We start from the raw sequence: 57,671 nt of genomic DNA, 5'->3' as shown, positions 1-57,671 counted from the left end.
AGGGTATCGATAGTGCCGGAACGCAGAGCCCCGAGAATGCCGGTTACCTTGGTCGGCTCGCTGGCGGTCGCGATCACGTCCGGAATCTGGCGCAGGTGCTCGATCGTGAGCCCGATCACCCGCCCCAGCAGTGGTGTTTCCGCGAGATTGCCGTCGATATCGATGAAGTCGTAGCCCATGATGTCGCCGACCACGCCGAGATCACGGACCGTGGTGATCTCCTCGCTGGTGAACCAGCCCATGCGCACCATATTGCTGTCCTCGAGGATATCGCCGACGCCGACCAGTGCCACGTCCGCGTGCTGAGCCTTGTTCAGCGACTGCCGGACGGTGTCGTTGGCGAGCAGGGCGTCGCGGATGGTTTCGTCGGAAACGATGGCCGGCGCATACAGCGTCACGCTCTCGCCGCCGAAACGTAATGCGAGATGGCGGCAGATCTGGTCCGAGTTCATGGCCTCGCCGCCGCGATAGGAGCCCCCGATAGCGCATACGAAGCTGCAGTGCCGGCGCTGGTTCGAGACCACGTGCTGCGGCACCGCGCTCACGTTGCGTCCCATGCCGACGGCCACGACGCTCGTATCGGCAAGCGTCTGGTCCAGATAGCGGGCGACCAACCCGGCCAGCAGGTCGCGCTGACGCTCCGGATCCTTGTGATCGACGGAAATTATGGCCCGCTGAATACCAAAGCGTTCGATCAGCGCTTTTTCCAGCGGCGCCGTCTTTTCCGGCGGATGCTGGAGACGAACGCAGATCTCGACGATACCTTCCTTCACCGCCCGTTTGAGAAGGCGACCCACTTTCACCCGCGACATATCGAAGCTGGCGGCCAGCTCTTCCTGGGTCAGGCCGTCCACGTAATAGAGCTTGGCAATTTCAGTGAGTTCGTCGCTGGGCATAGTCTGTTCTCGGTGATCGCCGGCATCCGTTCGTTTGGTGAACAGCGTCCGGCTCGATCCGTTCATTTGAACGCAACGCGGTCAATTGTTCAAGCAATGATCTTTGGTGATCACTTTGCGCCGTCGAGGCCATTCGTCTATCGCACACGCGATAGCGGCCATAACTGATCGATTGCGCAGACAGAGCGGTCGACTAAAGTCTAAAACGGAAAAAAGCACCCACGCATTGACCGCCTCTGACCCACGGAATAGTATCGATACGACATAAACAAATGACCGTTTCGTGTTCACATGTTCACTCGCGGAAGCCGATCTCCGTGCTGTTAAGTGTACATATGGCAGAGATCGCAACCGCGCAGCGGCGAGTTTCCAAGCTCGAATGATGCGTCCGGCAATGCCTTGTCGCGATGACACGAAAGCCACGACCGAGGAGCCAACCCGTCATGCCCGAAGTTATCGACCGCCCCGAAAATGCCGTGCAGGCGAGCGAAATTCCCGGTTTCATGCAGGCAGTGGTCTGCTACGCGCCGGGCGACTACCGGATCGAGGAAGTCGAAGTGCCGACGCCCGGGCCGGGTGAAATCCTTTGCCGCGTGGAACTGGTCGGCATCTGCATGTCCGATGTGAAGGTCTACCACGGGGCACCGTCGTTCTGGGGCGACGAGACCCAGCCTCGATACGTGAAGCCGCCGATGATCCCGGGGCATGAGTTTGTCTGTCGCGTGGTCGCACTGGGCGAAGGCGCAGGCGAGGCAAAGAACGTCGAAATAGGCGACCGCGTGATCTCCGAGCAGATCGTGCCTTGTTGGGATTGTCGTTTCTGCAACCGCGGCCAGTACTGGATGTGTGACAAGCACGACCTGTATGGCTTCCAGAACAATGTCCAGGGCGCCTTCGCGCAGTACATGATCTTCACCCGGGAAGGCATCGTGCATCAGGTACCCGACCATGTGCCGGCTGAAGAGGCCGTGCTCACCGAACCGCTGGCCTGCTCGCTGCACGCCGCCGACCGCGCCCAGGTCACACCGGACGACGTCGTCGTGGTCGCGGGTGCCGGTACGCTGGGTCTGGGCATCATCGGCCAGATCGCGCTGCAGAGTCCGGCCAGGCTGATCGCGCTCGATCTCAAGCCCGAGCGCGCCGAGTTCGCCAGGCGCCTGGGCGCGGACGAGGTCTGGAACCCGGCCGAGGAAGACGTCTACCAGAAGATCAAGGACATCACCGACGGCTACGGCTGCGATATCTACGTCGAGGCCACCGGTCACCACGCCGCGGTAAACCAGGGTATTCATATGCTGCGCAAGCTGGGCCGGTTCGTCGAGTTCTCGGTGTTCGGCTCCGAGGTCACCCTCGACTGGTCGATCATCAGCGATCGCAAGGAGCTGGATGTGCTGGGCTCCCATCTGGGCCCCTACACCTACCCGCGGGCGATCGATTTCATCGCCACGCGCAAGCTCGACATGCGCGGCCTAGTCACCCACACCTACCCGATGAGTCAGTTCCACGAAGCGCTGGGCGTGATGGAGCGGGGCGAGTCGTCGCTGAAGGTGGCGATCGACCCGCACCGCTAATTCGGCAACAGGCGCCGGAGTTTGGCTTCGTCGGACAGTTGTAATGATGAGCGTCCAAGCAGACTCGCGTCAGAGGGTGCCGATAGGCCAGGAGGAGACCATGACAAGAATATTTCACCGGCCGAGGCCAACGTGGCGTGCCACTGTCGATACCGCATGCGCCATCGCGTCGGGGCGTGCCACATGAGCGCGACTACCGGCCTGAATCGTCCCGGCCAGCGGATGTCGCCGGCGCTCAAGCGTGGGATCGGTGCGGCCGCCGTAATAATCCTGCTGATCGCGATGGGGCTGGATACCCGGGTCGTGCCGATCGGTTCGTCGGTCGGCGCATCGCCGGATGCCTTTTCTCCGGAACAGTACGGCAAGACCGAATTCCCGAAGGCACGGAAGATCATCGAGCAGCGCGCCGCGCCGGCCCAGCAGCTCGCCGAGGCGATCGCGAATGACAAGGCCGCCGCGGTCGAGAAATACGGGGTGCCGACCGATATCGCGCCGATCATGTCGGTGAAGTTCACCGGCACGGTGGGCGAGGGCACGTCCGGGATCTACAACGTCAAGGTCGAAGGTGTACCGGAGGATGTGACGCTTCGCGTACAGACCGGCCCGGCGATCATGGGCACAACCTTGCGTGACGGCGTCGGCAACATCGAGTTCGGCGACTTCACGAACCAGATCGAATATCAGAACGCGGCCGCGGCCATCAACAACGCGATGAAGAAAGAGGTGTTCGCAGGTCTCGACCGCGATCAGCTGACCGGCAAGACAGTTACCGGGGTCGGTGCGTTCCAGCTGATCAATCCGAACAACTGGCTGATTACCCCAGTCCGTTTCAGCGTGCAGCAATGAGCAACGTCGAAATCAGCCCCGATCACGGCAAGCCGGTGCTCTCCGCGCGCAACGTCGTCAAGCACTATGGCGGCGTACGCGCACTCAAGGGCGTGGACTTCGACATTTACCCGGGCACGGTGACCACGTTGTTCGGGGAGAACGGCGCCGGCAAATCGACGCTCATGAAGATCCTGTCCGGCGTCGAGCAGCCCACCGACGGCGAACTCATCCTCGACGACGAGTCGGTGCGTTTTGCGTCGACGGTCGAAGCCCAGGAACGCGGCATCTCGATCATCCATCAGGAGCTGTCGCTGGCGCCGAACCTGTCCGTACGCGACAACATCTTCATGGGCCGCGAACTGCGCCGCGCCGCCGGCGTCGACTACGCCGAGGAGGCGCGGCAGGCCGCTGCCCTGATGACCGCGCTCGAGGAGGATATCGATCCGTTGACAAGAGTCGCCGATCTGCGCGTCGGCCAGCAGCAGATCGTCGAAATAGCGCGTGCGCTGTCGGTCGATGCTCGCATTCTGATCATGGACGAGCCCACCTCGGCGCTGTCTGCCAACGAGGTTCAGGTGCTGTTCAAGGTGATTCGCGATCTGACCGCGCGCGGCGTGGCGATCGTCTATATCTCGCATCACCTCGAAGAAGCACTGGAGATCACCCACCACGCCGTGGTCCTGCGCGACGGCAGCATGACCGCCAAAGCTGAGCGTGCCGACATCGACCTGGCGTGGATCGTGCGCAACATGGTCGGCGAGAACTTCGACCTGGGTTCGCCACCGACCGGCCATCAGTTTGGCGACACGGCGCTATCGGTACAGTCCCTGACCGTGCCGGACGCTTCGAACTTGGCGCGTGCGGCCGTGGATCGGCTGTCCCTGGACGTGCGCGCCGGCGAGGTGGTCTGCATATACGGCCTGATGGGCGCCGGGCGGACCGAACTGCTCGAAGCGCTGGCCGGCGCATCGCATAGCTCGGGCGGCCAGGTACTGCTGGAGGGGCGTGATATCACCTATCTCGATATCGCCCAGCGCATTGCCGCCGGACTCGTGCTCGTACCCGAAGACCGTCAGCGCGACGGTCTCGTGCAGACCATGAGCGTGGGCCGCAACCTGTCGCTAGCCAGCATCGGCAGCTTCGTGAGGAACATGCTGCTGTCGCGCTCCGGCGAGCGCGGCATCGTCGATGATTCGATCCGCGATGTGCGCGTCAAGACCGACGGGCCGGCCGCAATGATCGGCTCTCTATCCGGCGGCAATCAGCAGAAGGTCGTCATCGGCAAGATGATGACCACCCATCCCAGGGTACTGCTGCTGGACGAGCCCAGCCGCGGGATCGATATCGGCGCCAAGGCCGAAGTCTTCAGACTGCTGGCGCAAAGAGCCGCCCAAGGCGTAGCCGTGGTGTTTTCGACCTCCGAGGTCAACGAATGCCTGTCGATCGCCCATCGCGTCATCGTCATGGGCCGCGGCCACATCGTCGCCGAATTCGGACCCGACGCATCCAAGGAACAGATCATGGCCGCCTCGGGCGAGTCCGTGGCCGCCTGAGCCTCATCCACGAGGAAACACGATCATGAGCAATACACGCGCACAAACCAAGACGCCGGTCGCGGGCGAGGGTGCCAGGCAGGGCCTTTTCGGCGGCGTCGATCCGATCGCGCTGCTGCTCGAAGGCCGTGCCTTCTTCGGCCTGATCGCGATCATTGCCGTATTTTCCTATCTGTCGCCGAACTATTTCACCTTCAACAACCTGCTGACCATGTCGTCGCATGTCGCCATCTACGGTCTGCTCGGGCTCGGGATGCTGCTGGTGATCCTCAACGGCGGTATCGACCTGTCGGTGGGCTCGACGCTCGGCCTGTGCGGCGTGATGGCCGGCTTTTTCATCCACGGCGTCGAAATCGCGCCGCTTGGCATCACGCTCTATCCGCCGATCTGGGTCGTGGCGATCCTGGTCTGCGGAGTGGGGGCCTTCGTCGGGCTGATCAACGGCATTCTGATCGCACGCTTTCGAGTGCCGGCCTTCGTCGCCACGCTGGGCTCATTGTATGCCGTGCGCGGCGTGGCGCTGCTGATCACCAACGGCCTGACCTACAACAACCTGGGCGGCAAGGCAGCGCTGGGTAACACCGGCTTCGACTGGCTCGGCTTCAACCGCCTGTTCAACATTCCGGTCGGCGTGCTGGTGATGATCGCGGTCGCGATCGTTCTCAGCGTCGTGCTCAATCGCACCGCCTTCGGCCGCTGGCTGTATGCCTCGGGCGGCAACGAGCGCGCAGCGCGTCTGTCCGGCGTGCCGGTGCAACGGGTCAAGGTGTCGGTCTATGTCCTGTCGGGCGTGTGTGCGGCGATCGCCGGCCTGGTGCTGTCCTCCGAGCTGACCTCGGCCGGCCCAACCGCGGGCACCACCTACGAACTGACCGCAATCGCCACGGTGGTGATCGGCGGGGCGGCGCTGACCGGCGGTATCGGCAATGTGCGCGGCACGCTGCTGGGCGCCTTCGTCATCGGCTTCCTGTCGGACGGGCTGGTCATCGTCGGCGTATCCGCCTACTGGCAGATGGTGTTCACCGGCGCCGTGATCGTGCTCGCCGTGTTGCTCAACTCGATCGAGTATCGCAGCGGCATCAGGCGCTCCAGCGCTTCACCCGGCAACGACGGTGCCACGCCGGCCCCACAACCCATTGACGCTGCCCGGCCTCCCGGGCAGGGCAGCGCCCAACCCGTTCCCCAGAAGACCGCCGGCTGAGTCGGCGTTCCAGAACAGCAAAAAGGAGATACCAACAATGCGACGCAGAACAATAATCATGGCCACCGCCGCCCTGGTGGCCGCGACCACCTTCACCGGTCTGTCCACAGCATTCGCGGCCGATTCCGGCGGCAGCGGCAAGCTGATCAGCATTATCGTCAACGATCCGTCCAATCCGTACTGGCGCACGGAGGGCCAGGTGGCCGCGACGCAAGCGCGAGATCTCGGTTACAAGGCCAACGTCGCTGCCCACAAGGGCGACACCAACACCGAACGCAATCTGGTCGATACCGCCATCACCAACAATTCGGCCGCGATCATCCTGGATCCGGCCAACGCCGACGGTTCGATCGGTTCGGTGAAAAAAGCCAAGCAGGCCGGTATTCCGGTGTTTCTTGTCAACGCCGAGATCAATCAGAAAGGGCTGGCCAAGGCCCAGCTAGTATCCAACAACGCCCAGGGTGCGGCACTCGGTGCCCAGCAGTGGGTACAGGCGGTAGGCGACAAGGCCAACTACGTCGAACTCACCGGCGCACCGTCGGACAACAACGCGGCCACGCGTTCCAACGGTTACCGGACCGTGCTGAGTCAGTATCCAAGCCTGAAGAAATCCGCCTCGCAGGTCGCCAACTGGGATCGCACCCAGGGCCACGACAAGATGCAGGGCATGCTGCAGGCACATCCCGACATCACCGGTCTGATCAGCGGCAACGACGAAATGGCGCTGGGCGCGATCGCCGCACTCAAGGAAGCCGGCAAACTCGACCAGGTCACGGTGGGCGGCTTCGACGGCTCGCCGGATGCAGTGGACGCGGTCCAATCGGGTGAATTGGCTTATACCGTGCTGCAGCCGGTCGCCGTCTTCTCGAAAAAGGCGGTCGACGAAGCCGATCACTTCATCAAGAACGGCAACACCGGCGTCGATCAGGAGAAACAGCTGTTCGACTGCCTGCTGATTACCCAGAAGAACGCCGATGACTTCGTAGCGCCATTCACGCTCGAGAGCATGCAGAGCGAATCGTAAAACCGCAGGGCCGCGAGCCGACGAGTGCGTGGGCAAACCACAGCAGGCCCACGCCGCTCGGCCGTTTTCGTGAGGAGATATCCATGACATACCTAGTGAACGATTCTGCCGACTTCGTCGACGAGAGCATCGAAGGTTTCGTCGCCGCCAACGCAGATCTGGTGCGTCGCGTGCACGGCGGCGTGGTACGGGCGACGCGCACGCCACCGGGCCAGGTCGCCGTCGTCATCGGCGGCGGCTCCGGCCACTATCCGGCATTTGCCGGTCTGGTGGGGCAGGGGCTGGCGCACGGTGCCGCCATGGGCAATATCTTCGCCTCGCCGTCGGCACAGCAGATCTATTCCGTGGCCCGGGCCGCGGCCTCGGATGCCGGCGTGCTGCTGTCGTTCGGCAACTATGCCGGCGACGTGCTCAACTTCGGTATCGCCGAGGAGCGTCTCAAGGCCGACGGCATTCCCTGTCGCTGTTTCGCGGTCACCGATGACGTGTGCAGCGGCCCGGCCGACAAGGCTGGCGAACGCCGCGGCATCGCCGGTGATCTGACCGTATTCCGTGCCGCCGCTCTGGCCGCCGCCGAGGGCAAGTCGCTGGACGCCGTCCACGATTTCGCAAGTCATGCCAACGACCGAACCCGCTCGTTCGGGGTGGCGTTTTCGGGCTGTACGCTACCGGGCGCTTCTGAACCGTTGTTTACGGTGCCTGAAAGCCGGATGGGCGTGGGCATGGGCATCCACGGCGAGCAGGGCATCGAGGAAGTCGACATGCCCCGCGCCGACGATCTGGCCGACATGCTCGTCGACCGGCTACTCGGCGAGCGCCCGAACGACAATCAGCGGGCCGCCTCGCCCCGAGTCGGTGTGATGCTCAACGGTTTGGGTTCGGTAAAGTACGAGGAATTGTTCGTACTCTACAGGCGCGTCTCGCAACGACTGGAACAGGCCGGCCTGACCGTGGTGCAACCCGAGGTGGGCGAACTGGTCACCAGTTTCGAGATGGCCGGCGTGTCTTTGACGCTGTTCTGGCTCGATGACGCGCTCGAAGCCGCCTGGACGGCGCCGGCCACCACGCCGGCATATCGCCGTGGCGGCGTGCCGCTTGAGGGCGAGCCGCGAGATGCCGACGATTTCGCCGCCATCCACGAACAGGCGGCGCCACCGTCGAGCGAAGCGTCGCGGTCGGACGCTGCCGGCGTGCTCGCCGTAATCGAAGCCATTCAGGCAAGGATCGAGGCCGAGGCCGACGATCTGGGCAAGCTCGATGCCATTTCCGGTGACGGCGACCACGGCATCGGCATGACAACCGGGACCCGCGCCGCACTGGCGGCCGCGCGCCGCGCGGTCGAGAAAGGCTGTGGTGCGGGCACGGTGCTGACACGAGCCGGCGATGCCTGGGCCAACGAAGCCGGTGGCACCTCGGGCGCGCTATGGGGCCTGGGGCTGCGTTGCGTCGGGACCGCCATCGGTGACAGCGACAGCGTCGCCGCGGCCGCCGTCGTTCAGGGCATACGCGACGCCACCGACGCCATCATGCGCCTCGGCGGCGCCGATATCGGCGACAAGACGATGCTGGATGCGATGCAGCCTTTCGCGAACGCGCTCGCCGAGCAGGTCGAGGCCGGCACGTGTCTGCGCGAGGCCTGGCGACACGCCGCCAAACACTCGGAACAGGCGGCCGCTGCCACTGCGGCGCTCAAACCACGCAAGGGCAGGGCGAAGAACCACAGTGAAAAGAGCGTGGGGCACGCCGACCCGGGTGCGGTTTCGTTCGCAATGATCGTGGCTTCGACCGCGACTACCCTGGAATCCATTCACGAGGACGTAACATGAGCGACAAGCTGCGAATCGTCATCGGTTCAGATGATGCCGGCTTTGACTACAAGGAAGCCCTGAAGGCCGATATGCAAGCAAGCGACGCGGTCGCGTCGGTCGAGGACATGGGCGTCGACAAGGCAGCCGACACCCCCTACGCCACGGTCGCCATCGCCGCCGCGCAGAAGGTCGCGTCGGGCGAGGCCGATCGGGCACTGCTGATCTGCGGCACCGGACTGGGCGTGGCGATCTCCGCCAACAAGGTGTCTGGAATCCGGGCGGTCACCGCACACGAAGGTTATTCCGTCGAGCGCGGCGTGCTCTCCAACAACGCCCAGGTGCTGTGCTTCGGCCAGCGCGTGATCGGCCTGGAACTCGCCCGGCGCCTGACCCGGGAGTGGCTGACCTATCGCTTCGACGCGCACTCGTCATCGGCAAAGAAAGTGGCGGTGATCGATGAGTACGAGAAAGTCGGCGATTACAGCTCGGTCTGAGCCGATCACGCTCCGGCCCCTCATGCACATCGGCGTCAGCTTCAAGATGTATCTCGACCGGCAGCGCACCCGGCAATGGTGCGCTGCCGTGGCTGGAATCGCGAAGCGGCATCCGGCCGTTCGCTCCGGTGGAGTCGAACTTGTCATCTTCCCGAGCCTGCCGGCGATGGAATCTTCCATGGTGGCCTGTGCCGATGGCCCCGTTGTATTTGGCGCCCAGGATCTGTTCTGGGCGGACCGGGGCGCGTATACCGGCGCGGTCAGTGGCGCCGATCTGGCGGACATGGGCTGCTGCTATGTCGAGATCGGCCATGCCGAACGCCGCGGTCTGTTTGGCGAGACCAATGCCATCGTGGCGAAGAAGGTCGCCGCCGCGGCGCGCAATGGCCTGATTCCCTGGATTTGTATCGGCGAGCCGGAATCGGGTCCGGCCGACGCCGCCGCCACGTACTGTATCGAGCAGCTCAACGCTTCGCTGGCCGAACTCGGCCGGGCCACGCCAATTGTCGTGGCCTATGAGCCACGCTGGGCGATTGGCCAGCCGGCGGCCGCTAGCTCGGCGCATGTGAACACAGTGGCGTGCGGCATCAAGGCCAGCCTCGGTGATCGGCCCGGCATGGCCGGTACCCCATTGGTCTACGGCGGGAGCGCCGCGCCGGGCACGCTGACAGCGCTCGGCAAAGCGGTCGACGGCCTGTTCCTAGGCCGTTTCGCCCACGACATAGCAGCATTCGAGCGGGTCCTGGATGAAGCCGCCGAGCTGATGTCGGCTTAGTCCAGTGCCGCCCTGACGCTCGCGAGATCGGGCATCCCCGTGCGCGCGCCGGCCTGGCCGACCGACAACGAGGCCGCGACGCCGGCCCAGCGGATCGCGTCTGCGATCGACTGTCCCTTGATTCGAGCCGCGGCGAAGGCGCCAGCGAAAGTGTCACCGGCGCCGGTGGTGTCGATGACCTCGCAGACCCGGCCGGGCATATGGCGGTCGCCGCCATCGCGATCGACCCAGAGCGCGCCGTCGGCGCCCAGCGTAACGATCACGCCGAAGCCATAATGCGCCCCGAGACGCCGCGCCTGATCCGCGGTTTCGCTACGTGTACCGCCCGCGGCCTCGCCCAGCAGGAAAGCCGCTTCGCCCGCGTTGACCATCAACCAGTCCACCGCATCGGTATCGAAACCGGCCAGTGATGCCGCGGGGGCGGCGTTGAGTATGATCTCCGCGCCTGCGGCTTGGCCGGCCGCGAGGGCTGCGTTGACGAACCCGGGCGAAGTCTCGAGCTGAACCAGCAGGGCAGAGGCGCCGACCATCGCCGGGCGAAGATCGCCCGAGCCATCGAGCTGGCCGTTGGCGCCCGGCACGACCACGATACGATTCTCCCCGGTCTGATCCACGGTAATCATTGCCAGCCCGCTGCTTCCCGGACAACGCCGTACGGCGTGGACATCAACGCCCTCGGTCACCAGACCGGTCAATATCCGATCGCCGAAATCGTCATCACCGACGGCGCCAATGAAGCGCACCGGCGTGCCGAGCCGTGCCGCCGCAACCGCCTGGTTCGCCCCTTTACCACCCTGATAGACGGCGTAATCCGATGCAATCAGGGTCTCGCCTGCGCCCGGGTAATGCGACACCTGCGCGACCAGATCGGTGTTGGCACTGCCGGCGACCACGATCACGAGCGGGCCCTCGGTAGCGAACCGGACCGGCAGACCCGGCAGGGTCGGGTGTCTGCGGCATTCGGATCAATTGCAGTCATGAACAGCGGGTTTCGATTGCGGACGGGGACAATTCGAACACACCTGCCGTAGCGCGAGTGCGGCCGAATTAATCTGTTCACATTGAACCGAAGCCGCTTGCTTGCGCGCTCAGCTGTCTTCGTCGGCTTGAGGAACAAATGCCTTAATCACCGCTTCCGCGGCGTTGGCGACATTTTGTGCCGGCCCGTGCCGGCCATGGAAGGTGAGCGGGGAGAGATAAGCGCCTTCCCAGAGCAGCATCAGGGTATCGCCCAGCGCTTCCGGACGCGGCGCGCCCATCTCGCTGGCAAGTTCTCTGAACCGACTCCGCATCTCGGCCTTGTACTCTTCGATGATCGTCTTGGCGGGATGCTCTGCCTCGGAAAGCTCCACGGCGACGTTTGAAAGAGAACAGCCACGCGAGGCCTGTGCACAGGTTTCGATCAAGTGTGCTTCGAAAAGCGCCTCGATCTGTGCGTGGGGATCACCCCGGTGCGCATCCAGGATGGCGTCCCAGTGCGCGATGCCGTCGTGGACATTGTGGCGGACATACGCCGCGACCAGATCGTCTTTTGAAGTGAACGCCCGGTAGAAACTCATCTTGTTGGTGCCTGCTTCGGACACGATCGCGTCGACGCCGACGGCGCGGATGCCGTGCTTGTAGAACAGGTCGCATGCGGTGGCAAAGATCTTGTCGCGCACCCGCGGCTTTTTTTCTCGGGAAATAACTTCTTCGTTCACAGCGGTTTATCTCTTTCGTTGTGCATTCGCACATATTTTCTCTTGACATGTTACTGACCGGTCACTAACTTCTCGATCCAAGACGTTACAGACCAGTAACATTTCCGAAAGAATCGGCTTCTTGCCGAGCGATGTCAAGCAGCCGACCGGGTTTGAAAGCATCCCGGCCGGCTCAACCGGTCCCGGGTCACTCGGGACTGTAGAAGGGAGTTCTCATGCATAAATCCAAGGGGCGGTCACGTCGCACGATCAGGATCGTCGCTCTGGCGAGCCTGCTGGTCGTGGCCGCCGTGGCCTATCATCTGTACCAGCCCACCGCAGCCCAGGCGCAGCCGTCGGCTGCACCGCCGCCAGCGGTGACTGTCGCACCGGTCATCGTCAAGCCGCTGCATCAGTGGCAGGAATTCACCGGTCGTCTTCAGGCGGTGGACAGGGTGCGCGTGCATCCGCGGGTCAACGGTTATATCGATCGGGTCGCGTTCGACGATGGCGCGATCGTGCACAAGGGCGATCTGCTGTTCCAGATCGATGCCCGGCCATATCAGGCGCAAGTCAATCGACTGGCCGCCGAACAGGAACAGGCCGAGTCGTCGCTCGCGCTCGCGCAGGCCGATTTCCGGCGCGCCGGCAAACTGCGCCAGGCCAATGCGATCTCGACCCAGGACTACGACCAGTTCAAGGCCGCCAATCGCGCCGCCAAAGGCAAGCTGAGCTCGGTCGAGGCAGAACTGCAGGCCGCGCGGTTGAATCTGGAATTCACGCAGGTGCGGGCGCCGATCGATGGGCGTGTCTCGCGGGCAATCATCACCGCGGGCAATCTGGTCGACAGCAGCACGCTGCTGACCACGGTGGTTTCCCAGGACCCGATCTACGCCTACTTCGATGTCGACGAGCAGGCCTATCTGCGTTACGCGAACCTTATCCAGCACGGCGCAGACGAGGACGTGACCGGCGTGTTCATGGGGCTCGTGGACGAGACCGGCTACCCGCACCCGGGTCACCTGGACTTCGTCGACAACCAGATGGATGCCAATACCGGCACGATTCGGGCGCGAGCCGAATTCGCCAACGCCGACGGGGAATACACGCCCGGGCTTTTCGCGCGCATGCGTCTGGTCGGCGGCGGCGCAACCGATACCGTGCTGATCGACGATCGCGCCATCGGCACCGATCTCGACAAGCGCTTCGTGCTGGTGCTCGAGTCCGACAATAAGGTCGAGTACCGACGGGTTGAGATGGGGCCGACGATTGCCGGCCTGCGGGTGGTCCGCTCGGGCCTGAATCCAGGCGACGTAATCGTCGTCAACGGCCTGCAACATGTCACGCCCGGCCAGACCGTCACGCCTACGCGGGCGTCGATGGTCGCCGATGCCGCTGCCATGCGCCAGCTGGCCCAGGTCGAGGCCAAGCCGATCCCGGTCGAGCCGACGCCGACACCAGCACCGACACAGCTATCGTCGCGCACGTTGCCCGCGCTCTATGTCGATAACGCACGCGGTCTCGCCACGGTGACGGGGCACACGAAATGAAGCTCTCCCAGTTCTTCATCAGCCGCCCGATCTTCGCGGGCGTGCTGTCGACGCTCATTCTGCTGGTGGGCCTGCTGGCATTGCCACTGCTGCCGATCAGCGAGTATCCGGAAGTCGTGCCGCCGACCGTCGTGGTCAAGGCGAGCTATCCGGGGGCCAACCCCAAGGTGATCGGCGATACCGTGGCGGGGCCGCTGGAGCAGGCCATCAACGGCGTCGAGGACATGCTTTATCAGTCCTCGCAGGCGACGGCCGACGGCGTGATGACATTGACCATCACGTTCGCGCTCGGCACCGATCCGGACCAGGCACAGGTGCTGGTACAGAATCGTGTCGCCCAGGCGCTGCCGGAACTGCCGGAAGAGGTCCAGCGTCTCGGGGTGACCACCAAGAAGGCATCACCCGACCTGACCATGGTGGTGCATCTGGTCTCGCCCAACGATCGCTATGACCGGCTCTATCTCGCCAACTACGCGCTCGTGCGAGTCAAGGACGAACTGGCCCGCCTTGACGGCGTGGGCGATGTGCAGGTCTTCGGCGCCGGCGAGTACTCGATGCGCATCTGGCTGAACCCGGAAAAGCTGGCCAGCCGGAACATGACGGCCGGTGACGTGGTACAGGCGATTCGCGACCAGAACATCCAGGTGGCCGCAGGCCAGCTGGGTGCGCCACCCACGCGCAGCAGCGCCGATTTCCAGCTACTGATCAATACCAAGGGCCGGCTCACGACCGCGGACGAGTTCGAGAACATCGTGGTAAAGACCGGCGTGGGCGGGCAGATCACGCATCTGAAGGATATCGCGCGGGTTCAGATCGGCGCGGACACCTATGCCCTTCGGGCGCTGCTCGACAACGCGCCGGCGGCCGCGATTCCCGTGTTCCAGCAACCGGGCAGCAACGCGCTCGAGATATCCGAGCTGGTGCGGGCGAAGATGGCCGAGCTCAAGAAGAGCTTCCCGCAGGGGATGGACTACCAGATCGTCTACGACCCGACCGTGTTCGTGCGCGAGTCCATAAGAGACGTGGTGCACACGCTGCTGGAGGCGATCGTGCTCGTGGTTCTGGTGGTCATCCTGTTCCTGCAGACCTGGCGCGCGTCGATAATCCCGCTGATTGCGGTGCCGGTATCGCTGATCGGCACTTTTGCGGTGATGTATCTGTTCGGGTTCTCGCTCAACGCGCTGTCGCTGTTCGGGCTGGTGCTGGCGATCGGCATCGTGGTGGACGACGCGATCGTGGTCGTCGAGAACGTCCAGCGCAACATCGAGAACGGGCTCGAGCCGGTCGCGGCCACGCGCCAGGCCATGCGCGAGGTGACCGGGCCGATTGTTGCCACTGCGCTCGTGCTGTGCGCGGTATTCGTGCCGACGGCCTTCATCAGTGGCCTGTCGGGCCAGTTCTACAAGCAGTTCGCGCTCACGATCGCGATCAGCACGGTCATTTCGGCCTTCAACTCGCTGACTCTGAGCCCGGCACTCTCGGCGCTGCTGCTCAAGGAAAAGGGCGCCGCACCCGATCGTCTGACGCGTCTGATCAACGGCCTGTTCGGCTGGCTGTTCCGTCCGTTCAATCGATTCTTCGGGGCCGCGTCCAACGGCTATGTGCGTGGCATCGGCCGGTTGTTCCGTATGGGCGGCATTGCGGTCTTGCTCTATGCCGTCTTGATCGGCCTCACCGGAGTCGGTTTCAGCCAGACGCCGACCGGTTTCGTGCCGCAGCAGGACAAGCAGTATCTGGTCGCCTTCGCCCAGTTGCCGGATGCGGCGACACTCGATCGGACCGAAGCGGTGATCCGCCGCATGGGCGATATCGTCGCCGATCAGCCGGGCGCCGAAAGCGCGGTCCAGTTCCCCGGTCTGAACATCAACGGCTTCACCAACAGCCCCAATACCGGCATCGTCTTCGTGACCCTCGATCCGTTCGACGAGCGTGAGAGCGATGATCTGTCGGCCAACGCGATTGCCGCCACACTGAATCAGAAGTTCGCGGCCATCCAGGGTGCGTTCGTGGCGGTATTCCCGCCGCCGCCGGTGAACGGTCTGGGCACGATCGGTGGCTTTCGCATGCAGATCGAGGATCGGGCCGATCTCGGTTCGCGCGCCCTCTATGAAGAAACCCAGAAACTGATCGCGGCCGGCAACAAGGATCCGGCGCTGCAGGGCCTGTTCACGGGCTTCCAGCAGAACGTGCCCCAGATCGACGCCGAGGTGAATCGGGACAAGGCGATCTCCCAGGGCGTCAATCTGCAGCAGCTGTTCGACACCATGCAGATCTACCTCGGCTCGCTCTATGTCAATCAGTTCAATCGCTTCGGGCGCACCTACCAGGTCAACGTGCAGGCCGAGCCGGAATTCCGGCTCGAACCCGACGACATCCTGCACCTGAAGACGCGTAACGCCAACGGCGACATGATTCCGCTAGGCGCTTTCGTCACGCTCAACGCATCCTCCGGACCGGATCGGGTGATGCACTACAACGGCTACGGCACGGCCGAGATCAACGGCGGGCCGGCGCCGGGGTTCAGCACCGGTCAGGCCCAGGCGGCGATGGAGCGGGTAGCGCAACGGACCCTGCCGAACGGCATGACCTTCGAGTGGACCGATCTGACCTATCAGCAGATTCTGGCCGGCGATACCGGCATGCTCATCTTCCCGCTGGTCGTGGTGCTGGTGTTCCTGGTGCTGGCGGCTCAGTACGAGAGTCTGGGGCTGCCGCTGGCGGTAATCCTGATCATGCCGATGGTGCTGTTCTCGGCATTGCTCGGGGTGCAGATCTCGGGCGGCGACAACAACATCTTCACCCAGATCGGGCTGATCGTGCTCGTGGGTCTGGCCAGCAAGAACGCCATCCTGATCGTCGAGTTCGCCCGCGACCGCGAGGCCGAAGGTGAAGGACCGCTGCGTGCGGTGCTCGATGCGGCCCGCCTGCGGCTGCGCCCGATCCTGATGACGTCGATGGCGTTCATCATGGGCGTGGTGCCGCTGGTGACCTCGACCGGTGCCGGCGCGGAAATGCGGCGGGCGATGGGTGTGGCCGTATTCTCCGGGATGATCGGCGTGACCTTCTTCGGCCTGATGCTGACCCCGCTGTTCTACCTGCTGGTGCGCAAGGCGACACGACGGCTCGCCCGCCGACGCGCGGCGCGTGCCGATGCGCGGGTACTACCGGCGCCGACCGGAGAGCGGTCATGACGCGTTATCTTTTATCGGTGCTGGCGTCGCTGTTGCTCGCCGCCTGTGCGGTCGGTCCCGACTATACGCCGCCGGTCACGCCGCCGGCCGAACTGCAGGCGGTGGAGCAGGGCACATTCGTCGATCGGGGCCCGGAAGCCGCCTGGTGGGCCCAGTTCGGCGACGCCGAGCTGGATTCGCTGGTGACACGGGCGCTGGGCGCCAATCTGGATCTGCAACTGGCAGTGGATCGCGTGCGTCAGGCGCGTGCCGTGTTCAGCGGCGAGAAATACGACTACGCGCCTCATGTACCGATCGAAGCGGGCTATACGCGTAGCGATCAGCAGCAGCCCGGCTTCGGTGACAGGCCCGTCGAGACCGAGCAGTACCGTCTCGGCTTCGACGCGACCTGGGAGATCGATCTGTTCGGTCATGTGCGGCGCTCGGTAGAGGCGGCGAGGGCGGATCTCGGAGCCGAGCAAGCGGCGCTGCGCTCGGCTCAGGTCATGGTGGCAGCCGAAGTCGCGCGTAACTACTTCGAGCTGCGCGGCGCCCAGCGTCGCATCGCGGTCGCCCGACATAATCTGGACAACGCGAAAGAAACACTGGAACAGACACGGGTCCGCTACCAGATCGGCAGCATCTCGCAACTGGACGTGTTTCGCAGTCGTTCTCAGTTCAAGGCCGTGGAGGCGCGCATCCCGCCGCTGCAGGCTGCCGAGCGCCGCGCGGCGTTCCGGCTCGCGGTCCTGCTCGGCCAGCGTCCCGGCGCGCTGGATGACGAACTCGTGCCCGTACGCATCGCCCCCTATGCGAAAGCGCTTCCGATCGGCAATCCCGCCAACCTACTGCGGCGGCGACCCGACGTGCGGATCGCCGAGAGACGGCTGGCCGCCGCAACCGCACGCGTGGGCGTGGCGACCGCCGATCTGTTCCCCCGCGTCAATGTGACCGGGTTCGTGGGATTTCTTTCCGGCGGTTCCGCTGACCTGTTCAACTTCGGCGCCGATGGCGGCCGGGCCTGGTCGGTGACGCCGACGGTGAGCTGGGCCGCCTTCGACTTCGGGTCGCTGCGGGCGCGGCTGAAAGCCAGCGAAGCCCAGGCCGATGCGGCGCTCACCGGATATCACAAGGCCGTGCTCGTGGCGCTGGAGGATACCCAGAACAGTCTGACCGCGTACGCCAAGGAACAGCGTCGGCTGCAGAGCCTGGTCGAACAGGCCGAAGCCGCAAGTCGTGCCGCCGATTTGGCAGCGGTGCAATACCGGGCCGGGGCCGTTGATTTTCTCGACCTGCTCGATGCTCAGCGCATCCAGCTCGAGGCCGAGGATGCCGTCGCGGCCTCGGAAGCAAGGGTCAATGTCAATGTCGCCGGGGTATACAAGGCGCTCGGCGGCGTCGGCCAGCCCGATTTCACCTACCTTTCAGCAAAGTGATTGCTGTGCCCTAAGACGCCAATTCATCTCGATCGGAGACCACCATGAATGATCAATCTCCCAGAAAGCCGCAACAGCGCGCGGCCTACAACGCCCATGCGTCAGCGATGGACGACCAATTCATGCCCTCGGACGTTTCACGATCGTCGCCCATTGGACAGCGCCTGCGGCTGGATATGGACCGCTTGTTCCGCGAGGGTCATACACGGGTTCTAAGCCGTGCCGCCGATGATCGCGATGCGCGTGACTCAGCCGAGCCATCCCGCGACGCACAGTCTTTGGCGAACGTCATGATCTGCCGTCGACTCAACCAATCCATCGCGGACTGCCTGGATCTGCAAAGCCAATGCCGGCAAGCCCGATGGCGGCTGGCGGATAGCGCTTATCTCGAACACCGGTCGATCTGTACGCAGGCGATTCAGCTGGTCGAGCATTACGTCGGCTTGCTGGGTAACCGCATCGTTCAGCTGGATGGCGTCGTCGACAGTTCCGTTCGACAGATCGCCGAGCGCTCGGGGTTGAACGAATACCCGGCCGAGGCTGAAGACCCACAGACGCATATCAACTCGGTGGCTTTCGCACTCTGGCTGGTGAGTGGGGCCATGCGCGAGGATTGCGATGAAATCACCAAACTGGGTGATGCCACGAGCTTCAAACTACTCGACCAGACCGCCGGGTCCCTGGCGCGGTGCCTTGAATTGCTCGAAAATCTTACCCCGGAACCTGCGGTGTCCTGATAACACGCCAAGCGTCCGACCGCCGCGAGACCCTCGAAACCCAAGGGCAGCATTATTCAAGTGCAGAAACCAGGGTGGTTGCCTAGCTTGAAAAGCACAACACTTTTGACGGTAGATTGTGTCTGTGACTGTCTGATCGTCTCATTCATTGTTGCGTAAATCGCGCGTCGGGAACGGCCATGGTCTCGTTCCCGACGCGCGTCGCCTCAGTCGAAAAAGCTTAACCGTCGGTCGATACCGTCAATGTTTCCCAGGCATCGATCTCACGCACGCTATCGGCGAGTCGGGCCCGAACCAGTTCGAGCGCGTCACTGCCGAGCAACAAGTGCGCCGGTGGCGTGTCGGTTTCGATGATCTCGAGCATGGCCCGAGCGGCTTTCGCGGGGTCGCCCAGTTGTTGTCCGCTCTTGTCGTTTCTTGCCTGTCGGACGGGATCGAACAGGGCGTCGTAATCGCCGATGCTGCGTGGGGAGCGACGCATCGATCGGCCAGCCCAATCGGTTCGAAACGACCCGGGCGCCACAGCGGTGACATGGATGTTGAACGGCGCCAACTCCTTGCTCAACGTGTCGGAGATGCCTTCCAGAGCGAACTTGCTCCCGCAGTAGTAGGCAATGCCCGGCATCGTGATGGTGCCGCCCATCGAGGTGATGTTGATGATATGCCCGGCGCGGCGTTCGCGAAACGTCGGCAATACGGCTTTGATCATCTCGACCGCGCCAAAGACATTGACCTCGAACTGCCGACGCATTTCCTCGGTTGGGGATTCTTCGAGAATGCCTTCATGACCATAGCCGGCGTTATTGACCAACACGTCGATCGGGCCAAACTCAGAGTTGATTTCGCCAACGACGCGGGATATCGACGGTGTATCCGTCAGATCGAGCAGACGAGCATGCGCACGCCCCGATTGATGCGCCTCGAACGCTTCGGCCGCCGCTTCACGCCGAACGGTGCCGATCACGCGATGGCCCGCGGCGAGCGCTTCACCGGCCAGGGCGTGGCCGAACCCGCTGCTGACGCCGGTGATAAGGATAGTTCTGGGCTGACTCATGGCGATGCTCTCCAAAATATGGCTGGGTATAAGAAGAGGGCTCATGTTAGAGAGCGGACCCGCAGGTTCGAACGCGAGATCGTCTGATTTGATTGCCTATTCCTATGGTCCGACGACGATATTGTTAAGAAATCGTCCAGAATATTGACCCACCATCGCCTGATTGAGAGAGCCCGATGAACGGCAAGAAGACGGAATTTGCAGATCGAAAGCAACGCATCGTGGACCTGCTCGCCAGGATGGCACCGGTGGAAGGCTATAACCTGACCGCGCTGCCGGACGTGAGATTCCTTCGCTCGAATCGCCCGTTACGTCGAACACCCGTGCTTTACGACCCGGGGATAGTCATCGTCTGTCAGGGCCGCAAGCGTGGCTACTGGGGAGATCAGACGTATGTATACGACGCCCAGCACTATCTGGCCGTATCGATACCCGTGCCTTTCACGATGGAAACGGAGGCCAGCATCGAAAAGCCGTTGCTGGCCATATATCTGCATCTGGATATCCCGATGGCGGCAGAACTGCTGATCGAGCTCGAGGGAGAGGGCATACATGGCCCGTCAAAGCCATGCGGCATGATGGCGTCACCCATTGAGCCTGCCTTGGCGGACACCGTGGCGCGCTTTCTGGAAATCATGGCTTCGCCGGAGGACAGTCGAATTCTCGGTCGGTCAATGGTTCGCGAGATCTACTTCCGCGTGCTTCGAGGCGAGCAAGGCGGTGCAATGCGCGCCGCGCTCGGGACATACACACCGTTTGGTCGTATCAGCCGGGCACTACGTCGTATTCACGAAGCCTACGCCACGCCGCTGGATGTCGAATCGCTGGCGCGCGAGGCACACATGAGCGTGCCGACCTTCCATGCCCACTTCAAAGCGGCGACGCAGACTTCACCCATGCAATACGTGAAGGTCGTCCGGCTTCACCAGGCGAGGCTCCTGATGTTTCGTCATGCGATGACCGCGGCTGCCGCGGCGAGCGATGTCGGCTATGAGAGCGCTTCGCAGTTCAGCCGAGAATTCAAACGTCTATTCGGGCGTACGCCGACCGCCGAAGTCGCCTGGATGCGCTCGACGTTCGAGCTGCCACCGCCGGAGCCGCAATCGATCTATGTGTCGTCGCATTGATCGAGGATAACCGTACATTCGCAGCACAGTGATTTCTCGCACCACATCAGGCGATGCTGCGCGATGTGGCCGGGTGGTTTCGAGAGCCGATTGGACGACCAACAAAAAATGGTAATTCCTCAGACTAAAAAACAAACACTTACATCGATTTTTTGACCGATTTGTGTTGAATGAAAACGAATCTTCCTATAGCTGACTGGTCTTCAAGACAAAGGAGTGACTTTTTAGCCAATGGATATAGAGTTAGGCGAAAGGCTCGGCCAAGGCGGGCAATATTTTTGAGAGTTTTGTTGAATCACTAGGCCCTGCTTTGTTCGATCAACATAAATCTGTATCGTCAATACGAATCAGAGCTAGATATTTGAATGGTAACGATTTTTTTGGTGCGCCTCAGCCGCTCCGATATAGTGTCCGAGAAGACAGGAGGATGCAGACGCCTTAAGCAGTAGCTTACGTCTATAGGTAAGAGCAATTATTAGGTGGGTATAACAAGCAATACAGTCTAGCTCGAATCGACTAGCCCAAAAGTCTGCAAACAACTTGGCCTATGACGCTCCTTTTCGCTGATCCAACCATCCCCGGGTTCGGTCGCTCTTCGTGGTACTCAAGATGCCAGCGCCGGGGAAATCGATGTGGCATGCGCGAGACTCACGAATCAGTGCTCGTTCAGGCATTGATCTCAAAAAACGACGGTTTTTGAACTCGATGTAAGCGTTCTGGTTCGTCTTGCCGGGTTCGATCTGCTTGAGCTGAACTCTATTGTGGTGCGCCCAGTTCATCATCGCTTTACCAATGAATTTGGGGCCGTTGTCTGATCGTATGATGCTGGGCAGGCCTCGTGTTAGCGCTAGATCATCAAGCACACGAGAGACCTGCATGCCGCTCAACGACCGGCCTGGCACCAGCGCTACGCGTCGTCGACGATGCCCAGGCACTTGAGGGCGCGGCGATCGGCGACCCGGCCGAATACGGGATCCATCAACCAAACTTCGTTCGCCCGAGACAGGCGAATCAACGGCGCCGATCGGATATCGGCACTTTTTATCCTCGCCGCCGACGCACTTGCAGGCATTGCTCGGCGTAGAGCCGTTCGAGGCGCTTGTGATTGAGAACCCATCCCGCCTGGGGAAGCTTAAGGTAAATGATCGGCGCGCCATACCGGCGATAGCGCTGCGCCAAGCGCAGAATCTCGGCGCGTAAACACGCGTTGCGATCAGATTCCGGCTGATATCGGAATACGTTGGCCCTCCTCTCCACGACGGCCAGCGAACGCCTTTCTCTGAGTCCGCGCTGGCTCATGAACCGCACCAGCTCGCGCTTGGCTGTTGCGGTTACTTTTTTCGTAAGGCCCCGCGCATCACTTCGTTCTCAAGCAGCGGCTCGGACAGCAGCTTTTTATAAGACGGTTATTCTCAGCCTGAAGGGCCTTCAAGCGCTTGGCGTCCGACACGTCCATGTCACCAAACTTGTTTCGCCAGGCGTAGTAACTGCCGGGAGAACTCCTTGACCGGTGTACGCGCTTCCGCCTCTTTGAGAAAACCAATGATCTGCTCTTCGGCATACCGCTTTTTCATGTCCAACCTCCTTTGGATAATTGGACTCTAAAACAGTGTACTACTCAATTGCGGGGAATAGTCGGATCGGCGTGTCCATAATATAGTCGCTAAGGCTACGCATTGAAAGGCGCATATCGGCCTTTACGGTCAGCAAATCTGTTCCACAATCAATAGCGTTAACAGCAGCGGTGTGGCGCAACCAGCTGGGCGACGCAGCGTAGAGAAGTTGGGCTGTTTTTAGGTCGGTTTCCGATACCTGATCGCCGGCCAGTAAAAAGACGTCTTTAATGCTTCGGTGTACTGTCGCGCGTTGAATAGGGCCATAAGTACCGTGACGGCCCGTCCTGCATACGGAGACCAGAGGGATATCCGTTTCACGCTCCGACGGCAAATCGGGCAGGCCGCGATGCTGTCGATATTGGATGAGCACAGCCAACAATTCCGTTGAAATGGGCACGCGTTCGGCCTTTCCAGCATGCCCAATGATATGCCACCACCACCGTTCGGGTTGGATCCTGTGATCGCGACGGATGTCCGACATTCTGGCGCGGCAGATCTCTGATGATCGACTGCCGGTACCATGAATCCATGCAATCATAAAGCGAACTCTCTCATAAATTTTCGCTTCGAGGTGATTGCCGCGCGGCATAGCCAGCAGCGCCCGTTCGACAGCATTCAAGGCTTGCTTCGTCAGCGCACGTGTACGTAAATTATTTTGCTTAGTCGTAATCCATTTTTGGGGTAACGGGGCCAATTTTGTGGCTGTTCCCGTTAATATTAAATAAACGCTTAGCTTGTGCAATACCTTCAAAGCATAGCAGAGGGTTTCTCCGCTTAGCGGCCAGCGAAACGGTCGCCAATCTTTATGCCTACGTTGATGGCGAGGCCCGCACCAAGCTATTGGCGGCGCTAAGAGAAATTGCTCGTACTCAATCCAATCGTCGTAATCCAGGTCAGCCAGCCTTCGCTTTTTAATGTATGCAAGCCAAAGCAAGAAACGCCCGGCCTCTCGATGATACGAATGGAATGTATTCTTGCGATTTTGATGTAATTCAAGCCACGAGTGGATCGCGTCTCGGTCACGGATGGTGTCACTGTAGAGATAATTTTTGTCTGAGTCTGAGTGGGTGAGCGTACGAGACTCGTTTTTCGGATATGGCTGTCGATGATCCCCTAAAGGCAGCGGTAATATCGTGCGTTTATCGAGACGGGGAAATAATGCATCAGCCCATTGGCGTGTGTGTGTGTTGTCGACCATGAAGTCCCCCTGATCCGGTTGGCGGCTTGTCGTGTTGTGAGATGGCAGCAACGAGTGAATTGGTTTGCCCGTGAGCTCTATACAGAGGCCACGACCGCGTGGCGCGCCGCTCTCGTGAGTCGCCGATATCGCAAAAGGTCACGGTCTTCGAGCGGAGTCCTAAAAGTAAGCGGCAAATCATCAACGCAGCTAAATAGCGCCGAGGTGTCCAAAATAGAAGGCGGGTTGGCAAGTAGGATCATCGCGCATCCTCTCGTGTGCTCACCTATGAGCACAGTTGTATCGGACCTGTAGTGCTTACGTGCCAGATAAAATAAATCGCAAAGGGGTCTAAAATTCGCTGTTTTGTGCTGTAGCTCGTCATCTATACCCAAATGATTGATCCAATAAAGCGTCAATAAGCATTGAAATAGTGTGATGAGATCATATTTGAGAAGTGTGCGCCTCACTGTCGTCGGCACTTTAACCAAGCATCCGTTTACCGGTAGATAGCGGGACACGAGAGTCGGAGACCAAGGTGTGAAGCCGGCGCTTTGCCAGAACACTAGCGGCGATGAAACGGGGCTATATAGCTTTCCGCGCCGATAGTGAATAGCCTGACGCCAGTGCAGCAGGGCATCGCACGGCGGGCAACCAGTCAGCGGCTGCGTCATAATGTTAGGAAACTCGAATTCGTAGGTGCTCGAGAATTCGTGGCACGAGACTTCCTTGAGATGCGTGCACCCGGGTAGAAGACGCCGTAACGTGGTGATAAATTCTCGGTCCATCGCACGTGCCGAGATCCTACTCCAGGCGGGAGCTGCATATCCCATGACTGATAGCGCATCGTGACGCCCCATGAATTCGCGGTCTTCACACAGTGAAGATCGACCGTAAGAATAGGGCGCATAGGCGAGGTCCGAGCCCCGCCTGATGTGCTCGGCATAGCCATCGTTACGGTGTTCGTGGCTGAGCAAGAAAGCCAGACGCTCTCTTTTCGAGCCGAATGTGGGTGGCGATGCCGCTTTTTTGAGTTTTATCTCTTTCGCGACGAAACGAGCCGGCTCTTCGCAGGTTCGTAGTAACACTTCGAAGTTAAAATGCTTGGCTGACAGTGCAAACCTCGTCCGAGCATCACGCAGGGCGGTTGACCGATGCTGGTCAGAGCCGAAGGCTCGCGCGGAGCTGCTTACATGCGTATCGTCACGGTCCCTCGCCATCGTCACAACTGCTTGTTCGCACTTCTTACGATAATCCGAATACTCTTTGAAGAACTTCCGCAATAGGGGCGGCACTTGTTTGCGTCTGCTATAACCGAGCACGATGTGCCTACTCGGCCTCTGAATTGAGCCCCAGAGATAACTGTCGGTTGCGCTTGCAACTAGCGTATTGTTAAAAAGGTTCGGCGTCGTCACCAATTCGCACTCGTGGACGGGACAGCGTGCAATGATCATGAGTTGATGGACTGGCGAATGATAGCTCCAGGCATGGACGCATAGTGGGCAGTAGCGCAGCTTAGGACTGATGACGCCCCACTGCGCGAAACCACTGGGCACCCAGCCCTCAAAATCTTGCAGATGTGAGAAACTGACCCATGAATTATTGTGCAATCCGACGTCGCGCGCTGGCTCGCTTGCCTGGAGCAGGGCCTTTTCAAGGTCGGTCAACGACCACGGGCGCTGTGCGTGTTGGGCCGTGGTTAGCGTTCGAATATAATGGTCAGCTGCACAGCGCGTTAATACATTAAGCGAGAGAAACCGCGGCAACAAAACCCAAGCAGATTCACCCGGCCACAGGTGACGTAAACCCAGTGGTATTCGTCCTAGCCACGCCAAATCAAACACCGTCGTTTGTGCGCGAGCGCCGTACTCGGTACGCATTACGTCAGACCGCACTCATGGCAAATGCCGCTGCGACCGTTCGGACATCGCAGGCTTGCGGTTTCATGCTCGGCAAATAGTCGAGCAACAGCAACTCGACGGTCGCAATGAAATAGTATAAAGGCCAGTCCGTAAGACCATGTCGTTGACGTTCATCCTGGAAAACATGCCAAAAGTAGCCAGCGAGATCTTCGAGTCGAAAGTTTTGTTCGTAGGCTTCGGGCAGGAAATATTCAGTGAAGCTCTTAGGCTCTTCTTGAGGCCACACGAGTACCGAGTCGAACTGACGTAACGCGGCAGCGATATCTGCTTTCGATCGCAGTCCGCGGTAATGAATCTCTCGCAGAAAGAACCGGCCCCGAATATGGCCGGTCAGATCACGCGTCAAATGTTGCGCTTGCTCGCGGAGCTCTGTCGTTCCGAACAAGAGCACGGACAAGTTGATGTTGTGGAGCGCCAAATCGTTGCCTAGGTCAACCATGAATTCGTATTCCAGCCGCCTCCACTTCTGTGCCTCATCGACAACGACAACAACCTGATTTCGCTCGTTGACCGTGGCGCTTTCAGCCAATAGACCAATCAATCGCTGATATTTGTCGATGGCCCGACCTTTCGATGCAAAAGCGTGGCCGAATCCGAGCAATAGCGCGTGCCAATGCTTGTTATCAGTCGTCATATGAAAGGTTTTCGCGTTATAGATGAATACGGGAATCGGCTGGCCGGCACGCGTTGTGAGCGACCTCTCCAAGGCTTGAATAGCCACTGTCTTGCCGCATCGCGGTATACCCCAGATAAAACCTCCCGTCGCTCCCAGGTAAAGCCAGCGCTTGATCTCTTCGATCAGCTCAGTTTGAGCGGGCGTCTGGATCGAGTAACTTTTTCGGTATAGCGGATGCAATGATGCATCGACGTGATCGCTAATCATCCGCGGCGTCCTGCACGCCGACTAATGACGTGCGTGGTGACCATGGGTCTAGAGGTGCGGTCGCTATGGTCCTCGGTGTCCAAGGTAGATCGACCCTCTGCTCATCTAGCCCGGTATCGAGCTGACTTGCGGTATGGAGGGCGTCCCGATCGTTCGGTTTTTCAGCGATGAGCGCTTTGATCTGTGAAAGCTCAAGCGCACGCTTTGGTTTTTTCCTCTGTTTGACGAGGTTCTCCATATATTCGTCGAGCACACTGGTCGCTTGCCGTTTTCGGGTTCGCGCCTCCTTAAAGATGCGTTTACGTTGCTGCAGACCGTGAGCAAATCCTCGCCATTTACCCTGGCACTCCACGTTTCCAATGTGCTCTCCTTCTAGAGTGACCACTTCCAGCACACGGATATCGCGGGTGTCGTAGTGAATAGCGACACTGCTTTTAGGCTTCGAGAAATGTGCGAGACACGGCCCGGTATACTTGAGATAGGCGAAATTAAGGTAGGGCTTGAGTCCAGCCATTCGCGCCGGATGTACGGCACAGCGTTGGCTGGCCTTGAAACTTGCTCCCGAGGAACGAATGTCCTCGGGAATCTGCCGACTGATATAGCCATTTTGAAATGCTGCCTCAATTCGAGCCAGCGGACTGTAATTGAGCAGGTCAGGCCGGGGCGTCGCATTGTGCTCGCAGATTACTGCTTCCATAAGGTTGCGGCAGTCGTCGAGCGACAGCGTGAAGGCAGCCCGCGCGGGGTTTTTCTTGTATCGACGCGGATCTCGCACATTACTGCCAGTGGTATTGGGCAACTGGTGTACTGGTTGACCGATGCGACGAAATAAGGTCTCTACCAAATGCCGTGCCGTGGGCTGCTTGGGCGCCCCAAGGTTAAGCACAGCACCCATTCGGGAGACGACAAAGGACTGAAAATGCTTGGCCCAATGGGCCCAAGCATTATCAAGTGATAGCACGACGGGTGCGGCAAAACGCGCTGCTTGCAACAAGCCGGAGGGTAAGCCTCCATCCTGCGAGTAGTTGACACCGCGTGCAGTTTCATCGAGCGGTTCCCATATTGAACATAATTGTTCGAGCAAGTACTGGAGATCGTATTGAGTCGGGTTGTCGGCGTAGCCGAACACATAAGCCAGCACCGCAGTCGAATATGTGTCGACTGCGGCTACAAGCCAGAAGCGGCTGACGCTGACCTGCTCGATTTGGCCCGTGTCGTGTTTTATTGTCAGCGCGAACGTGGCATCAATTAGCCATTCATCAATCTGCACTTCACGAAACGGTTTGGCGGTAATGGGTGACAGCGGCCCATGACGATGCGACGCGGGCTGCGTTCGCAGCACAGACGGCCGAGATCGGTAAAAGTTGCGACGTTCGATGATCCAGAGCCTCAGCGACTCATAGGCGAACGATGTGGTGGTGAACGGGTAGTAATCGATCGGCCAATGGCGATCGCGCAGCCCCCTTACAAACACTTGGTGGAGTGCTTCGATACTGTAATGTCGCCTATTTGCCTTACCGGCTACCGAATCGCTGATGCGGGCTTCAAGGTCTTTGAACAGGTCGGGCACTTCGGCTTGAAGAGCAGCAAACGCGCCTTGGGACGATTTCGTGCCCGCTTCGTCCAGCGGCAACTGACGTTTATATTGGCGTACGCGATAGTAAGCGATGAGACCATTGGATAAGGCCGGTGCAGCACCATCATGACTGCCCAAGGTTCGCTCAAGGAGCTGATAGATCGTTTTTGCCGCGACGCCGTATGTGTCAGCCACGACACGCACCGACGTGCCTGAAAGTACTTCGCGCAGCATCTGTGTACGTTTAACGAACAGCCGCCGTTGCGTCTCGCTGAGCTGGCAGAGATCGATCGCAGGCCAGGTTGCGATATCTCTCATGGCCGCGTTATGCGCCAGCACGTCTCGCCAGGTTGTCATGAGCGCTCGAACAGCATCCACTTATGGAGCGGTTCAGTGTCCAACGCGCGACATACAGCCAGACCACGATGGAGGAGCAGAAAGGGTACGGCTGGTGCCCAGTTGTTATCGGTGATCGGAAGCGAAGCCACAAGCCCTTCGTAGGTCATGCTGCCTTGCCCAAGTCGGTCCAGCAACAAGCGTACGGCTTTATCGATGTATGAGGTGGCCCGATCGAGAACCACGAGGTAACGGCTGATCTCAAGCCAATTGACAGCCAGACACGATTGCGCCTCGATTTGGTCATAGGTCAGCATGCTTAGCCCGTAGCAGTTCAATAGCGCGTATTTTTGGGCGGCATCCAGCCATACCGGCTTGGCCACCAAGTCGCTGGAGTGCATGAACTGCAGCGTAGTGCGGCCGTTTACGTCGAGCGCGGCGAGGTCAGGACATATGCGTTGTATTCGTGAGCCGACACCGTAGGCGATCTCATGGCCACCGACTTGGAAGGCGTGGATGCTGGGCGTGCCTTCGAGCAGCGCAGCGCCTAGAAGCTGCTGCCAACTGTAAAATCGGCACTCGCCGGTAGCCTTTGTAAAGTGCGCCAAATAGAAGTCCGACGAAACACCGTGGGATCTTGCGCCAGCCATCGGGTCCTCTCACGCCGGTACACAACCACCTATCGCTTTTAGCAGAACCTGCGTAGATTGGAGAATCCACCCGCAAGTTTGCGTTGTCCATAACGCAAACTGCCGTCGATCGGGACAGCTGCTGATCGAAGAGTCATGCTTAGACAAGACGATATGCTGGAGATGCTGTCGCTTTCGCGCGAGACCTTTAGATATTGGCGCGGCAAGCTGCCGCCACTTTCGATGCGCGGACAGGGGCACAAGGCCCGTTATTCAACCGGTGATCTCTTAGCACTGAAATGCGTTATTGCGCTCATCCAAGAGCATGGGCAGTCGATCTCGGCCGTGCGTCGCGTCGCAGTGCCGCTATTCGAGGCATGCCGACATGAGCACTGGGAAGCGCTTCGCGACAAGGGATTGTTGATTAGCTATATGAACGGTACCGCGACGCCGGCGTGCTCTATTCTCGATCGCCCGATCGACGCGCGGGATAGCGATGATTTCGTGCGAGCCGGCCTATTCATCACGGTCATCGAGCGGGATTTACATGCGGAAACAATCGATACCGATAGGGTTCCCCATGTTAATACGGACACATTAAAAGAGGCTCCTCATGAGTCGGGCCAATGAGTGTCGTGCGACGCAAGTAGTACAGCGCGGGATTCATAGCGAACACCGTGGAGCTCGTGCGATCGTCATTGAGCAGTGGGTCGCGGTCGCTCGCGATCTTGGGCCATGCCCAACGATGCTTGATAGTTGGTGCCGCAGGGCCGAGATCATGTGGAGGCCGAATTTTTAGGGCTGCGGCACACCGCGCGATCAGAGACTTGCTCGCCTAAAGCGCCAGCTGGCGAAGGTCGCAATGAAGAGCGTGATCTTTTGCATGACGCGGCAACCTGCTTCGTCAAGGAATCGTCGTAAGGGACGCGACGTTCCAGCGTTGTTGCTGTGAATATCCGAAACAGCTGTGCGCCGTTGCCTCGACCAATCGGCTTTTATACACGGGCGAACCAATCCCCCAGCGCCTGGAGATGAGCCATGCGCGGCTGACGACGCAGATTCGTGCACTCCAGGCCGACGGTGGCGGCGTCTTCAGTCCGCCACGGATCGCCGAAACGGTGCAGTTTGATGGCGGGACGATCCGCCGCAATCGTGCTGCGCAGCTGATGACCACCCAATGACACACGGCATTTCGCACCGGCGACGATGGCGTGCAAGCCCTCCAACGATCGTCCGAGCCATGGTCACAAGCATCGCGTACCCAGCACGAAAGGCGTGTCCGGCATCACCTATATCCGGACGCCCAAAAGCTCGGCGTGATCGGTGCGTTATCCTCGACCCTCACTACAGGTCGGTTGCCGGTTGCCGGTTGCCGGTTGCTCAATAGACTATCGCCGACCCGAGAACTCGTACTCATAGCCGTGTTGCTTGCGTTTTGGAAGCGCGAGTCACACGATGTGCCCGGCGTGTTGCCTTAGACTGCGGCACGCAATTTACCAGTGATGATCGTCAACGCTTTCTACAAGGCCACAACTTGATCTTTAGCATGAGCATTGCCGATCACTGCGACGGCAACGCCACGGCTTAGAGCTTCGTTGGAATGCTAGAGCTAGAGCGGATGAACCGGCGTCGGCCCACTACACTGGCCAACGTCTTGCGTCTATATGTAACACTTCAAAAATCCGGACAACTGGCAGCATATGGATGCCAAACATCGAAAGTATCGCTAACTTTTTTTTCAACGGCCCGCGTAAACGTCACAGAAACCGTATTCAGCGAACCGATCGTAAAACGAGAACTATTCCTCGGACGCCTTTTGCAGTTGGTCGCCGTGCTTCTCCCATATTCGCAACGATAGTTCGCTCGCGAGCTCCGAGTCAGCAGTATCGATTCCAAACATACGGTCACCCATATGTGGCATCACTAAATTAGACGGAGCTGCCTGCAAGACGACCTGCGAGCCGCTAGAGGCTTTTACAACGATTTCATTAGTCTCAATAAGCCCATAAACGGCCCAGACAACCGATGGGTAATCTTTATCTATCGTTTTGAAAAACTCGATATACCCATTAGATTCTAATGCAGCGCTGAGTCGCTTTTGATCTGTATCATCATCTAAAGACATTCAACGGCCTCGGTTAAACTTGACGCTCTCTAGGAAGTCTTTTTGCCGACAGGTGAGAACCGTCGAGATGCTCATCTAAAAATTTGTTCATTGCGTTCCGGTACATCAGGGCATCTCTCGGCACGTCGACGTGCTCACGCTTAGCCAAAGAATATGCGAACAAGACCTGTTTCTCGGTTGGAGGTCGGATGTCCTCATCGAGGAAATCCGCCATAACACGTACGAGATGCCGCAATACGCCATCGCAAAATCTCGCACGTTCGTCCGCACTTTCTATTCGTCGGATTTGATCTCTGATCGTAGATGCATAGACGTAGGGAACTTCCACACAAACTTCCATTTGGTCAGTGCCGAACTCGTCGAAGAATAGGAGTAGCATTTCGGGTAAATATATCAAATATAAACGATAGTTTATATCCCCATCTGTTGCGAAGGGAACCCTTGCCCAACAAGAACTGGGCGATCTCCAGTGAAGGATGCCCAGCGGCACGTCCGACCATACCCCGCAATTGAGTGGCAGGCTGATCTAGAGTCCAATCACCCAAAAGAAATTGGACATGAAAAAACAGTACACCGAAGAACATATCATCGGTATTCTCAAAGAGGCGGAACGCCGGTCGAGGAGCTCTGCTGCCGGCGGCGCCTATGCCGCCTATGACAGTTGAATATCGCGACATCACTGGGATGGCTGTGGCTGGCCGAGGGAATACAGCTGAATGCTTGGGATGTTGTAGGTGCCGGATTGGCAATCGCTGGCGCGCTAGTCATCCGCGTTTCGAGGCGCGACACCGCCACGCAGAGCGTATAGGCGTTAGCCATAATACGCGCTTACGCCCCGATCTCGAAAACTCTCACACCGATACAGCGATAATGCAACCGCTTGTCAGCCCCTGCTGTTTCTGAGCTGATTGTTATCCTTAAGTGGTCCGACTCCTCCCAAGCCGGAGAATACTACGGCGCTCTTCATATACCCAAAAACTGGGATCGTCGCAGGCATGCCAAGTGACTATGGCGTGTTCACGCATTGATGTTTGCGAGACCGAAGTGGTTATCTGCTCGTGGCTGTGGAGCTTCATAACTGACGGAAGGAGCTCACTTATGCCCAGCATCGTCACGTGCCGGCCGACGTCACACATAGTGACAGTGTTCAGACTGCGTGCCATGTCCAAGTCCTACAGTTAGATCAGCCGGGGCAAGCTCTCCACCTACGAATAAGTTTCGGGAACGGTCGTAAGCATTTAGGCGTGCCGAGGGAATATAGGCGACGCATGCCTGAGTTCTTTCTGTCGAGCGGTGCTAGATTCAACGGGTCGATGCAACACCACGTATTTTGATTCCCATTAAGAGGAGCGTGGTATGTCAAGAGTGGGCAGGCCGGGTCTCACCGAGACTCAGAAAGACGCGCTGGGGGCGCGGCGAGTTTCAGAGCGATATCGGTCGAGCGCTGGGCAAGTTTCCGGCGTCGATATTCGGCGTGCTGCGTCTGCACGGCGGTATTCGGCCAGCCAAGCGTGTAGGCGCCGCCCGGGCGTTGTCGTCGACGGATCGCGAAGAGATTTCTCGAGGTCTGGCCAGCGGGCGCTCGATTCGAAATATCGCCGACTGTATTGGTCGGGCGCCCTCTACGGTGAGCCGGGAAATCGCTCGCAATGGTGGCCGCCGTCGTTACCGAGCGCCCCAGGCAGACATTCGAGCCTGGGACCGGGCGCGACGTCCAAAACCGTGTCAGCTCGCGCAGAATGCATCGCTACGCCGTATTGTGGTCGATAAGCTGGCCGAAGATTGGTCGCCCGAGCAGATCGCGGGTTGGCTTCGGCTCAGCTATCCAGACGATGTCGCCATGCAGGTGTCCCACGAGACGATCTACCGCTGCCTCTACATTCAGACGCGCGGCGTGCTGAAAAAGGAACTGCAGAAACATCTGCGCACGCAACGGGTATTCCACCAGTCCCGTCACGGCAATCTCGGTCGGATGCGCAGCTCGATCAAAGACGCAATCCCCATATCCCAAAGACCACCCGAGGTCGATGATCGTGCCGTTCCGGGTCACTGGGAAGGCGACTTACTCTCGGGTTCCGGCAATACGCACATCGCAACACTCGTCGAGCGCAGCTCTCGCTTCACGATGCTCGTGAAAGTCGAGGGTAAGGACACTCGAAGTGTGATCGACGGTCTATCTCGCCAGATCGTGACGTTGCCCGAATCGCTACGCCGATCACTGACTTGGGATCGAGGTTCGGAATTGGCCGATCACAAGCGACTGACGCTAGCCACGGACATGGCGATTTACTTCTGCGATCCGAGCAGCCCGTGGCAGCGAGGCACCAACGAAAACACCAACCGATTGCTACGGCAATACTTCCCGAAAAAGACTAACCTCGGCTTGTATTCCCAGGAGCAGCTCGATCCGTACTCGTCGAAACTCAACCAGCGACCGAGGAAGACGCTCGGCTATTTAACGCCTGCCGAGTCCTTTGATCAGAGTGTTGCGTTGACCCATTGAACCCAAGGTGTGCAATTCAATATCCGTTGCTTGATGTCGCGAGTGATTGTGCTAACCTTAAGAAGATGAGGCACCCGTTGCGACTATACTCGACTGTAATTAAAAGCGTCTTGGCCTTAGTGCTGGCGCTTAACGCGCTCGGCTGGGCCGCACATGTCGATGTGCCGGTGCAAGCCGATAGAACGTTGTCGACGCACGCGCACATCCTCGCCTACGCTCAATCGGCGGACCGACCGGTAGACGGTGTTGATCAGGCGCTATCGGTTAACGACCATTGCGGCCACGCCCATGCGCATCACACCGGGCTGGTCGGGCTTGTAGGTAATCTTGTGCCGCTAGATTCAAGCGCCATGTCCCCTCGCGCCGCCTCACAGTATGCCAGCCTAGCGTTTCAGCCGCCCTTGGGGCCGCCTATAGTCTGAATCCCTTCGCGCTTTAATCGGCGGGCTTAGCCCGCTTTCTCCTTGCGATGAGGATTCTCAATGCCTATTCTTTGCTTCCGGGCAAGCGCTTTTGCGCTTGGCCTATGTTTTATGGCGTCGGCCGTGCCGGCGTCAGCTGTTACCCAAATCACCCAACCTCTTACACTTGATGCAGCGTTGGAGTGGGCTCAGCAATACAACCCGGCCGTGCGTGCTGCACGTCTTCGGGTCGAGCGCCTGACCGGCGAAGCCATCCACGCTGACGTAGCAGTACCATCGAACCCCCGCGTCGAACTGGAAGCCGGCCAGCGCAGCGGCCGTCTCGCAGATACGACCGATATCGGCGTACGTGTCAGTCAGGAACTGTGGATTGCCGGGCAGGGCGGCCTGCGCCAAGCGGCTGCCGAAAGCGAAGCAGGCGCCGCTCGCTCTGACTATATTTTTCTCCAAGCGTCCGTGCAGGCTCGAACCCGTGCCGCCTTCCTGTCCAGGCTCGCAGCACAACGCGCCGTTGAGACCGCGCAGCAGGTTGTGGAAGCGAACGACAAACTCGCGACCTACGCTAGAAAAAGGCTGAGTGCCGGCGCCGGTACGCAGTTGGAAGCGAATGCGGCCAAGCTCGGTCAGAGCCGGGCACAGGCACTCTTGGCACGCGCACGCAATCGTGCACGCCAAGCCGGCCTCGCTCTCAACGATTTGTTGGCGGTCGATCCACAGCGACGCTTGGCTGTACGTGGCGAACTCGGATTCGCCCCTCTTACCCTACCGTCCAGCGACAGCTTGCTCACGCGTTCGGTGGAACGACGTACTGACCTAAATGCGGCGGCACAGCGCGTCGTTGCGGCACAGAAAAGGCTGTCGTTGTCGCGGCGACAGATTATTCCGAACCTCACGGTTTTTGGCTTCTATCGGCAGGAAGCCGACGGCAAGGGGAGTGGCGGCGAAGACATTACTGGCGGCGGCATTGGCTTCGATGTGCCGATCCTTCATCGCTACGAAGGCGAGCGGCGGGTTGCAAACGCTGAGCTCGGTCAGGCGCTGCTCGAGCAGGACAATCTACAGCGCGAGGTTCGGCTGCAGATTCTTGCCGGTATGTCCGACTATGACTCGGCCAGCCAGCAAGTGGCGGCGCTCAACGACGCGGTTCTCAACGCGGCTCAGCAGACGTTGGATCTCACCCGCCGCTCATTTGCGGCCGGCCAGGTCGCCGCGCCGGCGATCACCACCGCTCAGAACAATCTCATCGCGGTTCGCCAGGACTATCTGGATGCGCTCGACGCTCTGATCGCCGCTGGAACCGACCTTGAACGCGCCACCGGCGGCTTGGTCGTCATGCAAAGCGCAGCACATTCCTCGGAGCTCAATCGATGATATCCCGTAGCATTATCACTCTCTTTATTTTCGCTGCGCTGCTTGGCGTTGCTGGTTGTAATGATACCAGCGCGCAGCCTCCAGTTGCGTCGGATCAAGCGTCAGAAAAATCATCAGATCATGCCGCCGACGAGTCCGGAGCTGAGCATCAAGGCGAGCGCGAGGCGGATTCGAGCGATCATGATGATCACGACGCAGAACAGGCACCCGACAGGGTCCATCTAACGTCGGCGCAGCGTAACCGGCTCGATATAAAGGTCGGCAAGGCGAAATCCGGCAGCGCGACTGCTGTGATCACTGCGCCGGCCACGGTGAGGTTCGACAGCGACCGGGTGGCTCGTATCGGGCCGCGCCTCAACGCGAAGGTGCTTGAGGTGACCTCCGACGTGGGCACGCGGGTCGAGGCCGGCGACACAGTGGCTATTCTCGACAGCGTCGCTCTGGGCAAGGCCAAGGCGTCGTACCTCACCGCGGCAGCTCGTTATGGCACGCAGTTGGCCGCGTATCAGCGCAACAAGAAGCTGGCCGAAGACAAGATCATCAGCGAAGCGACGCTGCTTGAGTCACGCGCCAATTACTCGCAGGCCCGCGCCGAGCGCGAGGCGGCTCGCGCTGAACTCAAGTTGTACGGCATGAGCCCGTCGGCGATCCAGGACATAAGTACCAGTAACGGCACACCGTTGTCGCGTTATCCGCTGACCACGCCGATGACGGGTGTTGTCCAGCAACGCGACTTGGTCCCGGGACAATCGGTTGGTGCCAATGACACACCGGTTCATGTGGTCGACACGAGCCGTATGTGGGTCATGATCGAAGCCGATGAGCAATCGCTGCCACGGCTGCGGACCGGTTTGTCGGTTGAACTGCATGTCCGCCCGTTACCCGACCAGACGTTTACCGGCACGGTGGACTGGATTTCGTCGGAACTCGACCCGCAGAGCCGGACCGTCCGAGTGCGCGCCACGGTCGACAACCCGGACGGCCTGCTCAAGAGCGGCATGTTCGGAACCGCACAAATACGCACACAATCCGAGCGCCAGTTTGCGTTGGTGCCGATTGATGCGGTCCAAAGTATCGGCGAACGCGACATCGTGTTCGTACCGGGCGATGAAGCGGGGGCGTTTCGTGCAATACCGGTCGTGCTCGGTGACGAGGGAGGCGGCCAAGTCGAAGTAAGGCAGGGCTTGAGCTCGGGCGATGCGGTTGTCACCAGTGGCTCGTTCGATCTGGCTTCCGTACTCACCGCGGGCGGGCGTAGCGCCGCCCACGGCCACTGATCAGGAGCCACCCATGATTGATGCAATTGTTCGCTACGCGCTAGCGAATCGCTTGATGGTGCTTGTAGCCGTGGTCGCACTGGCCATTGGCGGTTATCTGTCCTACCAGCAGCTCGCGGTAGACGCGTATCCGGACGCGTCGCCGACGTTGGTACAGATATTCACGGCCTCGCCTGGTTTGTCGCCGGTCGATATCGAAACCCAGATCTCCTATCCCGTCGAAATCAGCATGTATGGATTGCCTCGTTTGGAGAAAGTGCAGTCCACGTCTATCTTCGGGCTGTCGCGGGTCAGCGTTTATTTCCAAGACGGCACGGATATCTATTTCGCCCGCCAGTTGGTCAGTCAACGCCTGACCGCGGCACGCCGTGAGATTCCGGCCGGGCTGGGCGAACCGCAGCTTGGGCCGATCACCACCGGGTTGGGCAATATCCTGAAGTACACCCTGGAGGCCGAGAAAGGTGCCGATTTCTCGCTGATGGAAAAGCGCGAGATTCAGGATTGGATCGTCAAACCGCAGCTCTTGACGGTGCCCGGCGTTACCGGTGTGCTGTCGATCGGCGGTGATGAAAAGCAATACCAGGTCCAGCTCGACAGCAACGCGCTGCTCGCGCGCGGCCTGACCGTGGCCGACGTGCGTGCTGCGCTCGAGTCCAACAATCGCAACGTGGGGGCATCGTTCATCGAACGTGGCGGCGAGGAATATATCGTTCGCGGCTATGGCTGGATCGCGCCAAACGAGCAAGGGCTCGCCGACATCCGCAACATCGTCGTCGCAGAGAATAATGGGACCCCTGTGACGATTGGCGACGTCGCCGAAGTGGAGTTCGGTGCAGCGATTCGCCGCGGGACCCAATTGGCCAGCGGCGAGGAAGCGGTCGGCGGCTACGTGCTCAAGCTGATCGGGACCAACACCCAGCAGGTCTTGGCGGACGTCGAGGAGCGTATCCAAGCGATCGACCAATCCTTACCCGACGGTCTGAGTATCAACGCCTACTATTCCCAGTCGCAGTTGGTCGAGAAAGCGATCGGCACTGTCGAGGACGCCTTGCTCGAAGGCGCGGTGCTCGTATTCATCCTGCTCTATCTGTTTCTCGGCAATCTGCGTTCGACGCTGATCGTGGTCGCTAGCCTGCCGCTGTCGGTACTGGTCGCATTCATCGCGATGAACGCGGTGGGGCTGTCTGCCAATCTCATGAGTCTCGGTGGCTTGGCGATTGGCATCGGCATGATGGTCGATGGTTCGGTGGTGATGATCGAAAATATCTTTCGCCATCTCGAAGAGCGGGCGGGCGAGGATATCTCGATGCTCCGGCTGGTCGGGGAGGCCGCACGCGAGGTGGCCCGACCGATCGTATTCGCCATGGGCATCATCATCATCGTCTTTCTACCGCTGTTCACCCTTCAGGGCGTGGAAGGCAAGCTGTTCTCGCCCATGGCCTATACCATCAGTTTCGCCCTGCTGGGTGCGTTGCTGCTGGCGCTGACCTTGGTACCGGTATTGACCACGCTGGTATTCAAGAAAGACAGTGTGCACGGCGAACCGCGGCTCATTGGCTGGATCAAGCGCGGCTATCGGCCGCTACGCGACGCCGCCCTCAAGGTGCCGGCCGTGGTTCTTGGCATTGCCTTGGTACTGTTCGTCGGCAGTCTGGCGATCTTTCCACAGTTGGGTACGGAATTTGTGCCTACGCTGCGCGAAGGTACGTTCATGGTGCGTTCCACCTTGCCACCGGGCGCCAGCCTGGCTTCGGCGATCGACTACGGTAAGCGAGTCGAGTCGGTGATGGGCGATTTTCCCGAAGTTACCGGCAGCTATTCGCGGGTGGGTCGTGCCGAGGTGGGGGGCGACCCCGAACCGGTTAACGTGGTTGCCACCACGGTCAATCTCAAGCCCTTGGATGAATGGCAGTCGGGACGCTCGTACGAGCAGCTGCAAGCGGCCATGTCCGAAAAGGTCAACGAGCAGGTTCCTGGCCTGGCCAACAACTTCTCCCAGCCCATCCAGCTGCGCACCGACGAACTGCTGTCCGGGGTGCAGGCCCAATTGGTCGGCAGCATCTTCGGCGAGGACCTGGAAACGTTGGCCCGAATCGGGCAGGAGGTCAGCGCACAGGCACGCCAGGTGCCCGGGGCTGTCGATGTACGTATGCAACAGCAAAGCGGCAAGCGCCAGATCGTGGTCAAGCCGGATCGCGGCGCGTTGGCGCGCTACGGTATTGCTGTGGATGACGTGCTTAGCACGCTCAACGTCGGTGTCGGTGGCGCAACCGTTGGCCAGGTCTTCGACAAAGTGCGCCGGTTCGATATCTTCCTGCGGCTAAAAGCCGATCAGCGTGAGCGACTGGATTCGATTCGGGCCTTGCCGCTGCGCAGCAGCAGCGGCGAGATCATTCCGTTGTCGCGGGTGGCCGATATCGAGGTATACACCGGGCCTAAGAAGATCTCGCGGTCGAAGGCAAGCCGGCGTATCTACGTACAGATGAACGTACGCGGCCGCGACATGGGCAGCGTCGTGCGCGACCTGAAACAGCGCATCGACGCGAACGTGGACATGCCGCCGGGTTATTTCGTGGAGTTCGGGGGTCAGTTCAAGAATCAGCAACGGGCTATGGCGCGACTTTATTTAGTGGTACCGGTCACGCTGGGGCTAATCTTTCTGCTTTTGTTCAGCGCCTTCGGCAGCCTGCGCTATGCGGCGTTGATATTCCTGAACGTGCCGTTTGCTATCACCGGCGGTATTTTCGCGCTCTGGATTTCGGGGCTCTATGTCTCTGTGCCGGCGGCTGTGGGTTTCATCGCGGTCTTCGGTGTGGCCGTGCTCAACGGTGTCGTATTGGTCTCCTATATCAACCAGCTGCGCGAGCAGGGCATGGAGATCGCCGAGGCCGTACGCACCGGCGCGGAGCATCGCCTGCGGCCCGTTCTCATGACCGCGTCTGTGGCGATCCTGGGCCTGATTCCGCTGCTGCTGGCCGATGGGATCGGCTCGAACGTGCAGCGCCCGCTGGCGGCCGTCGTCATCGGTGGGCTCATCACTTCGACGCTGCTCACGCTGCTGGTGCTGCCTAGCATTTATCGCTGGTTCGCCGAGCCTCGGCGCGAAGTCGACGTGTAAACAGGAGCAAACCCATGAAAGAAATAAAAGCCTACGTGCGTGAGCACATGCTCGACAAGGTCATCGATGCATTGGCGGCGATCCCGGGAATGCCCGGAATCGCCGTAGTGCATCTGCGCGAATACGGCCACGCCACGGAGGAGGGTGGCCTGGTACGAATTGATATGGCGAAACTGGAGATCGATGTCGGCGACGCCTTGGCCGACAGGGTGGTGGAGACAATCGTCTCCCATGCCCGCACCGGGAGCGGACACCCTGGCGATGGTCGGGTTTTTGTGTCCGATCTCGGTCGAGCCGTTCGAATTGCCGATGGCGGACACGATTCTGATATGGGGGCGCCATGAGCCGCCATGACATCCGTAAACTGACGGGTCTCGCGTTGATATGTGCCGTCCTGCTCAGCGCCTGCTCGGCCGATCAATCGCCCGATATAACGGTCGAAAACGAAGCAGTTCGGACCCGTATCCTCAAGACCTACGAGCGTGCACAGGCGGGCGAAGCGGAGGCTCAGAATTCGATCGGAAAAGCCTATGCTATCGGCGATGGACTAAGGAAGGACGAGGACAAGGCCCGCGAGTGGTTCCAACGCGCCGCAGAACAGGGTCATCCGGTGGCCCAGTACAATATGTATTTGTTGCTGACTCAAGGCGTCGATGTAAGCGAGAAAGACGCCGAGCAGGCATCGAAATGGCTGCATGCCGCCGCCGACCGCGAATTGGTACTGGCCCAGTTCCGCTTGGCCGAGCTGTATCGCAAAGGCGAGGCCAACGAGCCCCGAGACTTGGCGCGTGCTGCAACTTTGTATGAGTCTTCCGCCGCCCAGGGGTATGCGCCAGCTCAATATAATATTGGGCGGCTGTACGAAGATGGGCGAGGCGTGACGAAGAACGAGGCTACGGCGTTCTTGTGGTTCATCAGAGCTGCTAGGCAGGGCGTGGTTGACGCCCAGATAAAAGTCGGTACGAAATACGCATCGGGCAGTGGGGTCGCAGCCGATGATGAAAAAGCGTTCCGCTGGCTCGAGCGCGCTGCTTTTCGCAATTCGCCGATCGCACAATACAACCTCAGTGCGCTGTATGCGCTCGGCAAAGGAGTCGAGAAGAATCTCGTCAAAGCGTACGCTTGGTCTGAATTGGCTGCCAGTCAAGGTGTTCCTGCTGCCATCAAGAACCGCGAGGCTTTCCCGAAAGTACTAGGCCCCGAACAGCTTGAGCAGGCGAAAACACTCTCAAAACAATTGGCCGCCCAAATTGCACCCGCGCAAACCCATGGCCATCGGGAAAACAGCTATTTCGATAACGGAAGCTCGGATCCGATTTCGGGTTTGGAAGCCTTCGAGTCGCGCTCTCAGGCGGGCGATGCGAACTAATCCGCTTGGCAAGATATAGAGCCTTGGATTATTGACCCAACCTGTCAGGAGATAATCATGTCAGGACATGACCACAGTCATAGTCACGGCAGCACTAAACTGCTGTTGGTTGCCTTGTTATTCACGACCGCATATGCGGGCGTCGAAGTAGTGGGCGGCCTATGGGCCAACTCGTTGGCCTTGGTGGCCGACGCCGGCCACATGATCACGGACTCCATGTCACTAGGAATCGGTGCTTTTGCGGCGTGGCTGAGCCAGCGTCCCGCCTCTACAAATCACACCTATGGGCTTCCCCGAGCCGAAGTGATAGGTGCACTGGTCAACGTTCTGTTCATGTTCGGCATTGTCGTCTGGATCGTTATTGCAGCGATAGAGCGGCTGGCCAATCCGCAACCGGTTGGCGGCGCCACGGTGATGGCCGTCGCGTTCGTCGGCCTGATCGTGAATATTGCCGTAGCCTGGCTTCTGATGCGCGGCGAAAAAAGCATGAACGTGCGAGCGGCGCTGTTGCACGTCGTGGGCGACTTGGCTGGCTCAGTGGCCGCGCTTGCGGCCGGCTTGATTATCTATATGACCGGCTGGCTGCCGATCGATCCGCTTTTATCACTGTTCATCAGCGTGTTGATTGCCATCGGTAGTGTTGGCATTCTACGCGACGTATTGCGAGTACTCATGGAAGGTGTCCCGAAGGGCATTGATGTCAGAGAAGTCGAGCGGGAATTGGTCAAGATTGACGGCGTCACAGGCGTTCATCACGTGCACATTTGGTCGTTGTCATCGAGCCGCCATGCCCTCTCGGCCCACGTCCAGCCAGTTGACATGACTCAGTGGGAAGCACTTCTCCCACAACTGCAAGCGGTGCTCAACGAGCGATTCGAGATCACACACACGACGTTGCAGGCCGAAACATCAGTAAACCTGGCTGATTGTGAGACGAGTACAGGTGACGAGAAGCGGTCGTGACGGTTTACGACCGTCGAGAGCCGCCGCCCGAGTGTGGCGCCTTGCCTTTCTCGCCGAATGAGACGAGGTCCCCTCCTGCGGAAGCGGTTTTTAGATCGCAGCGAGCGGTCAATTCACGAAACAGAAAAGCTCGTACGCTAAGTCTCTGTGGTAGTAGCTACGCGAGCGCCTGCTCAATCAGGAGATAGCAGAGGAAGCCGATGAAGAAAGTGGCCGACCCGAATGCGGTATCGCCCTGTTCATGCGCTTTGACAAGAAGCTCTTCGGTCACCAGATACATGAACACCATGGCGCCAAAGCCCAGCACGGCGGCCATGACCGGTTTTGAGGCGCCAGTAAGCACGGCGACACCCAATGCCGTACCGACAATCGTAAATAGGGCAAGGCCAGTCGGCAGTGAGATCAATGCCCAAGGCGACCGGGTCGGCAGAGTTGCCGCGAGGGCGAGGCCGACGAACAGATATTCCAGCGTAATCGCGATGGTGAGCAAGATGCCGGTTTGGCTGTTGTTAGCGAAGCCGGCACCGAGCACCACGCCGTCAATAAAGAAGTCGATGCCGATGGTCGCGATCAGCCCGATCGCCAGCGGCGAACCCCGCCGCTTGGCTCACCGCTCTGTTGCATCACTGATGTGACGCATCGCGAACATAACCAGAATCCCCAGCCCGAAACCGACGATGGCGGGTAGCGGCGCCGAGTGCAATACGCCCGGAACAAGTTCGATAGCCGCTGCCGCGAACACGGGGTCAACTCACGAAACGGAAAAAATCGTACGCTAAGCCTCTCGTGGCGTCCGTAGTGGCCGGAAGCGGCCCCGCTCGACCCGTTTATCCTGTTGCCAGATATAGTCGCCGGTCAGGTTGATGTGCTCCCAGCCCAGCGGCGACAGATGCGACAGTAGCGTGTCGTCGATTTCCTGTCCGGATTCGCGCAGTGCTTGAATGGCTCGCTCTATATAGACCGTGTTCCAAAGAATAATGGCGCTCACCACGAGATTGAGCCCGCTGGCGCGGTAGCGCTGATTTTCGTAGCTGCGATCGCGCATCTCACCCAGCCGATTCAGGAAGACCGCGCGGGCGAGTGCATTCTTGGCCTCGCCCTTATTCAAACCCACCTGCACGCGCCGGCGCAGCTCGACGTTTTGCATCCAGTCGAGTGCGAACAAGGTGCGCTCGATGCGGCCCAGCTCACGCAATGCGACCGCTAGCACGTTCTGGCGCGGATAGCTGCCAAGTTTTCGGAGCATCAGAGAGGCCGTCACGGTGCCTTGCTTGATCGACGCGGCCAGACGCAGGATCTCGTCCCAATGCGTTCGGATGTGTTTAACGTTGACGCGGTCGCCGATCATGCCTGCAAGCGTGGGATAGCGCTTGGCGTCGCCGTGGATATACAAGCGCCGGTCGGCCAGATCGCGAATACGTGGCGCGAAACGATAACCAAGCAACTGCATCAGCGCAAACACATGGTCGGTAAAGCCGGCCGTGTCCGTGTAGTGCTCTTCGATCCGCAGGTCGGATTCGAGGTAGAGCAGCCCGTCCAGGACATGCGTGGCATCGCGTACGGTCGCATTGATGACTTTGGAGTGGAACGGCGCGTACTGATCGGAAATGTGCGTGTAGAACTGCACGCCCGGCTCCTGGCCGTACTTCAGATTCACGTGACCGGCGAATTGGCCCCGACCGCCGGCCTTGAAATTCTGTCCGTCTGAAGATGAAGTCGTGCCGTCGCCCCTATAAGCCGCGAACGGTTGGCGGAACTGCGTGTTAACCAGCTCGGCCAGGCCCGCGGAATAGGTCTCATCGCGGATGTGCCATGCCTGCAGCCAAGTCAGCTTGGCGTAGGTGGTCCCAGGACACGATTCGGCCATCTTGGATAGGCCCAAATTGATCGCATCGGCCAGAATGGTGGTGAGCAGCAGTTGCCGATCGCCTGCGACCGCGCCGCTCTTGAGGTGCTTGAAGTGTTCGGTAAAGCCGGTCCAGTCATCGACTTCCAACAGGAGTTCGGCAATCTTGAGGTGTGGCAACCGGCTATAAGCCTGTTGCATCAACGCGTCGGCACTGTCGGGTACGGCGTTATCCAGCGGCGTGATCTTGAGGCGCCCAGCGGATGTAATACCTGCATCGGGTAACTCGTCGGCGGCCGCCAAGCGTTCAACGGCCGCCAGCTCATGCTCCAACGCAGCCAAACGCGATTCCAGATCGCGTTTCGCAGTCGGTTTCGACAGACAACCCGAGATTCTGTTGCTCGCGCTGATCGGCGAAGCGTGTCGGCGGCAGCAGATAGTCCTCGAAGTCCTTGAATTGGCGCGAGTCCTGGTCCCAGATGTCGCCCGAGCGCAGCGCGTTCTTGAGCTCTGATAACACGCACAGCTCATAGAAGCGTCGATCAAGCCCGTCCGGTGTAAACACCAGACTTTCCCAGCGCTTGCGCACGAAGCAGATCGGCGCACCGTTCGGCACCTTGCGCGCTTGGCGTTGATTCATGTCTTTCAACAGCTCGATGCCGGCGAGTAGCTTGCGCGCTGCCGATGCGGCCTTCATGTCCAGCGCATCCAAGTACGTCGGCGTATAGCGTTGGAGCGAGTTGAAGCCGCTGCCGATCAAGGCGAGATAATCGAAGTCCTCCGACTGCGCCAGCTTCTCTGCCTCGGCGATGCTTTCGCTGAACACCGCCCAAGCATGATCGCCTCGATGGCAGCAACCGGATCGCTGCCGGACTGTTTGGCGTCTATAAGCGCACGCCCAATACGCGAATAGAGAGGTACTTTGTTGTTGATCTCCTTGCCGGAGCGCTGGAATTGTTCCGCGTGCTTGCGCTTGGCTTTGCTGAACAGCGAGCCCATGAAACGATCGTGCAGGTCGATAATTTCGTCGATCAGCGTGGCCCGTGTATCGAGGATGAAGGCCACCAGGGTCGCGTAGCGACGGGTCAGCTCCAGATCGCGCAAGTGCTGAGCGGTCATCTGCCCGCCTTCGCGGGCCAGTTTCAGCAGACGGTTCTGATGGACGGCGTGTTCGAGCCCGGCCGGGATGTTGAGATCGTGAACGGTCTGCAATCGTTCGAGATGGACCAGAATATGTTTGGGCCGCTGCGGACCAGGCGACTGGCGCAGCCAGACCAGGACACTGCTCGACTTCTCCTTGCGGATCGCCAGAAGCTGCTCAAAGGCGTGGCGATGCTGGTCAGTTAATGATTCGGTCAGCGCTTCATACACCAAGCGGGTGCCACGCGTGAGCGCTTCGCTGCATACGCGCTCGATCACATCCAGCGGCGGCAGGATGATGCGCTGTTCCCGTAGCATCTCGACCAATGCCTCAGCCAAGACGATGCCCCGGTCCGTTTGTTGGGCCAAGTCAGCGATCGGCAGGATGAGACGCCGATAATCGACTAGGCTGAACGCCGACAGATTCAACCAGGCCTACGATTCTGCTAAGTGCTCACGCCGGGTTTCGGGCCGCTGGGCATACTGCGGCCAAATGTCGGGATCAATACTGAACTGCTGGCCGATGAGGGCCAACAAGGACGCAGGCGGGGCGGGATCAGTCGGCAGCGCGATGCCGGGATAGCGCAGGTAACACAACTGCACCGCGAAACCGAATCGGTTGTGTTGGCCACGCCGCTGTCGGATCACCGACAGATCGGGCTCGGAGAACGCGTAGCGTCGGATGAGTTCATCGTCCGTCGCCGGAAAGGCGAGCAGGCTTTCTCGCTCGGCAACGATCAATAAGCGGCGACGAGGCATGATCAGGCATCCGCCTTCAGGTATTGATAGAGCGTTTCACGGCTGATACCAATACCAAAATCGCGAGCCAACTTCGCCTTCTGCTCGCCATTCGCGACGCGCTGCCGCAGTTCAGCGATCCTGTCGGGCGATAGCGCTTTCTTTCGGCCTCGATACGCCCCGCGTTTCCGGGCCAGGGCAATGCCTTCGCGTTGACGTTCACGAATCAGTGCGCGCTCAAATTCGGCGAATGCGCCCATCACGAACAGCATCAGGTTGGCCATCGGCGAGGCCTCGCCGGTGAAGGTCAGATTTTCCTTGATGAATTCGATGCCGACACCGCGCTGGGTCAACGACTGGACCAGACGGCGCAGATCGTCGAGGTTACGTGCAAACCGATCCATGCTGTGGACGACGACAGTATCGCCCTCGCGAACAAAGGAAATCAGCTGTTCCAGCTCTGGCCGATGAACATCTTTCCCGGACGCCTTGTCTGTGAACACCCGATCGACCGCGACTTGCTCGAGCTGGCGTTCCGGATTCTGATCGAGACTACTGACGCGAACATAACCAATGCGGTGACCGTTCAAAATGCCTTCCCGAACTCAAGTGTCAGGATGAACTCTATAAGCCTTAGAAAATGCGTCAATAAATATAGGGATAGATCCTATTCTGACAGTTTTAGTATTCGAGGCCTGACGTCCGGTTAGGGTGTGCTTCAATCTGACGTAAAAAAGAAAATGTATGGCGCTCTCGCCCGGGTCTCCCCACCTCCAGCGGCGCAAAAGTCCAACCTGGCAGAATGTCGCGATCGTGAGATTGGCCGACCCGAGTTATTTCTTCTAGAGTTTTCGGAGGCCGCGCGCGAGGAACACGCCTCAGCCGATATGCGAGTGCCTCGGTTGAACTGCCCTCTTAATCAAACGGCCATAATCGGCCGGCTACGGCCCAAGCAATCAGGGCAATGACACCGAGCACCAGCAAGGTTGGGCGCGGTCCGACCGCCGAACCCAGCACGCCAGCCAGCGGATAACCGACCAGCCAGCAGGCATGAGACAACGCAAATTGGGCCGAAAACACGCCCGGACGGCTGCTGCTGTCGCTGGCCGCAGTCAGCAGGCGCCCGACCGGCGTCTGGATCAGACCCAGGCCGATACCCAGCACGAACCACACGGCAAGCAAGCCAGCAAAACCCGGCAACCAGAGACCGCCGATTAGCAATGCCAGGCCGAGCAACAGACCGCCGGCGAGCATCGCAGAGCGTTCGGAATGACGGTCCAGCCAGCGCGGTAGCCACAACGCGGCGAGCATTGAGCCCGCGCCCGAGGCCATGAACGCCTGCGCGACCTGCACATCGCCGCCGCCCAGCGTCTGGCGCACATAGACCACGGTATTGACGATAATCATGGCCCCGGCGGCGGCCACCCCAGCGTATAGCGCCAACACCGCGCGTAGCCTATGGTTGCCCAGATATCGACGGACGCCGGCCGATACCCGCTGCCAGACATTGATTGATCCCGTTTCGTCAGCAACCGCCGGTAGGGCGGTCGTCACGACCAGGGCCGCCGAACCCAGAAAGGCCAGTCCGTTAAGCATGAACAATTGGTTATAAGACACGAGGAACAAAAGCGCGGTAGCCAGCGCCGGACTGAGCAGATTCTCCAGCTCGTAAGCCAAGCGAGACAGCGCCAATGCGCGCGTGTATTGGGCGTCATCGGGCACCACTTCGGGAATCGTGGCCTGGAATACCGGTGTAAAGCCCGCCGAGCAGCCGTTTAGCAGAAAGATCAGCACATAGATCTGCCATACCGCCGTCACCCAGGGCAGACACAAGACAAACCCGGCCCGCAGCAGGTCCAACGTTACCAGCAACACCTTACGCGGCAAGCGTTGGGCATAGCCGCCCACCACCGGGGCGATCCCGACATAGGCCACCATCTTGCACGCCAATGCAATGCCCAGTACGCGACCCGCGTTGCCGCCGGCCAGGTCGTAGGCCAGCAGCGCCAAGGCGATGGTGGTCAGACCGGTGCCGATCAGCGCCGAGATTTGTGCGGCAAACAGATGTCGATAGACCCGATTACGCCACAGGCCGCCGATGGGCTTCGTCGTCATGTTGCAGTGCTTGAGTGATAGAATAGGGGGCTATACTATCTGAGTGAGCCACGGCGAGAAACCAAAGTGCATACGATCCGCGAGAAACAGAAGCTATTAAACCGAGTGCGCCGTATTCGGGGCCAAATGGAGGCGGTTGAGCGGGCGCTTGAAGAAGAAAAAGAGTGTGCCGACATCATGCAGCGCATCGCCGGCGTGCGCGGTGCCCTCAATGGCCTGATGGCCGAAGTACTCGAAGACCATATCCACGAGCACGTGGCCGCCGAGGCACTGGCAGCCGAGCAACGGTCCGAAGGTGCGGTCGAACTCATCGATATCGTCCGCGCGTATCTGAAATAACACCGGAGTTCGTCATGGCCGCCCAGAAATCACCCCTGCATCCGCCATTGGCCGCTGACGATCAAGGTTCCAATCATGGGCACATCGACAGGTCGTGGACAGATATCTCGGGCAGCGTCCGTTTCGCTCTTCTGCTGCTGGCTCGAAGACTTAGCGCACGATTTTTCGTTTCGTGAGTTGACCCCAACAATCCCAACGCGGTCATAGGGTATTCAATACAACGCACTGCGATTCAGCGGACGCAGGAGAACACAGCCTAGACTTAACAATAAAGCAACGTAATACGTTGCTTTACATGTTGTTTTATATTTATTTCCGCCGCAGTGTCTACAGGTACCGCCTGAGGGAATCCTGCCTTGTATATACAACCGCTGCTCTACACGCTGATCCCGGTGGCCGCTGCCGCACTGTCGGGGGTCGTGGCCGCGATCCGAGCGCCCGGAGAACAGGCGACCAGCGTGGTGCAACACTTGGCCGCCGGCGTTGTGTTCGCGGCGGCGGCTATCGAACTTATTCCGGGCGTACTGTGCTCGGCGGCGTTACCCGCCATCGTGGGTTTCGCGCTCGGGATTGTGGTTATGTTCACGCTACGCCACGTCAGTGATGCCGCTGAGCGGCGGGCCAAGCGTCAGGGAGCGCCGCTGGCGATCGGGCTGATCGCGACCATCGGCATCGACTTCTTTATTGACGGCGTGGTGCTCGGTGCCGGCTTCGCTAACAACAGCCAAACCGGCATCTTGCTCACCATTGTTTGCTTACACGGCCGTCGGCGTGCTGCGCGAGGCCTGGGGCAAGCTGCAACAGCCGGAAAGCGTATGACAGAAAAGATTGAGACCGCAGCGCTCTTGCGTCGCGGTTTGTGGCTCGAATACGTGACCCTGGCGTGGAATGTCGTGGGCACTGTGATTGTCATTGCAGCTGCGATTGTTGCGCATTCGATTGCGCTGGCCGGCTTCGGCCTCGACTCTCTCATCGAGATCGGTGCGTCCACGGTCGTGATCTGGCCTTTGCGCGATATCCATGACGGCCGCGAGCCGCTGGCACTGTGCCTGATTTCAATCGCATTTTTTGCGCTAGGGATCTACATTCTGGGACAAACCGCTTACGCGTTTGCCGTCGGCGTGCATCCCAACATTTCACTCCCCGGTATCGGCTGGCTCGTCTTGACCGTAACCGCGATGCTGACGCTAGCTTGGGCCAAACACGCCACCGGGGTGGCGCTCGACAATACCGTGCTCAACACCGAGGCCCGTGTGACGCTGGTCGATGGGGCTGGCGGGCGCAGTACTGCTTGGTCTCGTGCTAAACGCCTTATTCCACTGTTGGTGGGCCGATTCAATGGCCGGGCTGGTGATTTGCTCTTATGCACTTTCAGAGGGCGTTACGGCGTGGGCTGAAGCCAGAACGGTCCGAAAATTACGCATGGCCGAGGGAACAACGTGCTTTTTGCGGCCGGTTTGGGCGGCACACAGACTCTTGATTAGCTCCTCTCCGGAACCGCGCCGGAACAGATATAAGCGGCGCCAAAATAAAGTTCTCGCGTCTCAACGTGCTCGAAGTACCGTTCGATCGCAGTGGCCGGTCGCCGCCTGACGATATCGGGCGTCACCCCGGCCGGCCGATTCAAAAAGACAGCCAAACGGGCCAGCCAGGTCGGCCAGCGCTCCGGCCATTGCAGTTCAAAATTGGCAATCCGCGCGCCCGCATTCACAGAGGATGCGGCTTTCGCGACTACGTGGCTGTAATCGGGCACGGTGGCCAGCGCCAGGGTGGCTAAAATGCCGTTCGCCTGCGGCGGCAAATGGAACGTTGAAATATCCGCCTCGATCAACGTGACATTGTTCCAGCCGGCCTTATGCACGCGATGCTTCGCCTTTGCCAACATCGCCGGTGTCAGGTCCACACCGATAATATTACCGGATTCACCGATCGCAGCATGTAAATAAGGGAAGTTTAAACCAGTACCACATCCGAGATCGACCACGGTATCGCCCGGCCGAAGCTGCAACGCGGCAACGGTCTGCTGTCGATATGCCTCGATACGCAAGCCAACAGCTCTATATAACCCCAATCCTGGGTCGTAGAGGCGGGCCAGTGTGTTGTAGCGCTTGCGAAACTCGTTTTTGTCCCACGCCATATGAACTCCGAGCAACTTTATCCATGTAAATCTAAAACGGCTTGATCTTGACGAGCGAGAGAATCAGGAACAGCGAGACGGTAGGCATCCCGCTCGTGGCCCGAAAGTAACCCGGCGTGCCGTGATTGCGGTTTTCGCCAAATTTTGTTTTGCACCTGATACCAGCCGCGGAAGGCGAGCAGAAGTAGGACGAGAACGAGCTTGGTATGAAACCAGCCGTTGTGAGCGATCCAGCTCCCGCCGATGAGCGTGCGGACGACACGTTTACGCGTGACCGCCAGCGAACACACACGAATCGCCCGACCCTTCCTCCATGGTGATACGCGCCGAATCATCGGTTACATGTTCGGCCTGGAGCGTGCTGTGCTCAATCTTGAAGCCGTCGTGCAGCATCCTTTGGACGGCGCGCCGGATCGCATGGCAGTCGGCGTTTGTGCCGACCAGAATATCGCCCGACACGCAGGGCATGCCCGAGGTGACTTTCCAGACGTGCAGATCATCTACACCTAGAACGCCAGGTACGTCGCGGATAGCTTCATTTAGGGTTTCCGGATGCAAACCAACGGGGGCGGCCTCGAGGAAGATTCGTCCGGACTCACGCACGAGACCTATTCCCGCTTTGAGCATCAGCGCGGCCACGATCAGCGCGGCCACGGCGTCCAGCCGATACCAGCCGGTCCACCAAATGGCAAAGCCCGCAATCGCGGTCGCAATAAAGGCATAAAGTCGGTCAGAATGTGCTGAAAACTGCCTTCGACGTTGAGGCTTTCACGATTGGCCTTGCTCAGAGCCCAGGTCGCGCCGAGATTGAACACGATGCCGACAAGCGCCACTACCCCGACGAACAGTCCGTCGACCTGCGGCGGCTCTATCAGCCTCAAGACGCCCTCGATGAGAAACCACACCGATAAAAGCAGAAGCGTGATGCCGTTGGCTTGCGCGCTCAGGATTTCAGACCGCTTTAGTCCAAATGTGTACCGACCGCTGGCCGGGCGGCTCGCCAGGCTCATCGCTACCAGTGCCAGCCCAATCGCGCCCGCGTCTGTAAGCATATGGCCAGCATCCGCGATCAGCGCCAGCGAATTGACCACAATACCGACCACGACCTCAAACATCATGAAGGCGACCAACAAACCAAGGGCGGTATACAGATAGCGTCGATCCGCGTCGGCAGAAATGGCATGGCTGTGATCGTGATGACTATGATCATGACGCATAAAAAGCTCCGTTTCGCTGTGCTCGAACGACCGACATGCGGCGCGGTCGGTCATTGTCCGCCTTTTCACTACTACAATTGAATATATGTTTGTATAACCGCGTTACACAATTGCAGGCTCGGCCAACAAGGAAAAGGTCAGCGACGCTTTATTCGTTAACGGCCACGGGGCGTGGCTCGGAAAAACTCGTGCGTGCATCACGCAAGACACCTACCGATGAATGCAGAAATAGCCCGGCGATGATCGTGCCTACTGCGACGTCGGGCCATACGCTGTTCGTAAACGCGACTAGAACGGCGGCGACCAATACGCCGCCATTCGCGAACAGATCGTTGCGCGAACAGATCCAGGAGGAACGCATATTCACGTCGTCGCTGCGGTGGCGCGTGAGGAGCACAAGACAGACCACGTTCGCGACGAGCGCAATCAGGCCGACGATCGCCATGATGGTCGGCTCGGGCGTCTGTCCAGCCACGGCTTTGGTCGCCGCTTCACCAAGCACGAGCAAACCGAAGGTGAGCATGATCAGGCCTTTGAATCCGGCTGATAACGCCTTCCAGCGCATGCTTTTCGCAACCACGAACAGGCTCAGACCATAGACCATGGAATCGCCCAGCATGTCGAGCGAATCACCCATGAGCGCTGTTGACGAGGCCAGCCAGCCAGCAGTGAACTCGAACAGGAACATAACGGTGTTGATCGCAAGTACGGCCCAGAGCATGCGCGCCTGCCGACTGCGCATGTGCTGAAGATGGACATCATTTTCACTGCAACAACCAGCCATGGCTTTCTCCAATTTCAGTTGACTGCGCCATCATCAACGTTAAAGTCAGTTGAAGGTCAACCAAAGGAAAAGCAATGTTTACGATAGCGGAAGCGGCTCGGCAAGCTGGATGTCCAGCCTCCACGATCCGTTATTACGAACGGGCGGGCTTGTTGCCACCCGCGCAACGTGGCGACAACGACTATCGCTATTACCAGTCGGGGGATATAGCGCGCTTGGCATTCGTAAATCGTGCGCGCGAACTGGGGTTCTCCATTGCGTCGGTCGTCGACTTGCTCCGCTTGGCAGATCACCCGCAGCAGCCTTGTGAAGCCGTGGATACGCTGCTAGCTGAGCAGCTTGGTTCGGTTGAAACTCGTATCGGGCAATTGCGTGAGCTCGAAGCCCGGCTGTTGCGCCTACAAGCCGCCTGTAGCGGGCATCATCGGATGCAGGATTGTGGCATTCTTGCCGCGCTGTCGGAATCCGAAAGCCACGACAAAGATACGGTTTGAATGTCCTGATCACGTTTGCGCTATTTGTGCTGACGGCAGTCGCCGAGCTGTTGGGCTGTTATCTGCCGTATCGATGGCTCCGAGAAGACGGCAGTATCTGGCTGCTCGTGCCGGCCGCGTTAAGCTTGGCCGTTTTCGCGTGGTTACTGACGCTGCACCCGCAAGCAGCCGGGCGGGTGTATGCCGCCTATGGCGGCGTATATATCGGTGTGGCGCTGATCTGGCTTTGGTTGGTCGAATCGATACGGCCCAGCGCAACCGACGTAATCGGCGTTACGGTCAGTTTGATCGGCATGGCTATCATCCTGCTCGGCTCGCGTCAGCCGTAAAGCCGGTAGTAGCAGTGCCTGCACCGGAGGCCGCGATGTCGATCATCCTCGGTTGCCAAGTTAACGAGCTCAATAAGTAAATCGACAGAAAGGGCGAGATACCGCCTTGCACGTCGGCCGGCAAGACATTGGTCCAGAGAGCACCACAAGCTGCGAGACGTACTTTGGGTTGCGGTCAATATGTAAGAGATCTCGTGATACGACCGTCTTATGCGTCGAGCTACGATAAGGGATTTAGCGTAGCGCACCTGCCGCGCAAACGGACCGGGTATGTTTTTTTACCGACTTTCCATAATCTCAGGAGCTAAGAGCGCCCAAGAGTGTTGCTTGACAAATTATTCAATAAAAACAATGACGTATAGATATGCAACTGTTGCGCGGTAATTATAATGGGTGGGGATCGAAAAAGAACCTCGATTCAGTCGTCGCTGTCATCAATCGCTTCGATCTGGTGGCCGTCGAGGAGGTCATGGATCTTGAAACCGTCGAGAAGCTCGCAGACAAACTGTCTGCCCTGTCAGGTGACAACTGGGGGCAGCTCGGCAGTCGAGCGGTCGGCCGAGGCTCGTACAAAGAGTACAGATTAGGTGTCGAGGTATGGACATAGCTAAAATCGTATACTTGAAAGCCCCAGCGGCATAGAAGGGATGTCCATGGACCATGCCGTCTTAAATGCCGGATGTCGCGATAATGTCCATGACGTTTGCATGATGCTAACGACGGCATCCGACCCAGGCTGTGTGAAAACGCCGCGCGTCGGCTAAACTTTCCGCAGGTCATTGGCGGAGTGCTTAATGAGTCGTTTCGTGACTGGTGATGACCGCGCGCAGAGCGCGCTGCTGCCGGCAAGCCTCGACGACTACGTTACCGAGGACAATCCAGTCCGAGTGGTTGATGTCTTCGTTGATAACCTCGACCTCACCGATCTGGGCTTTGAAGGCGTCGTCGTCCAAGTCACCGGTCGGCCCGGCTATCACCCGGCCACGATGCTCAAGATCTATATCTACGGGTACCTAAACCGTGTGTAATCCAGCCGACGGCTGGAACGCGAAGCTCAACGCAATATCGAGCTCATGTGGTTGACCGGTCGTCTGGCGCCCGACTTCAAGACGATCGCGGATTTCCGCCGTAACAATGGTCCAGCAATTCAACGCGTATGCCGTGAGTTCGTGATGCTGTGCCGTCGTCTAAACCTTTTCTCGCAGGCGCTGGTGGCCATCGACGGCAGCAAGTTCAAGGCCGTTAACAGCCGTGATCGCAATTTCACCCGCGCGAAGGTCAAACGACGCATCGAGCAAATCGAAGCCAGTGTCGCCCGCTACCTATCAGAGCTCGATAGTGCTGATCGTCAGAGCCGAAGCGGCCTCACCGAAGTCCGCACGACAAGACTTCGAGACAAGATCGACACGCCGCGATCGGAAATACAGCGCATGCAGTTCATGGCGAAAGCTGTAGACGACGCCCCGGATCATCAGATTTCATTGACTGATCCGGACGCGCGCTCCATGGCGACGAGCGGCAAAGGCTCTGGGATGGTCGGCTACAACGTTCAATCGACTGTCGATGCAGAACGTCACCTGATCGTTGATCACGAAGTCACCAACGTCGGCCACGATCGCACGCAACTGCAGCCGATGGCGGATCGAGCCCGTTCGATCATGCAGACCGAGAGACTGACTGCGGTCGCCGACCGGGGATATTTCAACGGCGAACAGATCGTGGCCTGCGAGGCCGCTGGCATCCAGGTTCACGTGCCCAAACCGCAGACTTCCAACAGCCAAGCCCGTGGTCAGTTCGGAAAACGCGACTTCATCTACGAGCCCGACAGCGACACCTATCGTTGCCCGGCCAATCAGACCTTGATCTGGCGCTTTACCACGGTGGAGAAAGGCCAGACGCTCCATTGCTACTGGAGCTCAGCCTGCAAGACGTGTGCGATCAAGGCGCAGTGCACGTCGGCGGCGCAACGCCGCGTCAAGCGATGGGAGCACGAGTCAGTGCTCGAGACCATGCAGCAACGCTTGGATCTGGATCCGAATCTGATGCGGATACGGCGACAGACGGTCGAGCATCCCTTCGGCACGCTCAAGTACTGGATGGGCTCGACACACTTCCTGATGCGCACGCTCGCGCATGTGCGAACGGAAATGAGTCTGCATGTGCTGGCCTACAATCTGAAACGCGTGATGCGAATCCTCGGAATCGGACCTCTGATGCGGGTAATGGCTACCTGAGCGTGCCCGGCTCTTGTAAGCAGCCCTTTCAAAGCGCTCTGGGGCCCATATCAGGCGTGATGAAGTCACGGTCCTGCGTTCTGTTTACTCTGATCCATTGCTGCCACACGAGACCTTCAGCGCCTAAAGTATGCAGCAGCTAATGGGTAAAGGACGCCGGCTCACGCGTTTTCACACAGCCTGGACCCATAGCGGATATCCACAGCTCGCTGGTCGAAGTGAGGCAGATGCATGGATCCAGCCACTATAGCCTGGCAAAATCACTGCTAGGTTTTCGCAGCTTCGTGAAGTCTTGTCCAAAGCATGGGGTTCTACGCCGTTTCCGCGGACGGTTGAGAACAGGTTAACGGATACTTTTGATCTTCAGCAGCCATGCGCTGTCGGATACGCGGATTATGGAAGCGCTCGATATAGTCGAAGACATCGGTCCGGGCTTCGGTTAGCGTCTGATAGCGCCGCCGGTTGGTAATCCCCCCAGAAAAGAGCGCGGGTCAGAAGTGGAATTTTCTCGCACCCTGAACCGGGGAGGTTCCCGCGAAGAAATCCCGTTACACCGACAGCCAGATCCTGGCGATCCTCAAACAGGCTGAGGCCGGCACGCCGGTACCGGAGCTCTGTCGTGAACACGGCATGAGCTCGGCCACGTTCTACAAGTGGCGCAGCATGTACGGCGGCATGGACGCCTCGCTCATGGCCCGCATGAAAGAGCTCGAGGACGAAAACCGGCGCCTCAAGAAGATGTATGCCGAAGTACGCCTCAAGGCCGAGATCGTCCAGGAGGCGCTCACAAAAAAGTGGTAAGGCCATCTCGCCGCCGCGAGATGGCCCAGCGCAGCGTGGCTGAGCACGGGATCAGCATCCGCATGGCCTGTGCTGCGTTTTCGATCAGTGCGACGTGCTACCGGTACCAGCCCCGATTATCCGATGAAAATGCCGAGATCGCGTATTGGTTAATACGTCTGGCCGATACCCACTGTCGTTGGGGCGTTGGCTTGTGCTTTTTTGTACCTGCGCAACGTCAAGGGCTTTCGCTGGAATCACAAGCGCGTGTATCGAATCTATCGTGAGCTCGAATTGAATCTACGGATCAAGCCGCGCAAGCGCTTGTGGCGCGAGGTGCAGGAGAAACTGGCGGAGCCCGAGGCGATCAACCACGCCTGGTCCATGGATTTCATGCACGATCAGCTCAGTGATGGCCGAGGCTTCCGGTGGTTCAACGTCATCGACGATTACAACCGGGAAGGACTGGGGATCGAAGTCGATCTATCCCTGCCCTCGGCACGGGTCATCCGCAGCCTGGAGCAGATCATGGAATGGCGCGGGAAACCGAAGGCGATCCGCTGTGACAATGGGCCGGAGTACGTCAGCGGTCCACTGACGGTCTGGGCCGAGAAACACGGCATTACGCTCAGCCCGGCAAGCCGCAGCAAAACGCATACGTCGAGCGCTACAACCGAACCGTACGAACCGACTGGTTGAGCCAAACACTATTTGAATCGATCGCTAACGTCCAGGACGCCGCGACCGAATGGCTCTGGGCTTACAACAACGAACGCCCGAACATGGCGCTCGGCGGCATCACACCCAAGCAGAAACTGGGCATGGCCGCTTAGCTCCACTTTTGATTCGCGTTAAAAATTGGGGGATTACCCGGGCAGCTATAGATCAGCGTGAAGGGCAGCTTTGGGCCGACAACAGAAGTTGAGGGAAGGGCTGCGGATAGCCTCGGTCAAGTGCACAATTTGGCGACGCGGTTCTACTCGTATTGCGCGCGATCCACCAGATACTGCACCAGCAGCCCGACCGGGCGGCCGGTCGCACCCTTGTCCTTGCCGGATTTCCAGGCCACGCCGGCGATGTCCAGATGCGCCCAGCGCAGCTTGCGCGCGAAGCGGTGCAGGAAGCTGGCCGCGGTGACCGCGCCCGCACCCTTGCCGCCGATATTGGCCATGTCGGCGAAGTTGGAATCCAGCTGCGACTGGTAGTCCTCCCACAGCGGCATAGGCCAGGCGCGATCGCCCACGGTCTCGCCGGCGTCGCGCAGGCTGCGGCGCAGCGGGCTGTTGTTGGAGAACAGCCCGGCCGCGTGCGCACCCAGGGCCACCACA

General features: G+C 59.6%; 42 protein-coding genes and 7 pseudogenes (1 of these 49 running past the window's edge). 30 read left to right on the top strand and 19 right to left on the bottom strand.

What is annotated here, in order from left to right:
- A protein-coding gene (locus tag ACFOSU_RS10640; protein ID WP_380689366.1) for a sugar-binding transcriptional regulator crosses the window boundary here: on the bottom strand, positions 1-896 show its 5' portion. The gene continues 91 nt to the left of window position 1, outside the view; the window shows 896 of its 987 coding nt (coding positions 1-896); it begins with the start codon at positions 894-896; its stop codon lies beyond the left edge, outside the window.
- 443 nt (positions 897-1,339) lie between these two features.
- Between ACFOSU_RS10640 and ACFOSU_RS10635 the strand changes: the two genes are divergently transcribed.
- The 8 genes from ACFOSU_RS10635 to ACFOSU_RS10600 all read left to right on the top strand — a co-directional run bounded on the left by ACFOSU_RS10635 (position 1,340) and on the right by ACFOSU_RS10600 (position 10,150).
- A complete protein-coding gene (locus ACFOSU_RS10635; protein ID WP_380689364.1) occupies positions 1,340-2,467 on the top strand; it encodes an alcohol dehydrogenase catalytic domain-containing protein in 1,128 nt (375 codons plus the stop codon).
- Positions 2,468-2,650: 183 nt separating this feature from the next.
- On the top strand, positions 2,651-3,313 hold the full coding sequence (locus tag ACFOSU_RS10630; RefSeq protein WP_380689361.1) for a DUF2291 family protein: 663 nt from the start codon (positions 2,651-2,653) through the stop codon (positions 3,311-3,313).
- Complete coding sequence (locus ACFOSU_RS10625; RefSeq protein WP_380689359.1) at positions 3,310-4,848, top strand: sugar ABC transporter ATP-binding protein; 1,539 nt, start codon at positions 3,310-3,312, stop codon at positions 4,846-4,848. The genes ACFOSU_RS10630 and ACFOSU_RS10625 overlap by 4 nt, the downstream gene beginning before the upstream one ends.
- A gap of 25 nt (positions 4,849-4,873) precedes the next feature.
- Entirely contained in the window at positions 4,874-6,049 is a 1,176-nt protein-coding gene (locus tag ACFOSU_RS10620; RefSeq protein WP_380689357.1) for an ABC transporter permease, read from the top strand.
- Between the two features lie 58 nt (positions 6,050-6,107).
- Entirely contained in the window at positions 6,108-7,073 is a 966-nt protein-coding gene (locus tag ACFOSU_RS10615) for a D-ribose ABC transporter substrate-binding protein (RefSeq protein ID WP_380690012.1), read from the top strand.
- Positions 7,074-7,156: 83 nt separating this feature from the next.
- A complete protein-coding gene (locus ACFOSU_RS10610; RefSeq protein ID WP_380689355.1) occupies positions 7,157-8,899 on the top strand; it encodes a dihydroxyacetone kinase family protein in 1,743 nt (580 codons plus the stop codon).
- The gene (locus ACFOSU_RS10605; protein WP_380689353.1) at positions 8,896-9,375 is read left to right on the top strand and encodes a ribose-5-phosphate isomerase; all 480 of its coding nucleotides are present in this window, start codon (positions 8,896-8,898) and stop codon (positions 9,373-9,375) included. Before ACFOSU_RS10610 ends, ACFOSU_RS10605 begins: the two co-directional genes overlap by 4 nt.
- Positions 9,338-10,150, top strand: a complete 813-nt coding sequence (locus tag ACFOSU_RS10600) for a triose-phosphate isomerase (protein WP_380689351.1) — start codon at positions 9,338-9,340, stop codon at positions 10,148-10,150. Before ACFOSU_RS10605 ends, ACFOSU_RS10600 begins: the two co-directional genes overlap by 38 nt.
- On the opposite strand, the gene ACFOSU_RS10595 is transcribed toward ACFOSU_RS10600, so the two are convergent.
- Both ACFOSU_RS10595 and ACFOSU_RS10590 read right to left on the bottom strand, forming a co-directional pair.
- Positions 10,147-11,049, bottom strand: a complete 903-nt coding sequence (locus ACFOSU_RS10595; protein WP_380689349.1) for a ribokinase — start codon at positions 11,047-11,049, stop codon at positions 10,147-10,149. The genes ACFOSU_RS10600 and ACFOSU_RS10595 overlap by 4 nt on opposite strands.
- A 189-nt stretch (positions 11,050-11,238) precedes the next feature.
- On the bottom strand, positions 11,239-11,850 hold the full coding sequence (locus tag ACFOSU_RS10590) for a TetR/AcrR family transcriptional regulator (RefSeq protein WP_380689346.1): 612 nt from the start codon (positions 11,848-11,850) through the stop codon (positions 11,239-11,241).
- 215 nt (positions 11,851-12,065) lie between these two features.
- On the opposite strand from ACFOSU_RS10590, the gene ACFOSU_RS10585 reads away from it, so the two are divergent.
- The 4 genes from ACFOSU_RS10585 to ACFOSU_RS10570 are packed head-to-tail and all read left to right on the top strand — an operon-like array spanning position 12,066 to position 18,722.
- Entirely contained in the window at positions 12,066-13,379 is a 1,314-nt protein-coding gene (locus ACFOSU_RS10585) for an efflux RND transporter periplasmic adaptor subunit (RefSeq protein WP_380689344.1), read from the top strand.
- Positions 13,376-16,570, top strand: a complete 3,195-nt coding sequence (locus tag ACFOSU_RS10580; RefSeq protein WP_380689342.1) for an efflux RND transporter permease subunit — start codon at positions 13,376-13,378, stop codon at positions 16,568-16,570. Before ACFOSU_RS10585 ends, ACFOSU_RS10580 begins: the two co-directional genes overlap by 4 nt.
- Positions 16,567-17,985, top strand: a complete 1,419-nt coding sequence (locus ACFOSU_RS10575; protein ID WP_380689339.1) for an efflux transporter outer membrane subunit — start codon at positions 16,567-16,569, stop codon at positions 17,983-17,985. The genes ACFOSU_RS10580 and ACFOSU_RS10575 overlap by 4 nt, the downstream gene beginning before the upstream one ends.
- A gap of 44 nt (positions 17,986-18,029) precedes the next feature.
- Positions 18,030-18,722: a hypothetical protein gene (locus ACFOSU_RS10570; protein ID WP_380689337.1), complete on the top strand. Its 693-nt coding sequence runs from the start codon at positions 18,030-18,032 to the stop codon at positions 18,720-18,722.
- A 220-nt stretch (positions 18,723-18,942) separates the two neighbouring features.
- Here the strand turns inward: ACFOSU_RS10570 and ACFOSU_RS10565 are convergent, their stop codons facing one another.
- On the bottom strand, positions 18,943-19,776 hold the full coding sequence (locus ACFOSU_RS10565; protein WP_380689335.1) for an oxidoreductase: 834 nt from the start codon (positions 19,774-19,776) through the stop codon (positions 18,943-18,945).
- Between the two features lie 176 nt (positions 19,777-19,952).
- On the opposite strand from ACFOSU_RS10565, the gene ACFOSU_RS10560 reads away from it, so the two are divergent.
- Positions 19,953-20,903 carry an AraC family transcriptional regulator gene (locus tag ACFOSU_RS10560; RefSeq protein ID WP_380689333.1) on the top strand — a complete coding sequence of 317 codons (951 nt, stop codon included), beginning with the start codon at positions 19,953-19,955 and terminating at the stop codon, positions 20,901-20,903.
- A gap of 516 nt (positions 20,904-21,419) precedes the next feature.
- Here ACFOSU_RS10560 and ACFOSU_RS10555 read toward each other — a convergent pair.
- From ACFOSU_RS10555 to ACFOSU_RS10535, 5 genes and pseudogenes are all read right to left on the bottom strand, one after another.
- Positions 21,420-22,477: pseudogene (locus ACFOSU_RS10555) on the bottom strand (integrase core domain-containing protein).
- A 40-nt stretch (positions 22,478-22,517) separates the two neighbouring features.
- On the bottom strand, positions 22,518-23,717 hold the full coding sequence (locus ACFOSU_RS10550; RefSeq protein WP_380689331.1) for a tyrosine-type recombinase/integrase: 1,200 nt from the start codon (positions 23,715-23,717) through the stop codon (positions 22,518-22,520).
- Positions 23,718-25,580: 1,863 nt separating this feature from the next.
- Positions 25,581-26,501, bottom strand: a complete 921-nt coding sequence (locus ACFOSU_RS10545; RefSeq protein ID WP_380689329.1) for an ATP-binding protein — start codon at positions 26,499-26,501, stop codon at positions 25,581-25,583.
- Positions 26,494-28,434, bottom strand: coding sequence for a hypothetical protein (locus tag ACFOSU_RS10540; RefSeq protein WP_380689327.1), 1,941 nt, complete (start codon positions 28,432-28,434; stop codon positions 26,494-26,496). The genes ACFOSU_RS10545 and ACFOSU_RS10540 overlap by 8 nt, the downstream gene beginning before the upstream one ends.
- Positions 28,431-29,063, bottom strand: coding sequence for a hypothetical protein (locus ACFOSU_RS10535; protein WP_380689325.1), 633 nt, complete (start codon positions 29,061-29,063; stop codon positions 28,431-28,433). Before ACFOSU_RS10535 ends, ACFOSU_RS10540 begins: the two co-directional genes overlap by 4 nt.
- Positions 29,064-29,198: 135 nt before the next feature.
- Here ACFOSU_RS10535 and ACFOSU_RS10530 point away from each other — a divergent pair, with 135 nt between their 5' ends.
- Together ACFOSU_RS10530 and ACFOSU_RS10525 are read left to right on the top strand one after the other, a co-directional pair.
- Entirely contained in the window at positions 29,199-29,672 is a 474-nt protein-coding gene (locus ACFOSU_RS10530) for a MerR family transcriptional regulator (RefSeq protein WP_380689323.1), read from the top strand.
- A 401-nt stretch (positions 29,673-30,073) separates the two neighbouring features.
- On the top strand, positions 30,074-30,223 hold the full coding sequence (locus tag ACFOSU_RS10525) for a hypothetical protein (protein ID WP_380689321.1): 150 nt from the start codon (positions 30,074-30,076) through the stop codon (positions 30,221-30,223).
- Positions 30,224-30,840: 617 nt separating this feature from the next.
- Here the strand turns inward: ACFOSU_RS10525 and ACFOSU_RS10520 are convergent.
- Positions 30,841-31,167 carry a hypothetical protein gene (locus tag ACFOSU_RS10520; RefSeq protein WP_380689319.1) on the bottom strand — a complete coding sequence of 109 codons (327 nt, stop codon included), beginning with the start codon at positions 31,165-31,167 and terminating at the stop codon, positions 30,841-30,843.
- Positions 31,168-31,828: 661 nt separating this feature from the next.
- Between ACFOSU_RS10520 and ACFOSU_RS10515 the strand changes: the two genes are divergently transcribed.
- From ACFOSU_RS10515 to ACFOSU_RS10480, 8 genes are all read left to right on the top strand, one after another.
- Entirely contained in the window at positions 31,829-31,975 is a 147-nt protein-coding gene (locus ACFOSU_RS10515) for a hypothetical protein (protein ID WP_380689317.1), read from the top strand.
- A gap of 543 nt (positions 31,976-32,518) precedes the next feature.
- Positions 32,519-33,670 (top strand): IS30 family transposase, encoded by a 1,152-nt coding sequence (locus ACFOSU_RS10510; protein ID WP_380689315.1) that lies wholly within the window; start codon positions 32,519-32,521, stop codon positions 33,668-33,670.
- Positions 33,671-34,152: 482 nt separating this feature from the next.
- Positions 34,153-35,463, top strand: a complete 1,311-nt coding sequence (locus ACFOSU_RS10505) for a TolC family protein (RefSeq protein ID WP_380689313.1) — start codon at positions 34,153-34,155, stop codon at positions 35,461-35,463.
- Positions 35,460-36,740 (top strand): efflux RND transporter periplasmic adaptor subunit, encoded by a 1,281-nt coding sequence (locus ACFOSU_RS10500; RefSeq protein WP_380689310.1) that lies wholly within the window; start codon positions 35,460-35,462, stop codon positions 36,738-36,740. The genes ACFOSU_RS10505 and ACFOSU_RS10500 overlap by 4 nt, the downstream gene beginning before the upstream one ends.
- Before the next feature lie 13 nt (positions 36,741-36,753).
- Positions 36,754-39,858, top strand: a complete 3,105-nt coding sequence (locus ACFOSU_RS10495; protein WP_380689307.1) for an efflux RND transporter permease subunit — start codon at positions 36,754-36,756, stop codon at positions 39,856-39,858.
- A gap of 14 nt (positions 39,859-39,872) precedes the next feature.
- Complete coding sequence (locus ACFOSU_RS10490) at positions 39,873-40,202, top strand: P-II family nitrogen regulator (RefSeq protein ID WP_380689305.1); 330 nt, start codon at positions 39,873-39,875, stop codon at positions 40,200-40,202.
- Positions 40,199-41,227: a tetratricopeptide repeat protein gene (locus ACFOSU_RS10485; protein ID WP_380689303.1), complete on the top strand. Its 1,029-nt coding sequence runs from the start codon at positions 40,199-40,201 to the stop codon at positions 41,225-41,227. The genes ACFOSU_RS10490 and ACFOSU_RS10485 overlap by 4 nt, the downstream gene beginning before the upstream one ends.
- Before the next feature lie 57 nt (positions 41,228-41,284).
- Positions 41,285-42,190, top strand: a complete 906-nt coding sequence (locus ACFOSU_RS10480) for a cation diffusion facilitator family transporter (protein ID WP_380689301.1) — start codon at positions 41,285-41,287, stop codon at positions 42,188-42,190.
- Positions 42,191-42,347: 157 nt separating this feature from the next.
- Here the strand turns inward: ACFOSU_RS10480 and ACFOSU_RS10475 are convergent, their stop codons facing one another.
- The 4 genes and pseudogenes from ACFOSU_RS10475 to ACFOSU_RS10460 form a co-directional block, all read right to left on the bottom strand.
- Entirely contained in the window at positions 42,348-42,722 is a 375-nt protein-coding gene (locus ACFOSU_RS10475; RefSeq protein ID WP_380689299.1) for a hypothetical protein, read from the bottom strand.
- A gap of 243 nt (positions 42,723-42,965) precedes the next feature.
- Positions 42,966-45,935, bottom strand: a pseudogene (locus tag ACFOSU_RS10470) (Tn3 family transposase).
- Between the two features lie 2 nt (positions 45,936-45,937).
- Positions 45,938-46,504: a recombinase family protein gene (locus ACFOSU_RS10465; RefSeq protein WP_380689297.1), complete on the bottom strand. Its 567-nt coding sequence runs from the start codon at positions 46,502-46,504 to the stop codon at positions 45,938-45,940.
- 325 nt (positions 46,505-46,829) lie between these two features.
- Positions 46,830-48,029: an MFS transporter gene (locus ACFOSU_RS10460; RefSeq protein ID WP_380689295.1), complete on the bottom strand. Its 1,200-nt coding sequence runs from the start codon at positions 48,027-48,029 to the stop codon at positions 46,830-46,832.
- A gap of 66 nt (positions 48,030-48,095) precedes the next feature.
- Here ACFOSU_RS10460 and ACFOSU_RS10455 point away from each other — a divergent pair, with 66 nt between their 5' ends.
- Both ACFOSU_RS10455 and ACFOSU_RS10450 read left to right on the top strand, forming a co-directional pair.
- Positions 48,096-48,368 carry a metal/formaldehyde-sensitive transcriptional repressor gene (locus ACFOSU_RS10455; RefSeq protein ID WP_380689292.1) on the top strand — a complete coding sequence of 91 codons (273 nt, stop codon included), beginning with the start codon at positions 48,096-48,098 and terminating at the stop codon, positions 48,366-48,368.
- A gap of 356 nt (positions 48,369-48,724) precedes the next feature.
- Entirely contained in the window at positions 48,725-49,765 is a 1,041-nt protein-coding gene (locus tag ACFOSU_RS10450; RefSeq protein WP_380689289.1) for a hypothetical protein, read from the top strand.
- 83 nt (positions 49,766-49,848) lie between these two features.
- Here the strand turns inward: ACFOSU_RS10450 and ACFOSU_RS10445 are convergent, their stop codons facing one another.
- The 3 genes and pseudogenes from ACFOSU_RS10445 to ACFOSU_RS10435 form a co-directional block, all read right to left on the bottom strand.
- A complete protein-coding gene (locus ACFOSU_RS10445) occupies positions 49,849-50,505 on the bottom strand; it encodes a class I SAM-dependent methyltransferase (RefSeq protein ID WP_380689287.1) in 657 nt (218 codons plus the stop codon).
- Positions 50,506-50,769: 264 nt separating this feature from the next.
- Positions 50,770-51,722 (bottom strand): annotated as a pseudogene (locus ACFOSU_RS10440) (cation diffusion facilitator family transporter).
- A gap of 148 nt (positions 51,723-51,870) precedes the next feature.
- A complete protein-coding gene (locus tag ACFOSU_RS10435) occupies positions 51,871-52,443 on the bottom strand; it encodes a cation diffusion facilitator family transporter (protein ID WP_380689285.1) in 573 nt (190 codons plus the stop codon).
- Positions 52,444-52,580: 137 nt separating this feature from the next.
- On the opposite strand from ACFOSU_RS10435, the gene ACFOSU_RS10430 reads away from it, so the two are divergent.
- The 4 genes and pseudogenes from ACFOSU_RS10430 to ACFOSU_RS10415 all read left to right on the top strand — a co-directional run bounded on the left by ACFOSU_RS10430 (position 52,581) and on the right by ACFOSU_RS10415 (position 55,563).
- Positions 52,581-53,000, top strand: coding sequence for a MerR family transcriptional regulator (locus ACFOSU_RS10430; protein ID WP_380689283.1), 420 nt, complete (start codon positions 52,581-52,583; stop codon positions 52,998-53,000).
- Entirely contained in the window at positions 52,997-53,329 is a 333-nt protein-coding gene (locus ACFOSU_RS10425; protein ID WP_380689281.1) for a YnfA family protein, read from the top strand. Before ACFOSU_RS10430 ends, ACFOSU_RS10425 begins: the two co-directional genes overlap by 4 nt.
- A 364-nt stretch (positions 53,330-53,693) precedes the next feature.
- Entirely contained in the window at positions 53,694-53,936 is a 243-nt protein-coding gene (locus ACFOSU_RS10420; RefSeq protein WP_380689279.1) for a hypothetical protein, read from the top strand.
- 187 nt (positions 53,937-54,123) lie between these two features.
- Positions 54,124-55,563 (top strand): annotated as a pseudogene (locus tag ACFOSU_RS10415) (IS1182 family transposase).
- 311 nt (positions 55,564-55,874) lie between these two features.
- On the opposite strand, the pseudogene ACFOSU_RS10410 reads toward ACFOSU_RS10415, so the two are convergent.
- A pseudogene (locus ACFOSU_RS10410) lies at positions 55,875-56,024 on the bottom strand (IS3 family transposase); the annotation flags it as partial.
- Between the two features lie 103 nt (positions 56,025-56,127).
- On the opposite strand from ACFOSU_RS10410, the pseudogene ACFOSU_RS10405 reads away from it, so the two are divergent.
- A pseudogene (locus ACFOSU_RS10405) lies at positions 56,128-57,176 on the top strand (IS3 family transposase).
- Positions 57,177-57,319: 143 nt separating this feature from the next.
- Here the strand turns inward: ACFOSU_RS10405 and ACFOSU_RS10400 are convergent.
- Positions 57,320-57,671: pseudogene (locus ACFOSU_RS10400) on the bottom strand (leucyl aminopeptidase); the annotation flags it as partial.

It is taken from the genome of Salinisphaera aquimarina, assembly GCF_042643355.1.
Lineage (GTDB): Bacteria > Pseudomonadota > Gammaproteobacteria > Nevskiales > Salinisphaeraceae > Salinisphaera > Salinisphaera aquimarina.
Note: the sequence above shows the minus strand (reverse complement) of the source record. Positions and strands in the feature narration are given on the sequence as shown.

Coding starts and splice junctions, on each gene's coding strand:
- ACFOSU_RS10635 (WP_380689364.1), top strand. CDS start 1,340: ATGCCCGAAGTTATCGACCGCCCCGAAAATGCCGTGCAGGCGAGCGAA.
- ACFOSU_RS10630 (WP_380689361.1), top strand. CDS start 2,651: ATGAGCGCGACTACCGGCCTGAATCGTCCCGGCCAGCGGATGTCGCCG.
- ACFOSU_RS10625 (WP_380689359.1), top strand. CDS start 3,310: ATGAGCAACGTCGAAATCAGCCCCGATCACGGCAAGCCGGTGCTCTCC.
- ACFOSU_RS10620 (WP_380689357.1), top strand. CDS start 4,874: ATGAGCAATACACGCGCACAAACCAAGACGCCGGTCGCGGGCGAGGGT.
- ACFOSU_RS10615 (WP_380690012.1), top strand. CDS start 6,108: ATGGCCACCGCCGCCCTGGTGGCCGCGACCACCTTCACCGGTCTGTCC.
- ACFOSU_RS10610 (WP_380689355.1), top strand. CDS start 7,157: ATGACATACCTAGTGAACGATTCTGCCGACTTCGTCGACGAGAGCATC.
- ACFOSU_RS10605 (WP_380689353.1), top strand. CDS start 8,896: ATGAGCGACAAGCTGCGAATCGTCATCGGTTCAGATGATGCCGGCTTT.
- ACFOSU_RS10600 (WP_380689351.1), top strand. CDS start 9,338: ATGAGTACGAGAAAGTCGGCGATTACAGCTCGGTCTGAGCCGATCACG.
- ACFOSU_RS10585 (WP_380689344.1), top strand. CDS start 12,066: ATGCATAAATCCAAGGGGCGGTCACGTCGCACGATCAGGATCGTCGCT.
- ACFOSU_RS10580 (WP_380689342.1), top strand. CDS start 13,376: ATGAAGCTCTCCCAGTTCTTCATCAGCCGCCCGATCTTCGCGGGCGTG.
- ACFOSU_RS10575 (WP_380689339.1), top strand. CDS start 16,567: ATGACGCGTTATCTTTTATCGGTGCTGGCGTCGCTGTTGCTCGCCGCC.
- ACFOSU_RS10570 (WP_380689337.1), top strand. CDS start 18,030: ATGAATGATCAATCTCCCAGAAAGCCGCAACAGCGCGCGGCCTACAAC.
- ACFOSU_RS10565 (WP_380689335.1), bottom strand. CDS start 19,776: ATGAGTCAGCCCAGAACTATCCTTATCACCGGCGTCAGCAGCGGGTTC.
- ACFOSU_RS10560 (WP_380689333.1), top strand. CDS start 19,953: ATGAACGGCAAGAAGACGGAATTTGCAGATCGAAAGCAACGCATCGTG.
- ACFOSU_RS10550 (WP_380689331.1), bottom strand. CDS start 23,717: ATGGTCGACAACACACACACACGCCAATGGGCTGATGCATTATTTCCC.
- ACFOSU_RS10545 (WP_380689329.1), bottom strand. CDS start 26,501: ATGATTAGCGATCACGTCGATGCATCATTGCATCCGCTATACCGAAAA.
- ACFOSU_RS10540 (WP_380689327.1), bottom strand. CDS start 28,434: ATGACAACCTGGCGAGACGTGCTGGCGCATAACGCGGCCATGAGAGAT.
- ACFOSU_RS10535 (WP_380689325.1), bottom strand. CDS start 29,063: ATGGCTGGCGCAAGATCCCACGGTGTTTCGTCGGACTTCTATTTGGCG.
- ACFOSU_RS10530 (WP_380689323.1), top strand. CDS start 29,199: ATGCTTAGACAAGACGATATGCTGGAGATGCTGTCGCTTTCGCGCGAG.
- ACFOSU_RS10525 (WP_380689321.1), top strand. CDS start 30,074: ATGAGCCATGCGCGGCTGACGACGCAGATTCGTGCACTCCAGGCCGAC.
- ACFOSU_RS10520 (WP_380689319.1), bottom strand. CDS start 31,167: ATGTCTTTAGATGATGATACAGATCAAAAGCGACTCAGCGCTGCATTA.
- ACFOSU_RS10505 (WP_380689313.1), top strand. CDS start 34,153: ATGCCTATTCTTTGCTTCCGGGCAAGCGCTTTTGCGCTTGGCCTATGT.
- ACFOSU_RS10500 (WP_380689310.1), top strand. CDS start 35,460: ATGATATCCCGTAGCATTATCACTCTCTTTATTTTCGCTGCGCTGCTT.
- ACFOSU_RS10495 (WP_380689307.1), top strand. CDS start 36,754: ATGATTGATGCAATTGTTCGCTACGCGCTAGCGAATCGCTTGATGGTG.
- ACFOSU_RS10490 (WP_380689305.1), top strand. CDS start 39,873: ATGAAAGAAATAAAAGCCTACGTGCGTGAGCACATGCTCGACAAGGTC.
- ACFOSU_RS10485 (WP_380689303.1), top strand. CDS start 40,199: ATGAGCCGCCATGACATCCGTAAACTGACGGGTCTCGCGTTGATATGT.
- ACFOSU_RS10480 (WP_380689301.1), top strand. CDS start 41,285: ATGTCAGGACATGACCACAGTCATAGTCACGGCAGCACTAAACTGCTG.
- ACFOSU_RS10460 (WP_380689295.1), bottom strand. CDS start 48,029: ATGACGACGAAGCCCATCGGCGGCCTGTGGCGTAATCGGGTCTATCGA.
- ACFOSU_RS10445 (WP_380689287.1), bottom strand. CDS start 50,505: ATGGCGTGGGACAAAAACGAGTTTCGCAAGCGCTACAACACACTGGCC.
- ACFOSU_RS10435 (WP_380689285.1), bottom strand. CDS start 52,443: ATGCTCTGGGCCGTACTTGCGATCAACACCGTTATGTTCCTGTTCGAG.
- ACFOSU_RS10430 (WP_380689283.1), top strand. CDS start 52,581: ATGTTTACGATAGCGGAAGCGGCTCGGCAAGCTGGATGTCCAGCCTCC.
- ACFOSU_RS10420 (WP_380689279.1), top strand. CDS start 53,694: ATGCAACTGTTGCGCGGTAATTATAATGGGTGGGGATCGAAAAAGAAC.